This window comes from Limnohabitans sp. (assembly GCF_030158565.1).
Lineage (GTDB): Bacteria > Pseudomonadota > Gammaproteobacteria > Burkholderiales > Burkholderiaceae_C > Limnohabitans_A.
In genome coordinates this window covers 1-57,263 of sequence record NZ_JAOASQ010000026.1, presented here as the reverse complement: position 1 = coordinate 57,263, position 57,263 = coordinate 1, and the positions used below count along the sequence as shown (strand labels likewise).

General features: G+C 61.0%; 50 protein-coding genes (1 of these 50 running past the window's edge). 44 read left to right on the top strand and 6 right to left on the bottom strand.

What is annotated here, in order from left to right:
- The 3 genes in view from Q1W40_RS05270 to Q1W40_RS05260 are tightly spaced (at most 31 nt apart) and all read left to right on the top strand, a layout consistent with a single transcriptional unit that may run on beyond the window.
- Positions 1-330, top strand: partial view of a TolC family protein gene (locus tag Q1W40_RS05270; protein ID WP_300709642.1) — the 3' end only. It extends 993 nt beyond the left edge of the window; 330 of the gene's 1,323 nt are visible here — the last part of the coding sequence; its start codon lies off the left edge, out of view; the stop codon is at positions 328-330.
- A gap of 31 nt (positions 331-361) precedes the next feature.
- Positions 362-1,525 (top strand): efflux RND transporter periplasmic adaptor subunit, encoded by a 1,164-nt coding sequence (locus Q1W40_RS05265; RefSeq protein ID WP_300709640.1) that lies wholly within the window; start codon positions 362-364, stop codon positions 1,523-1,525.
- Positions 1,522-4,605: a CusA/CzcA family heavy metal efflux RND transporter gene (locus Q1W40_RS05260; RefSeq protein WP_300709639.1), complete on the top strand. Its 3,084-nt coding sequence runs from the start codon at positions 1,522-1,524 to the stop codon at positions 4,603-4,605. Before Q1W40_RS05265 ends, Q1W40_RS05260 begins: the two co-directional genes overlap by 4 nt.
- A gap of 57 nt (positions 4,606-4,662) precedes the next feature.
- Here the strand turns inward: Q1W40_RS05260 and Q1W40_RS05255 are convergent, their stop codons facing one another.
- Both Q1W40_RS05255 and Q1W40_RS05250 read right to left on the bottom strand, forming a co-directional pair.
- A complete protein-coding gene (locus tag Q1W40_RS05255; RefSeq protein ID WP_300709637.1) occupies positions 4,663-5,244 on the bottom strand; it encodes a hemerythrin domain-containing protein in 582 nt (193 codons plus the stop codon).
- Positions 5,245-5,396: 152 nt separating this feature from the next.
- Positions 5,397-7,604 carry a heavy metal translocating P-type ATPase gene (locus Q1W40_RS05250; protein ID WP_300709635.1) on the bottom strand — a complete coding sequence of 736 codons (2,208 nt, stop codon included), beginning with the start codon at positions 7,602-7,604 and terminating at the stop codon, positions 5,397-5,399.
- Positions 7,605-7,669: 65 nt separating this feature from the next.
- On the opposite strand from Q1W40_RS05250, the gene Q1W40_RS05245 reads away from it, so the two are divergent.
- The 9 genes from Q1W40_RS05245 to minE all read left to right on the top strand — a co-directional run bounded on the left by Q1W40_RS05245 (position 7,670) and on the right by minE (position 12,913).
- Entirely contained in the window at positions 7,670-7,867 is a 198-nt protein-coding gene (locus Q1W40_RS05245; RefSeq protein ID WP_300709633.1) for a cation transporter, read from the top strand.
- Between the two features lie 23 nt (positions 7,868-7,890).
- Positions 7,891-8,085 carry a DUF2892 domain-containing protein gene (locus tag Q1W40_RS05240; protein ID WP_300709631.1) on the top strand — a complete coding sequence of 65 codons (195 nt, stop codon included), beginning with the start codon at positions 7,891-7,893 and terminating at the stop codon, positions 8,083-8,085.
- 51 nt (positions 8,086-8,136) lie between these two features.
- Positions 8,137-9,018, top strand: a complete 882-nt coding sequence (locus Q1W40_RS05235; protein WP_300709629.1) for a pirin family protein — start codon at positions 8,137-8,139, stop codon at positions 9,016-9,018.
- A gap of 109 nt (positions 9,019-9,127) precedes the next feature.
- The gene (locus Q1W40_RS05230) at positions 9,128-9,586 is read left to right on the top strand and encodes a Spy/CpxP family protein refolding chaperone (RefSeq protein WP_300709627.1); all 459 of its coding nucleotides are present in this window, start codon (positions 9,128-9,130) and stop codon (positions 9,584-9,586) included.
- Positions 9,587-9,685: 99 nt separating this feature from the next.
- A complete protein-coding gene (locus Q1W40_RS05225) occupies positions 9,686-10,540 on the top strand; it encodes a DUF2189 domain-containing protein (protein WP_300709625.1) in 855 nt (284 codons plus the stop codon).
- Positions 10,540-10,749: a DUF2788 domain-containing protein gene (locus tag Q1W40_RS05220; RefSeq protein ID WP_199222256.1), complete on the top strand. Its 210-nt coding sequence runs from the start codon at positions 10,540-10,542 to the stop codon at positions 10,747-10,749. The genes Q1W40_RS05225 and Q1W40_RS05220 overlap by 1 nt, the downstream gene beginning before the upstream one ends.
- Positions 10,750-11,036: 287 nt before the next feature.
- Positions 11,037-11,798: a septum site-determining protein MinC gene (gene minC / locus Q1W40_RS05215; protein ID WP_300709622.1), complete on the top strand. Its 762-nt coding sequence runs from the start codon at positions 11,037-11,039 to the stop codon at positions 11,796-11,798.
- 35 nt (positions 11,799-11,833) lie between these two features.
- Complete coding sequence (minD, locus tag Q1W40_RS05210) at positions 11,834-12,649, top strand: septum site-determining protein MinD (RefSeq protein WP_300709620.1); 816 nt, start codon at positions 11,834-11,836, stop codon at positions 12,647-12,649.
- Positions 12,650-12,652: 3 nt separating this feature from the next.
- A complete protein-coding gene (minE, locus tag Q1W40_RS05205) occupies positions 12,653-12,913 on the top strand; it encodes a cell division topological specificity factor MinE (RefSeq protein WP_108323565.1) in 261 nt (86 codons plus the stop codon).
- Positions 12,914-12,985: 72 nt separating this feature from the next.
- Here minE and Q1W40_RS05200 read toward each other — a convergent pair whose 3' ends face one another.
- On the bottom strand, positions 12,986-16,522 hold the full coding sequence (locus Q1W40_RS05200) for an indolepyruvate ferredoxin oxidoreductase family protein (protein ID WP_300709617.1): 3,537 nt from the start codon (positions 16,520-16,522) through the stop codon (positions 12,986-12,988).
- A 120-nt stretch (positions 16,523-16,642) separates the two neighbouring features.
- Between Q1W40_RS05200 and Q1W40_RS05195 the strand changes: the two genes are divergently transcribed.
- The 9 genes from Q1W40_RS05195 (at position 16,643) to Q1W40_RS05155 (ending at position 26,438) form a co-directional block, all read left to right on the top strand.
- Entirely contained in the window at positions 16,643-17,110 is a 468-nt protein-coding gene (locus Q1W40_RS05195) for an Lrp/AsnC family transcriptional regulator (RefSeq protein WP_108323561.1), read from the top strand.
- A gap of 117 nt (positions 17,111-17,227) precedes the next feature.
- Complete coding sequence (gene mnmG, locus Q1W40_RS05190) at positions 17,228-19,198, top strand: tRNA uridine-5-carboxymethylaminomethyl(34) synthesis enzyme MnmG (protein ID WP_300709612.1); 1,971 nt, start codon at positions 17,228-17,230, stop codon at positions 19,196-19,198.
- A complete protein-coding gene (gene rsmG, locus Q1W40_RS05185; protein WP_300709610.1) occupies positions 19,195-19,848 on the top strand; it encodes a 16S rRNA (guanine(527)-N(7))-methyltransferase RsmG in 654 nt (217 codons plus the stop codon). Before mnmG ends, rsmG begins: the two co-directional genes overlap by 4 nt.
- Before the next feature lie 166 nt (positions 19,849-20,014).
- Entirely contained in the window at positions 20,015-20,632 is a 618-nt protein-coding gene (locus Q1W40_RS05180) for a LysE family transporter (RefSeq protein ID WP_300709608.1), read from the top strand.
- A 15-nt stretch (positions 20,633-20,647) separates the two neighbouring features.
- Positions 20,648-21,418 (top strand): AAA family ATPase, encoded by a 771-nt coding sequence (locus Q1W40_RS05175; protein ID WP_300709606.1) that lies wholly within the window; start codon positions 20,648-20,650, stop codon positions 21,416-21,418.
- Between the two features lie 2 nt (positions 21,419-21,420).
- Positions 21,421-21,957, top strand: coding sequence for an alpha/beta hydrolase (locus Q1W40_RS05170; protein ID WP_300709604.1), 537 nt, complete (start codon positions 21,421-21,423; stop codon positions 21,955-21,957).
- Between the two features lie 2 nt (positions 21,958-21,959).
- Positions 21,960-22,877 carry a ParB/RepB/Spo0J family partition protein gene (locus Q1W40_RS05165; RefSeq protein ID WP_300709602.1) on the top strand — a complete coding sequence of 306 codons (918 nt, stop codon included), beginning with the start codon at positions 21,960-21,962 and terminating at the stop codon, positions 22,875-22,877.
- A gap of 11 nt (positions 22,878-22,888) precedes the next feature.
- Positions 22,889-24,622, top strand: coding sequence for an ATP-binding protein (locus tag Q1W40_RS05160; RefSeq protein WP_300709600.1), 1,734 nt, complete (start codon positions 22,889-22,891; stop codon positions 24,620-24,622).
- Positions 24,623-24,692: 70 nt separating this feature from the next.
- Positions 24,693-26,438, top strand: coding sequence for an ATP-binding protein (locus Q1W40_RS05155; RefSeq protein WP_300709598.1), 1,746 nt, complete (start codon positions 24,693-24,695; stop codon positions 26,436-26,438).
- A 24-nt stretch (positions 26,439-26,462) separates the two neighbouring features.
- Here the strand turns inward: Q1W40_RS05155 and Q1W40_RS05150 are convergent, their stop codons facing one another.
- The gene (locus Q1W40_RS05150; protein WP_300709596.1) at positions 26,463-27,890 is read right to left on the bottom strand and encodes an FAD-linked oxidase C-terminal domain-containing protein; all 1,428 of its coding nucleotides are present in this window, start codon (positions 27,888-27,890) and stop codon (positions 26,463-26,465) included.
- Between the two features lie 154 nt (positions 27,891-28,044).
- Here Q1W40_RS05150 and Q1W40_RS05145 point away from each other — a divergent pair, with 154 nt between their 5' ends.
- From Q1W40_RS05145 to Q1W40_RS05135, 3 genes are all read left to right on the top strand, one after another.
- On the top strand, positions 28,045-28,602 hold the full coding sequence (locus Q1W40_RS05145; RefSeq protein ID WP_300709594.1) for a cob(I)yrinic acid a,c-diamide adenosyltransferase: 558 nt from the start codon (positions 28,045-28,047) through the stop codon (positions 28,600-28,602).
- Positions 28,603-28,696: 94 nt separating this feature from the next.
- A complete protein-coding gene (locus Q1W40_RS05140) occupies positions 28,697-30,787 on the top strand; it encodes an acetoacetate--CoA ligase (protein WP_300709592.1) in 2,091 nt (696 codons plus the stop codon).
- A gap of 10 nt (positions 30,788-30,797) precedes the next feature.
- Positions 30,798-31,142 (top strand): YkvA family protein, encoded by a 345-nt coding sequence (locus tag Q1W40_RS05135; RefSeq protein ID WP_300709590.1) that lies wholly within the window; start codon positions 30,798-30,800, stop codon positions 31,140-31,142.
- A gap of 16 nt (positions 31,143-31,158) precedes the next feature.
- Here the strand turns inward: Q1W40_RS05135 and Q1W40_RS05130 are convergent, their stop codons facing one another.
- Positions 31,159-32,058, bottom strand: coding sequence for a LysR substrate-binding domain-containing protein (locus tag Q1W40_RS05130; RefSeq protein WP_300709588.1), 900 nt, complete (start codon positions 32,056-32,058; stop codon positions 31,159-31,161).
- 137 nt (positions 32,059-32,195) lie between these two features.
- On the opposite strand from Q1W40_RS05130, the gene Q1W40_RS05125 reads away from it, so the two are divergent.
- From Q1W40_RS05125 to Q1W40_RS05085, 9 genes are all read left to right on the top strand, one after another.
- The gene (locus Q1W40_RS05125) at positions 32,196-33,170 is read left to right on the top strand and encodes a tripartite tricarboxylate transporter substrate binding protein (protein ID WP_300709586.1); all 975 of its coding nucleotides are present in this window, start codon (positions 32,196-32,198) and stop codon (positions 33,168-33,170) included.
- A 22-nt stretch (positions 33,171-33,192) separates the two neighbouring features.
- Positions 33,193-34,476, top strand: a complete 1,284-nt coding sequence (locus Q1W40_RS05120) for a gallate dioxygenase (RefSeq protein ID WP_300709584.1) — start codon at positions 33,193-33,195, stop codon at positions 34,474-34,476.
- Between the two features lie 142 nt (positions 34,477-34,618).
- Positions 34,619-35,755 (top strand): ABC transporter substrate-binding protein, encoded by a 1,137-nt coding sequence (locus Q1W40_RS05115; protein ID WP_300709582.1) that lies wholly within the window; start codon positions 34,619-34,621, stop codon positions 35,753-35,755.
- A gap of 14 nt (positions 35,756-35,769) precedes the next feature.
- Positions 35,770-36,609, top strand: a complete 840-nt coding sequence (locus tag Q1W40_RS05110) for a shikimate dehydrogenase (RefSeq protein ID WP_300709565.1) — start codon at positions 35,770-35,772, stop codon at positions 36,607-36,609.
- A 10-nt stretch (positions 36,610-36,619) separates the two neighbouring features.
- Positions 36,620-37,441: an amidohydrolase family protein gene (locus Q1W40_RS05105; protein WP_300709563.1), complete on the top strand. Its 822-nt coding sequence runs from the start codon at positions 36,620-36,622 to the stop codon at positions 37,439-37,441.
- A gap of 21 nt (positions 37,442-37,462) precedes the next feature.
- Entirely contained in the window at positions 37,463-38,416 is a 954-nt protein-coding gene (locus Q1W40_RS05100) for an alpha/beta hydrolase (protein ID WP_300709561.1), read from the top strand.
- A gap of 156 nt (positions 38,417-38,572) precedes the next feature.
- On the top strand, positions 38,573-39,904 hold the full coding sequence (yjjJ, locus tag Q1W40_RS05095) for a type II toxin-antitoxin system HipA family toxin YjjJ (RefSeq protein WP_300709559.1): 1,332 nt from the start codon (positions 38,573-38,575) through the stop codon (positions 39,902-39,904).
- A gap of 115 nt (positions 39,905-40,019) precedes the next feature.
- Entirely contained in the window at positions 40,020-41,126 is a 1,107-nt protein-coding gene (locus Q1W40_RS05090) for an efflux RND transporter periplasmic adaptor subunit (protein ID WP_300709557.1), read from the top strand.
- 9 nt (positions 41,127-41,135) lie between these two features.
- The gene (locus tag Q1W40_RS05085; protein WP_300709555.1) at positions 41,136-44,237 is read left to right on the top strand and encodes an efflux RND transporter permease subunit; all 3,102 of its coding nucleotides are present in this window, start codon (positions 41,136-41,138) and stop codon (positions 44,235-44,237) included.
- Between the two features lie 112 nt (positions 44,238-44,349).
- On the opposite strand, the gene dapD is transcribed toward Q1W40_RS05085, so the two are convergent.
- The gene (dapD, locus tag Q1W40_RS05080) at positions 44,350-45,327 is read right to left on the bottom strand and encodes a 2,3,4,5-tetrahydropyridine-2,6-dicarboxylate N-succinyltransferase (RefSeq protein WP_300709553.1); all 978 of its coding nucleotides are present in this window, start codon (positions 45,325-45,327) and stop codon (positions 44,350-44,352) included.
- A gap of 111 nt (positions 45,328-45,438) precedes the next feature.
- Here dapD and Q1W40_RS05075 point away from each other — a divergent pair, with 111 nt between their 5' ends.
- The 11 genes from Q1W40_RS05075 to Q1W40_RS05025 all read left to right on the top strand — a co-directional run bounded on the left by Q1W40_RS05075 (position 45,439) and on the right by Q1W40_RS05025 (position 56,945).
- Positions 45,439-47,076 carry a long-chain-fatty-acid--CoA ligase gene (locus Q1W40_RS05075; RefSeq protein WP_300709551.1) on the top strand — a complete coding sequence of 546 codons (1,638 nt, stop codon included), beginning with the start codon at positions 45,439-45,441 and terminating at the stop codon, positions 47,074-47,076.
- Complete coding sequence (locus tag Q1W40_RS05070; RefSeq protein ID WP_300709549.1) at positions 47,073-48,257, top strand: CaiB/BaiF CoA-transferase family protein; 1,185 nt, start codon at positions 47,073-47,075, stop codon at positions 48,255-48,257. Before Q1W40_RS05075 ends, Q1W40_RS05070 begins: the two co-directional genes overlap by 4 nt.
- 29 nt (positions 48,258-48,286) lie before the next feature.
- Entirely contained in the window at positions 48,287-49,345 is a 1,059-nt protein-coding gene (locus tag Q1W40_RS05065) for an AraC family transcriptional regulator (protein ID WP_300709547.1), read from the top strand.
- A 180-nt stretch (positions 49,346-49,525) separates the two neighbouring features.
- Positions 49,526-50,743 carry a lipid-transfer protein gene (locus Q1W40_RS05060; RefSeq protein WP_300709648.1) on the top strand — a complete coding sequence of 406 codons (1,218 nt, stop codon included), beginning with the start codon at positions 49,526-49,528 and terminating at the stop codon, positions 50,741-50,743.
- A 2-nt stretch (positions 50,744-50,745) separates the two neighbouring features.
- On the top strand, positions 50,746-51,189 hold the full coding sequence (locus tag Q1W40_RS05055; protein WP_300709545.1) for a MaoC family dehydratase N-terminal domain-containing protein: 444 nt from the start codon (positions 50,746-50,748) through the stop codon (positions 51,187-51,189).
- Between the two features lie 10 nt (positions 51,190-51,199).
- Complete coding sequence (locus Q1W40_RS05050) at positions 51,200-51,619, top strand: MaoC family dehydratase (protein WP_300709543.1); 420 nt, start codon at positions 51,200-51,202, stop codon at positions 51,617-51,619.
- Positions 51,620-51,643: 24 nt separating this feature from the next.
- Positions 51,644-52,471, top strand: a complete 828-nt coding sequence (locus Q1W40_RS05045) for an SDR family NAD(P)-dependent oxidoreductase (RefSeq protein ID WP_300709541.1) — start codon at positions 51,644-51,646, stop codon at positions 52,469-52,471.
- Between the two features lie 7 nt (positions 52,472-52,478).
- Positions 52,479-53,630 carry an acyl-CoA dehydrogenase family protein gene (locus tag Q1W40_RS05040; RefSeq protein ID WP_300709539.1) on the top strand — a complete coding sequence of 384 codons (1,152 nt, stop codon included), beginning with the start codon at positions 52,479-52,481 and terminating at the stop codon, positions 53,628-53,630.
- 5 nt (positions 53,631-53,635) lie between these two features.
- On the top strand, positions 53,636-55,342 hold the full coding sequence (locus tag Q1W40_RS05035; protein WP_300709537.1) for a long-chain-fatty-acid--CoA ligase: 1,707 nt from the start codon (positions 53,636-53,638) through the stop codon (positions 55,340-55,342).
- Entirely contained in the window at positions 55,339-56,130 is a 792-nt protein-coding gene (locus Q1W40_RS05030; RefSeq protein ID WP_300709535.1) for an SDR family oxidoreductase, read from the top strand. The genes Q1W40_RS05035 and Q1W40_RS05030 overlap by 4 nt, the downstream gene beginning before the upstream one ends.
- Entirely contained in the window at positions 56,127-56,945 is an 819-nt protein-coding gene (locus tag Q1W40_RS05025; RefSeq protein WP_300709533.1) for an enoyl-CoA hydratase/isomerase family protein, read from the top strand. The genes Q1W40_RS05030 and Q1W40_RS05025 overlap by 4 nt, the downstream gene beginning before the upstream one ends.
- Positions 56,946-57,263: the final 318 nt, after the last annotated feature.

The following is a 57,263-nucleotide window of genomic DNA, read 5'->3' as shown; positions in this document are numbered from 1 at the left end:
CGCGCTTTGGCACAAGAAGAACAAAGCCAGGCCCTGCTGCAAAAAACCTTGCTGCAAGCGCACGCAGATCTGGGCGCGCTGGTGCAAGCGCGTCAAATCAGTGCACAACGCTTGCAAATATTCGAAAGCAGCATCCTGATACAAGCCACCCAGGTGGCCGCGCAAGCCGAGACGGCCTACAACAAAGGCGGCTTGGCGCTGACCGATTTGCTGGACGCCCGCCGCACCCTCAAGACCACCCAACTCGAAGCTTTGGCCGCACGCAACGCGCACGCCAAAGCCTTGGGCGCTTGGCAATTGCGCTTGGCCATGCCAGGCCGCGCCCATTGAACCTCTTTGAATTCCCGAGCGAGACCAGCCCTTGAAAAACCTGCACACCCCAATCGCCGTCTTGAGCATCGCCGCCCTGGCTTTGTTGGCCGCCTGCCAAGAAAAGTCCGAACCGATGGCCGCTGCGCCCATGCCCATCATTCAGAACCAACAGTTGCGCTACCCGGCTGGGCATCCCCAGTTGGCCCTGTTGGTGAGCACCCCCGCCACACAGGCCCAAGGCATTCACATCGAGTTGCCCGCCAAGTTGGTCTGGAACGAAGAGCGAACACAACGCATCTTTCCGGCTTTCACGGGCCGCGTGACACGCATCAGCGCCGACATCGGTCAATCGGTCACGGCAGGTCAGGTGCTGGCTGAGCTGGCCTCGCCCGAGTTTGGTGCTGCGCAAGCCGATACATCACGCGCTCAGGCCGATGCCCAATTGGCCAAGCTCGCTTTGCAACGCCAACGGGAACTTTTCGATGCCGGTGTGGTGGCCCGCAAAGACCTGGAGCAAGCCGAGGCCGAAGCCGCTCGTGCGCAATCCGAACTGGCCCGCGCACAAGCGCGCACCAGCCTGTATGGCAGCAGCACAGGTGTCAACCAGCAGTTGGGCGTGCGCAGCGATGTATCCGGTGTGGTGGTGGAGCGCAACCTCAACCCCGGCCAGGAAGTGCGCACCGACAATTCGGGGGCCCCGCTGTTTGTGGTGTCTGACCCCCGCGTGCTATGGGTGAACATTGACGCCCAGGAAGCCGATGCCGCAAGCCTTCGCCTTGGCGCCAAGGTCAAGCTGCAGGTGCCGTCTTTGGCCGAACAGACTTTCGAAGCGACCATCACGGCGGTCACCGACCAGATTGATCCGAACACCCGCACCATCAAAATACGCGCCAAGGTGGCCAACCCCGAACGCCTGCTCAAAAATGAAATGCTGGCCCAAGTGCACTACCAACGCCAAGTGGGCAGCAACATCGAGGTGCCCGCTTCGGCGGTGTTCTTGCGAGGCAACCAGCATTTTGTATTTGTGCAAAGCCAGGCGGGCGTTTTTGAGCCCCGTGATGTGAAAGTTTCCTACGCGGGCGCGCAACGCGTCTTGCTCAGCGCCGGACTGAAAGAGGGCGAACAAGTGGTCAGCCAAAACGGCTTGCTGCTGGCCCGCGAGTTGCGACTCGCACAAGAAGCGGCTCACGCAGCGGAACCAGGCAAGCCATGAAAAAACTCATCCACTACGCGCTGAACCAGCCGCTGTTCATCGTGCTGGGCACGCTGTTGTTTGTGATGTCGAGCGTCTTCGCCTTCAAGAACCTGTCGGTTGAAGCCTTTCCGGATGTGACCGACACGCAAGTGACGGTGATTGCCCTGTACCCCGGCCGTGCCGCCGAAGAGGTGGAAAAGCAGGTGACCTTGCCGATCGAAGTCGCCCTGGCCGGCTTGCCCAATTCGATCCGCGTGTTCTCCCACACCCAGTTTGGGCTGTCGTTCACCGTGGTCACCTACAACGACAACGCCGAGGTGAACACGGTTCGCCAACAGGTCAACGAGCGTCTTCGCGGACTGGATTTGCCGCCAGGCGTCGAGGCCAACATTGCCCCCAACGCAACGCCAGTGGGCGAGGTCATGCGCTACCGTTTGCGCGGCGATGGACAAACCACCACCGAGCTGCGCACCCTGCAAGACTGGGTGGTCGAGCGCGGCTTGCGACAGGTCCCCGGCGTGGCCGACGTGGTGGCCATGGGCGGCTTCATCAAGCAATACGAAGTGCAGCCCGACCTGGAAAAGCTGCGCGCCCACAAGTTGACCTTTCAGAACTTGCTCGACGCCTTGGGCCGAGGCAACGCCAATGCCGGTGGCAGCTATGTGGCACAGGGCCTGCAGCAATTCGCCATTCGCGGCATTGGCTTGTTGCGCTCGTCGGAAGAAATAGGCCAAGTGGTCGTTGCCACGCGCAACAACACCCCCATCTTGGTGCGCGATGTGGCGCAGGTCAAGATCGGTGCCGTGCCCCGCTTGGGCACCGTGGGGCAAGACGAAGACAACGACATCGTCACCGGCATCGTGGTCATGCGCAAAGGCGAAAACCCCAGCGTGGTGCTCAAGGGCGTGAAAGAAAAAATCAAGGAACTCAACACACGTGGCTTGCCGCAAGGTGTCGAGATTGCACCGTATTACGACCGCGCCTGGCTGATGGACAAAACGCTGACCACGGTCTTCAAAAACCTGGTGGAAGGAGCCCTGCTGGTCTCATTGGTGCTCTACATCTTCCTGTCCAATCTGCGCGCCAGCCTGGCCGTGGTGGCGGTGATCCCGCTGGCCTTGCTGGCCACCTTCATGGGTTTGAAGATCATGGGCGTGCCAGCGAACTTGCTGAGCCTGGGTGCGATGGACTTCGGCATCATCGTGGACGGCGCGGTGATCGTGATTGAAAACATCATGCACCGACTGGCCGAGCGCGGTGAGGGCATGAACGAGAAAGAGCGCAAGACCCTGATCACCGAAGCAACCAACGAGGTCGGACGACCCACCTTGTTTTCGATGCTGATCATCATCGCCGCGCACATCCCGATTTTTGCCTTGCAACGCCACGAAGGCCGCATCTTCCAGCCCATGGCCTTGTCGGTCACGGCTGCCTTGATTGGTGCGCTGATTTTTTCTCTGACCCTCGTGCCTTTGCTGGCTTACTGGATGTTGCGCAAGAAATTGCCACACCATGACAACCGCGTTGTCGCCAAGTCCAAACAACTTTACAAGCCCGCTTTGAACTGGGCCTTGGGCCATCGCCGTCAGGTGGTGGGCATCGCCATCGCCTGCTTTGCCATGGCCATGGCGGCCGCCTCGCGTCTGGGCTCGGAGTTTTTGCCCGAGCTCAATGAAGGCACGATTTGGGTGAATGTGCGCTTGCCCGCCAGCGTGGCCAACGCGGAGGCCACGCGCATTTTGAGTGACATCCGCAAAACCTTGCGGTCTGTGCCCGAAGTGCGCACCACCGTGTCCAAAGCGGGTCAGCCCGAAGACGGCACAGACCCCAAAACCATCAGCATGGCCGAGGTCTTTGTGGACCTGAAGCCGCCAGAGCAATGGCGCAAGGGTCTGACACGCGAAAAACTGATCGAAGAAATGGACCATGCGGTGTCGGCTTTGCCGGGCATGGAGCCGACGTTTTCGCAACCCATTCGTGACAACGTGCTGGAATCCATTTCTCAAATTGATGGCCAAATCGTGATCAAGATCGCAGGCGATGACCTGGCCACGCTCAAGCAAACTGCGGAGGCCATTGAGCGCGAGATCAAGCAAGTCAAAGGGGTCAGCCGTGCCGAGATCGACCGTCAGGGCGAATTGCCGCAGTTGCTGATCAACATCCAGCGTGAACAAGCGGCTCGTTATGGCCTGAACGTGGGTGATGTGCAAGATGTGATCGAAGCGGCCTTGGCGGGCAAAGCGGCCACCACTTTGTGGGACGGTGAGCGCCGCTTTGATGTGGCCGTGCGTTTGCCACAAGAGCGACGCAACATTTCCGAGTTGGCGTCGATTCCCATCCCCAAACCGGATGGTGGTTATGTCAGCTTGGGCGCGGTGAGCAAGATCGAGCAAACCGGCGGCGCGATGAACATCGCGCGTGAATCAGGCCGCCGCACCATGGCCATTGGCATCTTCATCAAGGGCCGTGACATGGGCTCTGTCGTCGCCGACATGAAACAACGTGTGCAGAAAAACGTGAAGATCCCGGCCAATTACGTGGTCAATTGGTCGGGTGAATTCGAGAACCAGGAGCGTGCCATGCAACGCCTGAGCGTGGTGGTGCCGATCTCATTGCTGTTGATCTTTGTGTTGCTGTTCGATGCGTTCAGTTCGTTCAAGAGCGCCGCGCTGATTCTGATCAATGTGCCCTTGGCCTTGATCGGTGGCTTTGTCGCCTTGTGGATTTTCAACATCCCCTTGTCGGTTTCGGCCGCGATTGGCTTCATAGCGTTGTCAGGGCAGGCTGTGCTCAACGGGGTGGTGATGTTGTCCGTGTTCCAGCAATTGCGCAATGCCGGTCACACGGTGCTGGAAGCGGTCAAGGAAGGTGCGCTTCAGCGCCTGCGCACCGTGTTGATGACGGCCATGCTGGCGGCGCTGGGCCTCTTGCCCATGGCCATGAGCCACGACATCGGCTCGGAAACACAACGCCCACTGGCCATCGTGGTGATCGGGGGCTTGTTCACTGCGACGCTGTTGACCTTGCTGGTTTTGCCAGTGTTGTATGTCTCCTGGTTCAAGGACCGCACGCACCACCACACACCGAACGCGCACTGAACATCGAGTCCGACCAGCCTTGCATGAAGCCGGGCTTGTCGGCTCGGTAAAGGTGGTTCAGCCCAAGCCAATCGGCGAGGGCGCACGGGTCACGATCAGTCTGAAAAGTTTCTCGTAAGCCTGTGCAGGTGGATAGTGGCCCGTGAGCGGGTCGGCGTTTTCGGCAAACGCCTGGTCCAGCAACGCCCAGTCTGCCTCGCTCAGGCAGCGCTCGGCCTCAGGCAAGATCACGGTTTCTTCCAGATGCATGTGCGCCAGATAGAAGTCCACGTAATTCTTGAACGCATCTTCAAACGCCTGACGGCGGCTTGAACCCAGCAGCTCCCAAGACAGCAGCAAGTGTTGCAAATCGCGTGCGGCTTTTTCGCTGTACATGTGGTCACGCTCCAGCTTGTCGACAGCACCCATCACTTTGGGCGATGCCTTGACCACCTTGGGAAACAGCAGGTTTGATTCTTTGGGGTGATGCAAGCGCTCAGGGAACTCGTCGATGTAAAACAACATCGCACGCACCACATCAAAAAAATTGCGACGGTCATCGCTGGGACCGCGCTCGACCATCATGCGCATGGACTGCAACATGGCAGCCAAAGAGGCGTGTTCGTCACGGATGACCTGCAAACTGCTGTGTTTTTTCATCGCTCTGTTCTCCAATTCAACGAATCTCAGTGTGATGGTTTGCAAGCCTGTCTGCCGTGACGTACGTCAAGAAATGTGAGGTCAGCCCGCCACGAGACTGCGCCTCACCCATGAAATCAGTCACCCCGGGCGTAGACCCGGGGTCCAGGCCTTCAATCGGGCTTCCAGCGTTTGAGCAGCAGGGCATTGCTCATCACGCTGACCGAGCTGAGCGCCATGGCGCCACCCGCGATCACCGGGTTGAGGTAGCCCATCGCGGCCAGCGGAATGCCGGCCACGTTGTAGGCAAAAGCCCAGAACAGGTTTTGCCGGATCTTGGCGACGGTGCGCGCCGAAATGTCGAGCGCGGCCCCGACCAGGGCCACCTCGCCGCGCATGAGCGTGATGCCCGCCGCGTGCATGGCCACATCGGTGCCATTGCCCATGGCCATGCCCACATCCGCAGCGGCCAGGGCGGGGGCGTCGTTCACGCCATCGCCCACCATGGCCACGATGCGACCGCCCTCGCGCAGCTTTTGCACCTGCGCGGCCTTGTCACCGGGCAAGACATCGGCCAGCACTTCGCCGTCTTCCGGGCGCAGGCCCAAGCGGCGGGCCATGGTTTCGGCCGCGGCCTGGTTATCGCCCGAAATCATCACCAACTTCAGGCCACGTTCACGCAGTGCAGCCAGCGCCTCCAAAGCCCCAGCCTTGGGCTCGTCGCCAAAGGCCATGAGCAAGACGCCTTGCACGCCGTCTGGGCCGCGTTCGGCGAGCGCCGACAAGGTGGCCCCTTGCGATTGCAAAGCCTTCACGTCTTCGGCCCACATAGCGCTGTCCATGCCTTCTTGCTGCAACCAGCGCAAACTGCCGAGCAGCAGTTGCCTGCCATCCACCTGCGCTTGCACGCCGCGCCCGGGCACAGCGCTCAGGTCTTGCGGTGTGCTTGTTGTCACCCCTTGCGCCTGTGCGGCTTTGAGCACGGCTCGGGCCAGAGGGTGTTCGCTGCCGCTTTGCACGCTGGCGGCCCAAGCCAACGCGGTCGTGGCATCGTGGCCGGGGGCCGCCAAATGCTGGATCAAACGCGGCTGCCCCACCGTGAGGGTGCCGGTCTTGTCAAAGGCCACGGTTTGCACGCGGTGCGCCATTTCCAGCGCCTGAGCGTCCTTGATCAAGATGCCGTGCTTGGCCGCCACGCCCGTGCCCGCCATGATGGCCACGGGTGTGGCCAAGCCCAAGGCGCAGGGGCAAGCGATCACCAAAACGGCCACAGCATGGATAAGCGCCGTTTCAAAACTCGCACCCATGAACAGCCACACGGCCAAGGTCAACAAAGCCACCACCAGCACCACGGGCACAAAAATTTCAGCCACCTTGTCCACCAGCCGCTGGATGGGTGCCTTGGCCGCTTGCGCGTCTTCCACCAGCCGGATGATGCGCGAGAGCACGGTTTCGTGACCGACCGCCGTGACGCGCATCAGCACACGACCATCGCCATTGATGGCGCCACCGGTCAGGGCGGCGCCCATGCTTTTGCTCACAGGCAAGGGCTCACCGGTCAACATGGATTCGTCCACTTGGGTTTGCCCTTCGACGAGTTCGCCGTCCAGAGGAAAGCGCTCACCGGGCCGCACCGCCACCAAGTCGCCCACCAGAATTTCGGCCACAGGCACATCCACCTCGCCTTCGTCGCTGATCCAGTGGGCCTTGTCGGGGCGCAAAGCGTGCAGCGCTCGGATGGCTTCGGTGGTTTGGCGTTTGGCACGCGCTTCGAGCCATTTGCCAAGCAAGACCAGGGTGATGACGACGGCCGAGCCTTCAAAGTACAAATGCGGTGCATGGCCTTCGTGCGCATTGAACCAGAGCCAAACCGAAAGCAACCAACCCGCTGTGGTGCCCAGAGACACGAGCAAATCCATGTTGCCAGTCAACGCCTTGAGGGCATGCCAACCGGCTTTGTAAAAGCGGGCACCCAGGACGAATTGCACCGGTGTGGCCAAGGCAAATTGCAGCCACGAAGGCAGCATCCAATGCTGACCCCACAAGTCGCCCAACATGGGCAAGACCAGTGGTGCCGACAACAACAAACCGAACCCCACGGGCGCAAAACCGGCCCAGTCCGAAGCTTGATCGGCCATTTCTCCCGCTTCTGGCGTCAAGGGTTCATAACCTGCATCGCGTATGGCCCGTCTCAATCGGGCATCGGTGACCTGCGCAGATTGCACAACGATGCGTGCCGATTCCGTAGCCAGGTTCACGGTGGCCGATTCGACGCCGGGCATTTTGTTCAAAGCCTTTTCAACACGCGCCACACATGATGCACAGGTCATACCGCCAATGCCGATGTCAATGGTTTCGGTTTGTGGATTGATGTGTGTCATGTCAGGCGTTGATTTTTGAACTATGCTTTGAGCAACCCCATGAGGGTTTCTCTGAAAGGGACATCATGAACCAAATTTTCACCGTTGAGGGCATGACGTGTGGCCACTGCGAAAAAGCCGTGACCAAGGCTTTGCTGGCTGTGGATGCGCAGGCCAAAATCGTGATCGACCGCACACACAACAAAGTTGAAGTGGATTCCGACACAACACGCGAAGCCTTGGCACAAGCCATTGCCGAAGAAGGCTACCGCGTCGCGGCCTGATTTCACAACCCAAAGGAGTTCTCATGACCACAAACATTGGCGGTATCGAGCGCATTTTGCGCATCGTGATCGGTTTGGTCCTGATCGGATTGGCTGCAACGGGACAAGTCGGCGTATGGGGCTGGATAGGCCTTGTGCCTCTGGCCACGGGCTTGATCGGCTGGTGCCCGCCTTACAGCTTGCTGGGCATCAACACCTGCAAAAACCGCAAGGTCTGAACCACAATCCCCGCATGCAGCGGGGATTGTTTTTGCGGCATCATCCGGGGCATGACTTCTTTTGCCCCCGTTCAAAATCCACGTACCGTGGAAGCCTTGGTTGCCGGTCGTGCCACACGCGACGGTGCAGGTGTGCGTTTGACCCGTGTGCTCACGGGTGAATTGCAGCAACGCCTGGATCCTTTCCTGATGCTTGACCAATTTGGCAGCAACGACCCCAAGGATTACGGTGCCGGTTTCCCCGACCATCCGCACCGCGGCTTTGAAACCGTCACCTACATGATCGCCGGCCGCATGCGGCACCGTGACAGCGCAGGCCATGAAGGTTTGCTGCAAAACGGCGGCGTGCAATGGATGACGGCAGGCCGTGGTCTGGTGCACAGCGAAATGCCCGAACAGGAAGAAGGCTTGATGGAAGGTTTTCAGCTTTGGCTGAACCTGCCCTCGCATCAAAAGATGTGCACCCCCTGGTACCGCGACATCCAAAGCGAAAGCATCCCTGAAGTGCACACCGAGGGTGGCGTTTTGGTGCGTGTGATCTCAGGCCAAAGCCATGGCGTGCAAGGCGCCATGCACAGACCTGCAAAAGACTATCCGACCGATCCGCTTTATTTGGACATCCATTTCAGCGCAGACCAAACGTTCTCGCAAAACATCCCGGTCAGCCACAACGCTTTTGTTTATGTTTACCGTGGATCGCTCGCTGTGCAAAGCCATCAGGGCGCTGACACCGTACCCCTTCAGCGCATGGCCATTTTGAGCCATGGTGGTGACGGCGTGGTACTGCAGGCTCAGGCGGGCACGCGCGCCTTGCTGATCTCGGGTCAACCTTTGCACGAACCCATCGCGCAGTACGGGCCCTTTGTCATGAACACCCGCGAAGAATTGATGCAAGCAGTGGAAGACTTTCAGGCTGGCCGTTTGGGTCAATGAACGATGCGGCTTGTTTGCCGAACTTTACAGTGGCACTGCAAACAAGGAACAGGCCAGACACATGGCCACAGCACACTGGAGACATCCCATCACTGAAAGGATGTTTTCCATGAAATTGATTCGCAACACCTTGATTACCGCGTCTTTGCTGGCAGGTTTGTCCACTTTGAGTTTTGCTCAAATGCGCCCTGCTGCTGGCAGCGAGCACATGGCCAGGATGCATGAACACATGTCGCAGCGACATGCCCAGCATCTGACCGATCTGAAAACGCAGTTGAAATTGCAACCCGATCAAGAAGCCGCCTGGCTCACCTTCACACAAGCGATGCAGCCCACTGTTCAAACACCTGCAAGGCCTGATCGCGCCGCGTTTGAGAAAATGAGCACCCCCGAGCGCCTTGAGCAAATGCAGGCACATCGGGCCAAAATGGACGTGCAAATGCAAAAGCATGCAGAAGCGACCAAGCTTTTCTACGGGGTTCTGAATGCCGAGCAAAAGAAAGTGTTTGACAGCGAAAGCTTGCGATTCATGCATGGCATGCGCAAGGCCTCACACCGTCAACACTGATCAATACTTGTGTATCTTTGCCAAGGCAGCCCTACGGGCTGCCTTTTTGTCTTGACTTGCATCAAATTCAAGCACAGCCATGACCATTAAGCTCGGCGAATGCTCGAGCCACCAACCCCATCCAAACGTCAAGACAGTTCGACTGTCTTTTTGCCGCCCGTCTTGCCCATCGTCTTTGACCAACCTTTGCAATGGTTGGCACTGGGCTTCAAGGATTTCGCACGATCTCCGTGGCTGAGCACCTTGCACGGCTTGCTCATCAGCCTGTGGGGCTTCATCATCACTTGGGTGGCACACGATCAATTTTGGTTGTTGGCAGGTTGTTTGTCCGGGTTTTTGGTGATTGCACCTGTATTGGCCACAAGTCTGTACGCCATGAGTCGGGCCATGGAGCGGGGAGAGGTTGTTGATTTCCAGTTGCTGGTCAATACCTGGACCCAATGGCATTTGCGCTTGCGCCATCAGCCAGACAGCTATTGGAGTCTGATCCGTTTTGGCTTGCTTTTGGCATTGGCCGCTGTCGGCTGGGTGATCACGTCTGCGGCTTTGATCACCTTGCTGGCGCCAACACCCATTCACACGCCCATGGATTTTGTGCACCACGTCGTGCTCAGTCCCAACCATTTCTTGTTCGAATTTTGGCTCGGCTTGGGGGGTTTGATGGCGGCTCCGGTTTTTGCTTCGAGCGTGATTTCCATGCCTTTGTTGCTGGACCGCCAAGTGAGTGTCTTACAAGCTGTCTTGACCAGCTGGAAAACCGTACTGACCCACCCGCTGCAGATGGCTTTTTGGGCCTTGCTCATCATGGGGTTTTGCTTGCTGGGTATTTTTTCACTGTTCCTGGGCCTCATCTTGGTCATCCCAATGCTGGGTCACGCCAGTTGGCACGCTTACCGACAGCTGATCGATGTTTCCGGTCTTGAAGAACGCATGTCAGGACAAGGTGAGCACTGATGTGGGGATTCACTGAAGAACAGTTCGCCTGGTTTGGGTTGACGATTGGCGTCGGTGCCTTCATGCTCTACATGTTGTTCATCATTGGACAACTGGCCTGGGAATCCAAAGCTGGAAAATTTGGCACCTTTGTCATTTTTCTGGGTCTGGCTTTTGGCATGTTGGGTTTTGTGGCCAAAGGCATCATCCAATGGCTCATTGGGAGTTGAGATGGTTGTTGCATAAAGCTGTGGATAAGAAAAGAGCAAAGCATCAGTTATCCACAGATGCATGGACTTTTCAGAAGTTGTTCATGTCCGCTTGCTTTTGCAAAACCAGAGTGACGCACAAGCACTCAAACACGCTAAGTGTTTGTTATTAATAGGAAAAATTGGCTTGTCCACAAGTACGGGATCGCCTTACCTACTACTACTAATTTAAAATCTAAATCTATAGAAAACTAACAAATAACAAGTGCGCTGGTAAGATTTGCATCTTTTCCCCCCATCTCGGCACCATGGCCTTCGATTCAGACGCTCCTTCCTCACTGTGTTACGACATCAAAAGCGCTGATTTGCCATTGGTTGCTTTGTTGCTCAGGACAGCCAGCATTGATGCCGTTTCAGCCGCTTTGAGTCAGCAACTGTCTGATAGCCCCGGGTTCTTTAATCACGATCCTGTTGTCATTGATGTCTCTTTACTGCCTTCAGATTTACCAGCTTCTGAATTTGATTTGGCAAAACTTTTATCAGCCCTTCGTCAACATGACTTGGTTCCCTTGGCCATCAAAGGGGCAAGCAACGAGCTATTGCTTATTGCACAAGGAATGGGGTTGGTTGATGCCTCAGATGCCCGCATACGCCGTTCTGTGCCCATTGCTGAGCCTTCAAGACCAACACCTGAGATGATTGCGCCAGTGGCATCCCCCATTTTGGGTGCGATGGTGATTGATAAGCCGCTTCGCTCTGGTCAGCAGGTTTATGCCAAGGGCCGCGATCTGGTGGTTTTGGCAGTGGTCAATCCTGGTGCTGAAGTCATTGCCGATGGATCTATCCATATTTACAGCAGTTTGCGTGGTAAAGCGATTGCCGGCGCGCGCGGTAACACCAACGCTATGATCTTTGCCCATTCGATGTCGCCCGAATTGATTTCAATTGCAGGTGTGTACCGCACCAGCGAAAATCCTTTACCTGCTGAGGTTGCTGGCTTGCCCGCACAGGTTTGTTTGCAATCAGGCCCTGATGGCGACAAATTATTGATTTCGCCTCTGATATCCTGAATCCGCTTTTATCTCTGTCCTAGAAAGAAAACCCCATGGCAAAAATCGTCGTAGTGACTTCCGGCAAAGGCGGCGTTGGCAAAACCACGACCAGCGCCAGTTTCGCCACCGGCTTGGCTTTGAAAGGCTTTAAAACAGCTGTGATCGACTTTGATGTGGGTCTGCGCAACCTGGACTTGATCATGGGTTGCGAACGCCGTGTGGTGTACGACCTGATCAACGTGATTCAGGGTGAGGCCAATTTGAACCAAGCCCTGATCAAAGACAAGCAGTGCAGCAACTTGTTTGTGCTGGCGGCCTCTCAAACCCGTGACAAGGAAGCCTTGTCGCAAGAAGGCGTTGCAAAAGTGCTCAACGATTTGAGCGACATGGGTTTTGAATACATCGTGTGCGATTCCCCTGCCGGTATCGAAACGGGTGCTTTGATGGCCATGCATTTTGCCGACGAAGCCTTGGTCGTGACCAATCCTGAAGTATCTTCGGTGCGTGATTCAGACCGCATTTTGGGCATGTTGGGCAGCAAGACCAAACGTGCCATTGAAGGTTTGGAGCCGATCAAAGAGCATTTGCTCATCACCCGCTACAACCCCAATCGCGTGGAAGACGGTCAGATGTTGTCTTTGCAAGACATCCAGGACATCTTGCGCATCAAGCTGCTGGGTGTAATCCCCGAGAGCGAAAATGTTTTGCAAGCTTCGAACCAGGGCACGCCTGCGATCCACATGGCCAACAGTGATGTGTCTGAAGCCTACAAAGATGTGATTGATCGTTTCTTGGGTGAAGACAAGCCGATGCGTTTCACCGAAGCCGAAAAACCTGGTTTCCTGAAACGTCTTTTCGGAGGCAAATAAACCATGTCCTTTCTTTCCTTCCTGCTGGGCGAAAAGAAGAAAACCGCCAATGTGGCCAAAGAACGTTTGCAGATCATCTTGGCGCATGAGCGCAGTGGTCGCAATGCAGCCGAGCCAGATTACCTGCCTGACTTGCAACGTGAGTTGGTCGCCGTGATCAGCAAATACATCAAGATCAATCAGGACGACATCAAGGTCAATCTGGAACGCCAGGACAACCTGGAAGTTCTGGAAGTCAAGATCGAATTGCCCGACGCACGATGATCTTTCATTCGATTCACCTTGTGGTTGAATCGAATCCATCACCAAAGGCCACCGCAAGGTGGCCTTTGTTTTTCAGGCTTTGCTCAGCGATGTCCACAGACTGCGTGCAGCCTGGATGTTGCGTTCCTTGACGTGACCAAAGCCCTTGATGTTTTCTGGCACACGCGCCACGTCCACCGCATGGGCATGGGTCTGCGCATTGAGTCCTTGCAGCGCGCCTTCAACATGCTGCAGGTATTCATTGATCAACGCACGTTCGGTTTTTCTTTCTTCTGTGTGTCCCAAAATATCCAATGGGGTACCTCGCAGACCTTTGATTTTGGACAGCAACTTGAAACCTGTCAGCATGGCCGGGCCAAACTTTTGTTTGGTCAATTCACCTTTGGCATTGCGTTTGGCCAGAAGGGGCGGAGCCAGGTGGTAGTGGACTTTGAAGTCACCTTCAAAGTTGTCCTGAATGCGGTTCAGAAAACCTGACTGGGTGTGCAGCCGTGCCACTTCGTATTCGTCTTTGTAGGCCATCAATTTGTAAAGCTGGCGTGCAACGGTTTCACTCAACAAAGTTTTTCCCAGGGGCGCTTCTGCCGTTTTGACGCGTTCCACGAAAACGCGGTAACGCTCAGCGTAATCGCTGTTTTGGTAGTCGGTCAACCGCGCCATGCGGTTTTGCACCAAATCGTCCAACGTTTCACGTTTTTTGAAGTGCACCGTTTGTGCAGGTTGCATTTTTTGCATCAACACATCCAGATGGTGTGCAGCATGTCGGCCCCATTCAAAAGCCGTCAGATTGTTTTGAACAGCGACTTCGTTGAGTTCGATGGCACGGATCAGCGATTCACGGTGCATCGGTATCCAGCCCTTTTGCCACGCATAGCCCAAGATCATGGGGTTGACGTAAATCGTGTCTCCCATCAATTGTTTGGCCAGCAGATCCGCATCAAAAGCGCTGACGCCGGTGCTGCCCACTTGCTTGGAAATTTCAGCAAGGCATTGCTCTGCCGGGTTCTGCCAATTGCCGTTTTTCACGAAAGCGGCAGTAGGTGTGCTGCTGCTGTTGAGTGCCACATGGGTGCGGCCTTCGCGCATGCGCAACAGGGTTTCCTTGGAAGCCGTCACGATCGGATCACAACCCAAAATCACATCGGCGGCGGCCATGCTCACGCGTGTGGTGCGTATGTCATTTTGAGAATTGGCGACCAGGATGTGGCTCCAGGTGGCGCCGCCTTTTTGGGCCAGGCCTGCTGCGTCTTGTGTGACGATGCCCTTGCCTTCGATGTGTGCGGCCATGCCCAGCAATTGGCCAATGGTGATGACGCCCGTGCCGCCAACACCAGCCACCACCGTGCCCCAAGGATGGGAGGTGTCGGGCAATGTGGGCTCAGGCAGGGCCCCCAATTCTGAGGGCGACAGCGTGCTTGTGGCTTTGCCCGTCTTTTTCTTGAACTGACCCCCTTCGATGGTCACAAAGCTGGGGCAAAAGCCCTTGAGGCAACTGGTGTCCTTGTTGCAAGTGCTTTGGTTGATGGTGCGTTTGCGGCCGAGTTCAGTCTCCAATGGCTCGACCGAGAGGCAGTTCGATTGCACACCGCAGTCGCCACAGCCTTCGCAGACTTCTTCGTTGATCATCACGCGCACAGCCGGGTCCACCATGGTGCCGCGCTTACGGCGGCGGCGTTTTTCGGTGGCGCAGGTTTGGTCGTAAATGATGACAGTGGTGCCTTTGATCTCGCGCATTTCGCGCTGGATGCGGTCGAGTTCGTCGCGGTGGAACACGCGCACGCCTTCGGCCAAAGCCACACCATCGTATTTTTCGGGTTCGTCGGTGACCACAGCGATGCGCCCAGCACCTTCTGCCCGCATGCTCATGGCGATTTGCACCACGCTGTGGCCTTCGGGGCGTTCGCCCACTTGCTGGCCACCGGTCATGGCCACGGCATCGTTGTACAAAATTTTGTAGGTGATGTTGACACCCGAAGCCACGCTTTGGCGCACCGCCAGGATGCCGCTGTGGAAGTAGGTGCCGTCACCGATGTTGGCAAAGATGTGCTGATCGGTGCTGAAGGGTTGTTGCCCAGACCATGGCACACCTTCACCGCCCATTTGGGTGAAGCCCATGGTGCTGCGGTCCATCCAGATGCTCATGAAATGGCAGCCAATGCCCGCCATGGCGCGTGAGCCTTCGGGCACCTTGGTGGAGGTGTTGTGCGGGCAACCTGAGCAGAACCAGGGCTGACGATCAGCGCTTGCACCCAGTGTCAAAGCCTGCATGTGTTGTTCTTTGCCATCGAGCACCGCCAGATGCGCGTCGATCAATGCAGTGGTGTCGCTGTCGATGCCCAGTTTTTTCAGCCGTTTGGCAATGGCCCTGGCGATGATGGCGGGCGTCAAATCGGCATTGGCACGCAAGAGCTTGCGATCGCTCGGATTGGGAATGGACCATTCCCCACCCGACACATCGCCTTCGCTTTCGTCAAATTTGCCTAGGATGTTGGGACGGACATCGTCGCGCCAGTTGTAAAGCTCTTCCTTGAGCTGGTATTCGATGACCTGGCGTTTTTCTTCAACGACCAAAATCTCGCGAAGACCGGTGGCAAATTCACGTGTGGTTTGGGCTTCCAGGGGCCAAACCACGTTCACTTTGTGTAAACGTATGCCCAATTGTCGGCATCGGTCGTCATCCAAGCCCAAGTCCAGCAGGGCTTGACGCGTGTCGTTGTAGGCTTTGCCGCTGGCGATCAGGCCAAACCGGTCGTTCGCGCTGGCGATCACGTTGTGGTTGAGGCGGTTGGCGCGGATGTAGGCCAAAGCGGCATACCACTTGTAATCGAACAAGCGGGCCTCTTGTTCCAAGGCCGTGTCGGGCCAGCGGATGTGAACACCGCCGGGTGGCATCACGAATTCGGGCAAGACGATCTGCACACGTTCAGGGTCGATGTGTGCCGTGGCGCTGGATTCGACAATTTCCTGGATGGTTTTCATGCCCGACCAGATACCCGCAAAGCGGCTCATGGCCAGTGCATGCAGGCCTTGGTCGAGGATGTCTTGCACGCTGGCCGGAAAGAACACCGGCAGGCCACAGGCCTTGAAGATGTGGTCGCTCTGGTGCGCCGCAGTGGAGCTTTTGGCCACATGGTCGTCGCCGGCCACGGCCAGCACACCACCCCAAGGGGTGGTGCCCGCCATGTTGGCGTGCTTGAACACGTCCGAACAGCGGTCCACGCCAGGGCCTTTGCCGTACCAGATGCCGAACACGCCATCGAACTTGTTGGTGCCGTGTGGTGCAAAGCCCAGTTGCTGTGTCCCCCACAGGGCCGTGGCGGCCAGCTCTTCGTTCACGCCCGGCTGGAAGACGATGTTTTGGGCCTTCAGGTGGTCTTTGGCTTTCCACAGCGACTGGTCGTAATTGCCCAGCGGCGAGCCCCGATAGCCACTGATGAAGCCCGCGGTGTTTTTGCCTTGCAGCGCATCGCGTTGGCGTTGCAGCATGGGTAACTTGACCAGGGCTTGCACGCCGCTCATGAAGGCACGGCCGACATCCAGGCTGTATTTGTCGTCGAGCGTCACCGTCTCAAGAGCTTGGCGAATCGAGTCGGGCAAAGGGGCATTCATGGCGGAGTCCTGCAAGTGGAAATTCGCAATCAGTGTAGAGCGGGCGAGCCGACAGGTGCTTGCTTTATGCGACAGGATTTCCCCTATGATTTGAAAGAATCTTGCTCAAAAGGATAAATTATGGAAACACTGGACAAATTTGATTGGGCGATTTTGAATGAACTTCAAAATGACGGTCGCTTGACCAATGCTGAACTTGCCCAGCGCGTGGGTTTATCGGCGGCGCCATGTTGGCGACGGGTTCGCGCACTGGAGGAGTCGGGCGTCATCAAAGGGTACCGTGCCGAGATCGATCGTCAAAAGGTCGGGCTGGATGTTTTTGCATTCGTTCGGCTTGATGCCGAGCGCAATCGCGGTGATGTGACGCGTCAATTGGAAGAGGCCATTCTCAAGATCCCGGAAGTGATTTCCTGTCACTACATCAGCGGCACAGGCACCTTTGAATTGCAGGTCGTCAGCAAAGACTTGAACACCTTCAGCCAGTTTGCCCGGGATGTCCTCATCAATTTGCCCAATGTGAAGGACTTGCATACGAGTTTTTCATTGGGTGAAGTCAAGGCCGCGGGTGCTTTGCCCTTGAAGACCTGAGCATGGTGACGATTCAGGGTGTGCCTGTAAAATAAGCAACTTCAGCCGATCCCGTGGCAGGGCGGCCCACGGCGCAGGCGGCGCCCATTTTTTGGCCTCGACCAGAGGCAGACATTCATGCTTTACCCTCAAGAATTCGATGTGATCGTGGTCGGCGGTGGCCATGCCGGAACAGAAGCCGCGTTGGCCGCTGCGCGCATGGGTTGCAAGACCTTGCTCCTGTCGCACAACATCGAGACGCTGGGTCAGATGAGCTGCAACCCCAGCATTGGCGGCATCGGCAAGGGTCACCTGGTCAAAGAAGTCGATGCGCTGGGCGGTGCCATGGCCTTGGCCACCGACGAGGGTGGCATCCAGTTCCGCATCCTCAATTCCTCTAAAGGCCCCGCGGTGCGCGCGACCCGCGCTCAGGCCGACCGCATCCTCTACAAAGCAGCCATCCGCCGCATCCTGGAAAACCAGCCGAACTTGTGGCTGTTTCAACAGGCGGTGGACGATCTGATGGTGGAAGGGGACCGGGTGGTGGGGGCGGTCACCCAGGTGGGCATCCGTTTCCGTTCGCGCACCGTGGTGCTGACGGCCGGCACATTCCTGGACGGCAAGATCCACGTGGGCTTGCAAAACTATGCGGCCGGTCGGGCAGGGGATCCGCCTGCCGTCAGTTTGTCGGCTCGCCTGAAAGAGTTGAAGTTGCCGCAAGGGCGTTTGAAGACGGGCACTCCGCCGCGCCTGGATGGCCGAACCATCGATTTCAGCCAATGTTTTGAGCAGCCTGGCGATGGCATGCCAGGCGGCATGAATCCGGACGATGGCGTGCCGGTGTTCAGCTTCATGGGCCGTGCCGAGATGCACCCGCAGCAGATGCCATGCTGGATCACCCACACCAACGAACGCACGCACGAGATCATCCGCTCGGGTTTTGACCGCAGCCCCATGTTCACCGGCAAGATCGAGGGCGTGGGCCCGCGTTACTGCCCGAGTGTGGAAGACAAGATCAACCGCTTTGCTGACAAGGACAGTCACCAGATTTTTCTGGAGCCTGAAGGCTTGACGACGAACGAGTATTACCCCAACGGCATCTCGACCAGCCTGCCGTTCGACATCCAGTACGACCTCGTGCGCTCGATGAAGGGCCTGGAAAATTGCCACATCCTGCGTCCCGGCTATGCGATCGAATACGACTATTTCGACCCCCGGGCGCTGAAGAACAGTTTTGAGACCCGACAGATCAATGGCTTGTTTTTCGCGGGTCAGATCAACGGCACCACCGGATACGAAGAGGCTGCGGCGCAGGGCTTGTTTGCGGGCATCAACGCCGCGCTGCAATGCCGGGGTGAAGCGGCCTGGACGCCCGCACGCGACCAGGCCTATCTGGGCGTGCTGGTCGACGATCTGGTCACGCAAGGCGTGACCGAGCCATACCGCATGTTCACCAGCCGAGCCGAGTTCCGTTTGCAGCTGCGCGAAGACAATGCCGATGCCCGCTTGACCGAAGTGGGCCGTCAGATGGGCTTGGTCGATGACGCGCGTTGGGATGCCTTCAGCCGCAAGCGTGATGCTGTTTCACGTGAAACAGAGCGCCTCAAGTCCACCTGGGTGAGCCCGCGCAACCTGCCTGCCGAAGAGTCGGTGCGGGTTTTGGGCAAAGCCATTGAGCGTGAACACAATCTGTTTGACTTGTTGCGTCGTCCAAACGTCACTTATCAGGCCTTGATGTCCTTGGACGAAGGCCGCATGGCCAGCGCCGATGTTTCACGTGAAACCTTGGGCGACTTGAGTGCTCCGGTGATCGAGCAGGTTGAGATCGCGGCCAAGTATTCCGGCTACATTGACCGCCAAAAGGGCGAGGTGGAGCGTGCTGCTTTTTATGAGCACCTGCGCTTGCCCGACAGTCTGGATTACATGCAGGTGTCCGCCTTGTCGATTGAAGCCCGTCAGAAATTGGCCAAACACCGGCCTGAAACGCTTGGCCAGGCCTCGCGCATCTCGGGCATCACGCCTGCCAGCGTGTCCTTGCTGTTGATCCACCTGAAGAAGGGCGGGTTCAAGGGCTTCATGCACCCAGCCGAAGAAAGCCAGTCCGCATGAGCACGAACCTGGCCGAAGATCTGAACGCCGGTATTCAGGCCTTGGGCCTGAAGCTGTCTGCCGAGCAACAACAGTGCTTGCTGAACTACATGGCCCTGATCCAGAAATGGACCAAGGTGTACAACTTGACCGCTGTGCGCGATCCGGCGGAGATGCTGACGCACCACCTGCTGGACAGCTTGACGGCAATTGCACCATTGACACGGCACACCCAAGGTCAGCCGCTCCGTGTGCTGGATGTGGGTTCGGGCGGCGGTTTGCCCGGCGTGGTATTGGCCATTTGCATGCCTGAATTGAATGTGACCTGTGTGGACACCGTGGCCAAAAAGGCCGCTTTTGTGCAGCAGGTGGCCGTGAGCTTGAAGCTGCCCAACCTGCGTGGGCTTCATGCCCGGGTGGAAACCTTGACCGATCCCTACCAGGTCATTTGTTCCCGTGCCTTTGCTTCCTTGCCCGACTTCGTGACCTGGTCCCGTTCGGCCCTGGCAGAAGGTGGCGTCTGGATGGCCATGAAGGGCAAGCACCCCCAAGATGAGATTGACGCCTTGCCCAAGGATGTGAAAGTGTTTCACGTGGAACCATTGACGGTGCCAGGCCTGGATGTGGAGCGCTGCATGGTCTGGATGCGTCCGGACGTCTGCGCCGCTTGATCGGGGTTGTCAGGCCGTGTTGCCTGGCAATGTCCTCAAAACAGGCGTGTCTTCCGCTGGATCACGAGGGGTGTGATCAATGTGTTTCACGTGAAACAGGTTTGCTTGACGCTGGATTTGTGACCCCATCACTTACACTCGCCATATTCCCCCAAAAAGAGTGCCCATGTTTTTCGGTATTTCGGATTACGGTTCGTTTGTTGCGGCGATTGTTTTGTTCCTGGCCATACCCGGACCGGGCAATCTGGCGCTCATCACCTCCACCAGCAAAGGTGGCATGGCTGGCGGCTTGGGTGCAACGTTGGGGGTGATCGCCGGGGACCAGGTGCTGATGTGGTTGGCCGTGGCCGGTGTGGCGGCGGTCTTGTCCGCTTATCCTGCGGCATTCGCAGCGGTGCAGTGGCTGGGCGCCGTCTATCTGGCCTGGTTGGGTTGGAAGATGCTGTCGGCCAAGCCCGGTGATGCGCCTGTGCTCAACATCCGCCCGCGCCATTATTTCCAGCAGGCCTTGGCCATCACCTTGCTCAACCCCAAGGCCATCGTTTTTTACATGGCGTTCTTCCCTTTGTTCGTGGACCCCAAGCAGCACCTGGGCTTGCTCAGTTTTGGCGTGATGGCAGCCACCATCGCAGGCCTGACATTTCTTTATGGTCTGGGCATGACCTTGTTGACCCACCATCTGGCCGAGCGCATGCGTGCCAATCCACGCATTGGACGCTGGCTGGAAAAGCTGGCGGGCGTTTTTCTCATTGGCTTTGGCGTCAAGCTGGCCATCTCCAAATAAACCGGACGTTTCACCATGGCCAAAATTTTCTGCATTGCCAACCAAAAGGGTGGCGTCGGCAAAACCACCACCACCGTCAACCTGGCCGCTGGTTTGGCCAAAGTCGGTCAGCGTGTGCTGTTGGTGGATTTGGACCCCCAAGGCAATGCCACCATGGGTTCGGGCATCGATAAACGCAATCTCGAACTCAGCGTGTACGACGTGTTGCTCGAGTCCGCCTCGATCAAAGAGGCTGCCGTGAAAGCCGACAAGTGCGGCTATGACGTGCTCAGTGCCAACCGCGAATTGGCCGGTGCCGAGGTGGAGCTGGTCGATCTGGAACACCGTGACCAACGCCTCAAAATGGCACTGGCCGCAGTCGATGCAGACTACGACTTTGTCCTGATCGACTGCCCGCCATCCCTGTCGATGCTGACCCTCAATGGCCTGTGTTCGGCCCACGGCGTGATCGTGCCGATGCAATGCGAATACTTTGCTTTGGAAGGGCTGACCGATCTGGTCAACACCATCAAGCAGGTGCATGCCAATCTGAACAAGGACCTCAAGATCATCGGCCTCTTGCGCGTCATGTTCGACCCTCGCATCACGTTGCAGATGCAAGTGAGTGAGCAACTCAAGGCCCACTTTGGCGACAAGGTGTTTGACGCCGTGATCCCGCGCAACGTGCGTTTGGCTGAAGCGCCCAGTTATGGCTTGCCCGGCGTGGTGTTTGACCCATCGGCGAAGGGCAGCCAGGCCTATGTCGAATTTGCCCGCGAACTGGTGCAACGCGCGCCCACCCTCTGAGCATGAGCGCCACCGTATTGATCTTGCCCGGTTGGCAGGGCAGTGGACCCGGGCATTGGCAAATGCATTGGGTGCGCCGTTATGGCTATGCCGTGGTCGAGCAAAACGATTGGCTGCGCCCAAGGCGTGGCGACTGGCTGGCTCGCCTGGACGAGGTGGTGGTCGACACGCCAGGCCCCTTGGTGCTGGCTGCTCACAGTCTGGGCTGCCTGCAGGTGGCGGCTTGGGCAGCTTTCTCTCGTCATGTCGGGCGCGTGCGCGGCGCTTTGCTGGTGGCGCCGGGGGATGTGGAAGCCCCTGAACTGAAAGAACAATTGCCCGGCTGGTCGCCCATCGTGCGCCAGCCTTTGCCGTTTAAGAGCATCTTGGTGGGCAGCCAGAACGATCCGTATTGCACCGCCGCCCGCGCCCAAGGGCTGGCCCATGACTGGGCCGCTCAGTGGGTGGATCTGGGCGAAGCAGGACACATCAACGCAGAAACATCGCTGGGCGATTGGCCTGAGGGCCACGCGCTTTTGCAAACTCTTTTGAAGGAATGACCATGGTCACCAAAAAACCCAAAGGCCTGGGCCGTGGACTCGAAGCCCTGTTGGGCCCCAAAGTCGCTGATGCACCCGCCGCTGTTGCAAATGCTGAAACCGGCTTGCCCAGCCAGTTGAATGTGGACCAGATGGTGGCCGGTGTTTACCAGCCGCGCACCCGCATGGACGAAGGCGCTTTGTACGAATTGGCCGAGTCCATCAAGGCCCAGGGCATCATGCAGCCCATTTTGGTGCGCCAGCTCAGCGATGGCCCGAACGCCGGCAAATACGAAATCATTGCCGGTGAGCGGCGCTTCAGAGCCTCCAAATTGGCCGGCCTCAACGTGGTTCCTGTGTTGGTGCGCGATGTGCCCAATGAAGCGGCTGCAGCCATGGCGCTGATTGAAAACATCCAGCGCGAAGATCTGAACCCGCTGGAAGAAGCCCAGGGTTTACAACGCTTGGTGCGAGAGTTTGGGCTCACTCACGAAGCGGCGGCCCAGGCGGTTGGCCGCTCGCGCAGCGCCGCCAGCAATCTTTTGCGTCTGCTGAATCTGGCCGAACCGGTGCAGACCATGTTGATGGCGGGCGACCTGGACATGGGCCATGCCCGCGCCTTGTTGGCACTGGACAAAGCGGCCCAAATCACAGCGGCCAACCAGATCGCCGCCAAAAAATTGTCGGTTCGCGAGGCCGAAAGCCTGGTCAAGAAGCTCAGTGCTGAATTCAACTTGGTGCACCAAAAACCCAAGAAAGAAAAGTCACGCGACATCCGCCGAGTGGAAGAGGAGTTATCTGACTTGCTGATGGCCGAAGTCGAGGTGCGCGTTAAAAAACGCGTCAAGCGCATGGGCAAGATCGAAGAAATGGGCGAGCTGAGCATCCAGTTTGGCTCGCTCGATGAGCTCAACGGCCTGATTGATAAATTGCGTGCCTGAGAGATATCGCAATGAGCCGCTTCGAAGCGTTGACATGGCGCGGGGACGTGCGATCACCGCGTGTGTCGATTTTTGAAAGTAAAAACCTGCTGGCTGTTTATTTGCTGGCCATTGGTTTGGACTCTTGGGTGTTTTACCTGATCCCTTCCGGGTATTACGACCGCAACGTCAACCTGGCTTTCAGCTTGATGTGTTTCGGCTTGTTGCCGTTGACCAGGATCGAGAAGCTGTTTTCGCCCGTGCTGCACGTCGCCTCCTTGTTGTGTGTGGCCCTGGTGGTTTATGTCGCCATGAATTCAGGCGGCGTCAATTCGACCGTGCTGGTTTGGTTGAATGTGGTCTCCTTGCCGGTGTTGATGCTGCTGGGACCGGCCCCCGCGATCAAATGGATGGGTGTTGTTCTGGCCGTTATTTTGGGCATTTACCAGGCCACTGAAAGCGGCTGGATCAGCGGGCATGCCATGGTCAGTCCTCAAGCGGTGCCTTGGGCGGTGATGCAGAACGTGATGGGCCTGGGCAGTTTGATGCTCTGCGTCTGGTTGTTTGACCAGCTGCACGACAAACAGCTGCAGCAACTGGATCTGCGCAACAAGGAACTCCAAGCGACCCATGAAGCCTTGCTCAAGGCACAAGCGCATAAAGACGAATTTTTGGCTGCGGTGGGTCACGAACTGCGCACCCCCATGAATGCGATCTTGGGCTTCAACGGCGTCCTGCGAGAAGAGTTGTCCAGCGAACCCGAGGAGGTCGAAGTCGTCGATCACATTCGCCGGTCGACCCAGCACTTGCTGCAGGTGGTCAACGACATTCTGGATTTCTCGCAGCTGCAGGCCAACAAGCTGGCGCTTTTCAACGTGGATTTTTCACTCGCGGAGCTGATGGAAGATGCTTTGCAGCCCCTGAGGGCGCGAGCCCATGAAAAAGGCATTGAATGGCTCGGTGAGCTTGATCCGCATTTGCCCGCGCGCATCCATGGCGACCCACAGCGCTTGCGCCAGATTTTGAGCAAATTGCTGGACAACGCCTTGAAGTTCACCGCATCGGGTGCCGTGCGTTTGCGCATACAGGCCCAAGGTGCAGACATCTTGTTCCAGGTCAGCGATGCCGGTCGCGGCATCGCGCTTACACAGCAGGCCAATATTTTTCGGCGTTTTGAGCATGCCGATGTGCAGACCACACGCACCTACGGCGGCACAGGTCTGGGCCTGTCGATTTGTGAAAAGCTCGTGCTGTTGCATGGCGGCCAAATTGGGGTGAACAGTCAAGAAGGACAGGGCGCTACATTCTGGTTCCGCATTCCGAGGGTCGATGCCAAAGTGGCACAGCCTGAGCAACCCGTTGTCATTCCAGCGGACCAGGCGCTGCGCATTTTGGTGGTGGACGACAACGCCCTGAATTTGATGGTGGCCCGCATGCAATTGCAAAAATGCTGGCCCAAAGCGCAGATCGTCACGGCCGATGGCGCCGCACAAGCGCTGGTCTTGCTCGATGAGCAAAGTTTTGATGTGGCGCTGATCGACATGGTCATGCCGGAGATGGATGGCATGGCCTTGACCCAGCAAATACGACGACAGTTTCCCGCCATGACGCAAGCCATGCCCATCATTGCTTTGACGGCCAACACCAACCCGGTGGACCGGCAACGCTGCCTGGATGCCGGCATGGACGATGTGATGGACAAGCCCATGGACCTCGATCGGCTGACCCGTTGCGTCAGCCAGCATTTGCAAAGAATGCGGGGTTAAGACGATGCGCGCCTTGAGTCAATTCCGACAGCTGCGACAGCTCAGGCCTGTGCACCTGAAAAATGGGTGGATGCAACAAGTCCAATGGTTGGTTCGCCATTTCCCGCGTGCCTTCAGGCAGGGCAAGATGCCCTACATCTTTTTCTTTGTCACCGTGATCATCGCGGTGTTGTTGATCTACTCCGCGGTCAGCCCCTACCGCAATGCCGCCGTCTTGTTTAACTCCATGGCAGTGTGGCTGGCGCTTTTACTGGTCTTTATCAACCGCGGCATGCCTCTGAATTGGGCCGTCCATCTGGGGACCGTTGCAGGGGCTTTGGTGCTTTTCTATGCAGCGTTCAGTGCTGGCGGCGTTTTTTCCCCACGCTTTTCCTGGCTGCTGATTTTGCCCTTGACCCCCTTTTTCGTGGTCAGCCGCAAGGCTGGAGCTTGGTGGTTGGCGATCGTTTTCACGCTGCAGTCGGTGATGGCCTATGCGAGCTACCACGGCATGGTGCCGCCATTCGAGGTAGGGCAGGTCCATGCCCGGTCGTCTTGGTTGACCTTCAGCCTGATCACCGGCATTTTGATGATCGTGCCGATGATTTATGCGCGGCTGCACCGAGAGGCTCTGCAAGAGAGCTTGCACAACCAAAGTCAGCTGGAGGCCAAGCGGCAAGAGCTGGAGCAGACCATGCAAATGCGTGAGCAATTCATCGCCACGGTCAGCCATGAATTGCGCACGCCCATGAATGCCATTTTGGGTTTCAACGCCTTGCTCTTGTCGCGTGTCGAAAACAAACCCGCCGCGCTCAAGGTGCTCAACCACACGCGTCAGTCGGCCGAACACCTGATGACGGTGATCAATGACATCCTGGACTATTCGCAATTGCAGGCCGGGCGCCTGATCATCCAACCTGAAGACTTTGAACTGCGCCGTGTGGTGGAACACGCGTTTGAATTGTTCAGCCCCCGGGTCAACAGCATGGAGCTCGATTACCGCCTGGAGGTCGATGCCACCTTGCCGCAATGGGTGCACACCGACCGGCACCGTTTGATGCAGGTGCTGGTGAACTTGCTGGGCAATGCACTCAAGTTCACACATGAGGGTTCGGTGGTGTTGCGTGTGAAATGGGCGCCGCCCAATGTGTTGTTTGAAGTCGAAGACACCGGCATTGGCATTGCCAAGGACCGGCAGGCCAAAATCTTCCAGCGCTTCAGTCAGGCCGACGGCGACATCCACGCCATCTATGGTGGCAATGGGCTGGGCTTGGCCATTTCTCAAAAACTGACGGATTTGCTGGGTGGCCAGATGGGCTTTGAAAGCGAGTTGGGCAAGGGCTCACGCTTTTGGTTGCGCTTGCCGGTGGTCGCAACGGCTGCGCCTGCGGCAAAAACGCCATCGACCAAACTCGAAGTGAAAACGGCCGACAAAGCCTGGCGCTTCCTGGTGGTCGACGATCACCCTCTGAACCGTTTGCTGGTCAGGCAAGTGCTTCAGAATGCTTGGCCAAGCTGTCAAGTGCTGGAAGCCGTCGATGGCCAAAAAGCGCTGGAGGTCTTGGCCGCGCAAGCCGTGGATTTGGTCTTGATGGACATGGTCATGCCGGTGATGGACGGCATTGCCGCCACGGCAGCGATACGGCAAAACGCGTCAGAACGACTCCAAGACTTGCCCATTTTGGGCCTGACGGCCAACGTCACGCCGCAAGATTTGGAGCGCTTTGAGTCGGCCGGTCTCAGTGACCTCATGCTCAAGCCGTTTGAGCCGGCACAACTGTGCGACAAGGTTGAAGCCTTGCTGCGACAGCCTGCTGTTTTGAAGGCTGCGATCTGAACGGCGCGGTTTATCCGCGACCGTTCACATCGAGAAAATCTTCCCCGGGTTCATGATGTTGTGCGGGTCCAGCGCCCGCTTGATGGTGCGCATCATGTCCACCGCGCCTTCGCCGGTTTCGGTGCGCAAGAAGTCCATCTTGTGCAGGCCAATGCCGTGCTCGCCGGTGCAAGTGCCGCCCAAACGCAAGGCGCGGTTGACCAGTTGTTGGTTGAGCGCCTCGGCCGTTTCGCACTCCTGCGGGTTGTTCGGGTCGATCAAATAGCCAAAGTGGAAGTTGCCGTCGCCCACATGGCCCACCAAAAAGTAAGGAATGCCGCTGGCATCGGTTTCGGTGATCGAGTCGAGCAGGCAATCGGCCAGGCGGCTGATGGGCACGCAGGTGTCGGTGCTGATGGCGCGGCAGCCGGGGCGGCTTTGCACAGCGGCAAAGTAGGCGTTGTGGCGGGCTGTCCACAAGCGCGTGCGCTCTTCGGGGGTGAGGGCCCATTCAAACGCGTTACCGCCAAATTCGCTGGCGATCTCTTGCACCGTCTCGGCTTGTTCCTTCACGCCCGCAGGTGAGCCGTGAAATTCCATCAGCAGCATGGGCTCTTCGCGCAGGCCCAGCTTGGCATACTGGTTGACCATGCGCACGGTGTTGTGGTCGATCAGCTCCACGCGGGCAATCGGCACGCCCAGCTGGATGGTCTGGATGACCGTGTGCACCGCTGCTTCAATGCTGGGGAACGAGCAGATCGCGGCCGAGATGGCTTCGGGCAAGGGGTACAGGCGCACGGTGATTTCGGTCATCACGCCCAGCGTGCCTTCGCTGCCCACCATCAGGCGCGTCAGGTCATAACCGGCGCTGGACTTTTTGGCGCGGGTGCCGGTGCGGATGATGTCGCCCGACGAGGTGACCACTTCCAGGGCCAGCACGTTCTCGCGCATGGTGCCGTAGCGCACGGCGTTGGTGCCGCTGGCCCGTGTGGCGCTCATGCCGCCAATGGTGGCGTCAGCACCCGGGTCGATCGGGAAGAACAGGCCGGTGGACTTGATCTCGTCGTTGAGCTGCTTGCGCGTCACGCCCGGCTGCACCGTCACGGTCAGGTCTTCGGCGTTGATGGCCAGCACCTTGTTCATGCGCATCAGGTCGATGCTGATGCCGCCTTGCACCGCCAGCAGATGGCCTTCGAGGGATGAACCCACGCCAAAGGGGATGACTGGCACTTTGTGCTCGGCGCACAACTTGACCGCGTCGGCCACGTCTTGCGTGCATTCGGCAAACACCACCGCAGCCGGTGGCGGCACATGGGTGAAGGCCGATTCGTCGCGGCCATGCTGCTCGCGCACCACCAAGGCGGTGGAGCAGTTGTCGCCAAAGCGGGCCTTCAGGGCGGTCAAAAAGGCTTCGGGCACGGCGCGCTGGGCAACTTCGGGGGCCAGGTGGGCGGCGGGGGTGGGGGCGTTCATGGGGTGTCTCCTGGTCAGCGGACGATACCCGCTGAATTGATGAGGCTGCAGTTTACGCCGCTTGTCGCACCGGGCTTGTCCTGTGTCAGACAAGCCAAGGGAACATGGTCGACAATCGTCAACCAGAATACGAGACCGAACAGAGGACGCATCCATGGGCAACCGACTCACACAAATCGCCACCCGCACCGGCGACAACGGCACCACCGGCCTGGGCAACAACCAGCGCGTGTCCAAAAACAGCTTGCGCGTGCACGCCATGGGCGAGGTGGACGAGCTCAATTCCCATATCGGCGTTTTGCTGTGCGAAGACATGCCCGTTGATGTGCGCGATGTGCTGGTCGAGGTGCAGCACCAGCTGTTCAACCTGGGCGGCGAGCTGTCCATTCCCGGTTTTGAATTGCTCAAGGAAGAAGCGGTGGCCGCGCTCGACGACGCCTTGGCCACCTACAACGCCCAGTTGCCCAAGCTGGAAGAATTCATCCTGCCTGCGGGCACCCGTGGCGCAGCCCATGCCCATGTGTGCCGTACCGTGGCGCGCCGGGCCGAGCGTGCTTGCGTGGCCCTGGGCAACGAAGAGTCGATCAATGACACGCCGCGCCAATACCTCAACCGCTTGTCAGATTTGATGTTCGTGCTGGCCCGTGTGCTCAACCGCATGAACGGCGGCGACGATGTGTATTGGAAAAGTCAGCGAATGAAGCAAGGCTGAGCGTTCGCAGTTTTCATGCACCTGTCACCTAGGTGCATGTTTTCAGGGTTGTCGGCCGTGACAGCTGGGCATTGGCGCTGATACCCTCATTCCCATGAACACTGCGACCTTGACCCCAGCACCCTATGTGCCCCAGATCCGTCTGTACCAAAACTGGCTGCGCGATCAACGCGGCCTGAGCTTTGAGCACTACAACGACCTTTGGCAATGGTCGGTGTCTGATTTGGAAGGCTTTTGGCAAAGCATGTGGGATTACTTCGAGATGGAGTCCCCCACGCCGCACAAGGCGGCCATCTCCCAAAACGTCATGCCTGGTGCCGTGTGGTTCGAAGGCGCCAAGACCAATTACGCGCACCAGGTGATGCGCCATGTGCAGCCCGCCGATGCAGCCGGGTTCCCGGCGGTCATCAGCCTCAATGAAAAAGGCCTGCGCCGCGAAATGAGCTGGCCCGAGCTGCGTCGCCAAGTGGCCGCCTTGGCCTTGCACCTGCAAGCGCAAGGCCTGCAGCCCGGTGACCGTGTGGCGGCCTATTTGCCCAACATTCCTGAAGCCATGGTGGCGTTTTTGGCCACGGTCAGTGTGGGCGGCGTGTGGAGCATTTGCGCGCCCGACATGGGCACCAACGCCGTGCTGGACCGCTTCAAGCAGATCGAGCCCAAGATCCTGATCGCCGTCGATGGCGTCAGCTACGGCGGCCGTGACTTCGACCGCATGACCGTGGTGCAGGAACTCAAGGACGCGTTGCCCAGCTTGCAGCACGTCATCATCCACGACAACCTGGGCACGGTGGACATCGCCCAATGCGATGTGGCCGCCAGCACGCCCTTGTCGGTCATCACGGCGCGTGACGATGCCGATGTGCAGGCCTTCGAGCCGCTGTGGTTGCCCTTTGACCACCCGCTGTGGATTGTGTATTCGAGCGGCACCACCGGCCTGCCCAAGCCCATCGTGCACGGGCACGGCGGCACCGTGATCGTGGCCCTGGCCAACAAAATCCTGCACAACGACGTGGGCTGCAGCTACCACCCCAACAGCTGGGGCGAGCGCTTTCACTGGTACAGCTCCACCGGCTGGGTCATGTGGAACGCCCAAGTGGCGGGCCTGCTCAATGGCGTGACCTGCGTGATCTATGACGGCAACCCCGGCGGCAGCAAAGACAACCCCGACTGGGGCATTTTGTGGCGCATGGCGTCCGAAGAGAAAGTCACTTTCTTTGGCGCGGGCGCGGCTTTCTTTGCCAACTGCCAAAAGGCCGGGGTCGACCTGTCACGCTGTGGCGACCTGTCGCTCATCCGCGCTCTGGGCACCACCGGTTCGCCCCTGTCCCCCGAGACGCAAAGCTGGGGCACCGAGCAATTCAAAAACATCGGTACCGACATCTGGTGGTGCAACATCTCGGGCGGCACCGACTTTGCGGGCGCCTTTGTGGGCGGCCACCGCGAGCTGCCGCAAGAGCCCGGCGTCATGCAATGCCGCATGCTGGGGGCTGCCGTGGAGTCGTGGAACGAGGCGGGCGAGCCCGTCAAAGGCGAAGTGGGTGAGCTGGTCTGCACACAACCCATTCCATCCATGCCGCTGTTCTTCTGGGGCGACAAGGAGAACGCCCGCTACTTGAGCAGTTATTTCGAGATGTACCCCGCAGGCCATGGCCGAAAGCCCGGCGGTGGCGACGGCCCGGCCAGCATGGGCGGCGTCTGGCGCCATGGCGACTGGCTGCGCATTGGTGATGCGAATGGACAAGGCGAGGGTTGTGTGATTTTTGGCCGCAGCGACGCCACCATCAACCGCCACGGCCTGCGCATGGGCACCAGCGAGTTGTACAGCGCGGTCGAGGCCTTGCCCGAAGTGATGGACTCGATGGTCGTGGACCTGGAGTACCTGGGCAAGGAAAGCTACATGCCGCTGTTCGTGGTGCTGCGCCCGGGCACCACGCTCGACGACGCGCTCAAGGCCAAGCTCAACAATGCCATCAAGGTGGCATTGAGCCCCCGCTTCATCCCCAACGAGATCTTCCAGGTCGCCGAGATCCCGCGCACCCTGTCCGGCAAAAAGCAGGAGCTGCCGATCAAAAAACTCATGCTCGGTCAGCCGCTGGAAAAAGTGGTCAACAAAGACGCCATGGCCAACCCCGGTTGCCTGGACTGGTATGTGGAGTTGGCCAAGCAGCATTTGGCCAAAGCCTGAGGGCCCGCGCATGAGCGAAGACAAATTGCTTGAACAAGCGGCTTTTTCTGAAAAAAGCTTTTGGGACAAGCTCAAGCACTTTGCCAAGGCGGCAGGTCAAGATGTGGTCGAACGCGCCCTGTGCCTGTACTACGCCGCCCAAAAACCCGACACCCCGCTGTGGGCCAAGACCGTCATCTATGGCGCCTTGACTTACTTCATCTCGCCCATCGACGCGGTGCCCGACATCACGCCGGTGCTGGGCTATTCGGATGACCTGGGGGTGCTGGTTTCGGCCGTGTTGACGGTCGCCATGTACGTGACAGATGAGGTCAAACAGCAAGCCCGCGACAAGGTGCGTGCCTGGTTCGACTGAGGGCCGCCAGCAGCCATCAGGCTGCTTTGCTCAGTTGGTGCGCTGCCCGGTGCAGGTGGGCAATGAACTGGCGAATCGCTGGAGACACCACCGAACCACTGCGGATGATGGCGCCCACTGTCAGGGCCAAGCCGGGTTCTTCAAGGGGCACACGCACGATGTCTTGCCCCAGCGGGTGCGCAATGATTTGCTCCGGCATCAAGCCCAGCAAATCGCCGGAGCCCAACAGCGCCAACAGGGCCAAGGTGGAGTTGACCATCGCGCCCACGGGCGGTGCGGGCAGACCATGCGCTTCAAACAGCCGACTCGCATAGCCGGTCTGCGCCGAGGTGCCGGTGTAGACCCACGAGGCCTGGGCCAGCTCGGTCAGCCGCTTTGCCCGCGCATGCCGACTGCCTCGCCGTGCCACCACCACCATGGCGGTGGTCATCAAATCCTCGGAGATGAACTCCCCGCTGGGCAAACCTTCGGGGATGCCGCCGACCACCAGATCCACCTGGCCGCTGCGCAGCTTTTGCAGCTGTTCCACAAACAGCTCTTCGCTCACCCGCAAGCGGATGTCCGGGAACGCTCGGCTGAAGGTGCGCAAGGTTTCCGGAATCAGCAGCATCATGGCCACCGGCACGGCCGCCACTTGGATTTCGCCCTTCATCTGCCCGCCCAGCTGCTGGATTTGGTCGGTGGCCGTGGTCAGCTCCCGCGCCACCTTGAGCGCGTGTTCAAACAGCACCTGTCCCTGGGGCGTAGGCCGCACGCCTTGTGAGTGCCGCTCCAGCAGCGGCGCGGCCAGCTCGATCTCCAGCTCGCGCACCAGCTTGGTCAGGGCCGGTTGTGACACCCCGATGCGGCGGGCAGCGCCGCGCAGGCTGCCTTCTTCGATGGCGGCCACCAGGGCCTGCAGGGCGTTGAGTTTCATGGCGCAAATCTGGGTTTGTGATAACGCCATGTTATCGCGGTCACGATCCCGGCATCTTTGCAGGTCGCAGTGGACTTCTCAAAATCGCCACCCATTCGCGCCTTGCGAATTGACAACCATCAAAACCGGAGACCCTCATGTTCAAACGTGCCCTCACCGCCCTGACCGTCGCAATGACCTTGGGCCTGGCCCTCACTGCTCAAGCCCAGACCTTCCCGACCAAGCCCGTGCGCATCATCACGCCCTTCCCGGTCGGCAGCGGCCCCGAAGGCGTGGCCCGCTTGGTGGCCGACAAGCTCTCCAAAAGCTGGGGCCAGCCCGTCACGGTGGAAAACCGCCCCGGTGGCAACGGCTTCATCGCCATTGACGCCTTCAAGCGGGGCGCGACCGACGGCACCGACCTGATCCAGCTCGACAACGTGCACCTGACGGCCTACCCGCACCTGTTCAAGAAGTTGCCCTACAACGCAGCAGCTGACTTCGACTTGCTGCTGCCCCTGTTCAAGACCTTCTTCTTCTTCACCGCCGCCACCGACAGCAAATACAAAAACGTGGCCGACATCGTGGCAGACGCCAAAGCCAACCCCGGCAAGCTCAACTACGGCTCTTGGTCGGTGGGCAACCCGGTGCACCTGGGCTCGGCCTTGTTCGAGACCGTGACCAACACCGAGATGCAGCACGTCATTTACAAAGAAACCAGCCAGCTCTACACCGGTGTGGCCACTGGCGAATTGGCTTTTGCCATGGGCACCAGCGCCACGGCGGGGCCGCTCTACCGCGCGGGCAAGATCAAGTTTTTGGCCATTGCCGCGCCCAAGCGCCTGCCCGCCTACAAAGACGTGCCCACCGTGGCCGAGGCCGGTGGCCCCAAAGACTTTGAAGTCAGTGGCTGGACCGCGATCGCCGCCCCCAAGGGCCTGCCCAAACCCGTGGCCGACAAGATCAACGCCGACATTGCCAAGGCCCTGGCCGAGCCCGATGTGCGTGAAAAGTTCATCACTTTTGGGTATGAGGCCTTCACGCCCACACGCGAGCAGTTCAATGCTTACATCCAGGCCGAGTCGGCCAAGCAAGCTGCCGTGATCGTCAAGGCCAAAGCGGCCCTCGACTGAACTCAGGCAAAGGACATCCAGCATGGCACGCATCATTGGCGGCATTGGCGCCTCGCACTCCCCCACCATCGGCTTTGCCAAAGACACCGGCAAGCAAGCCGACCCGGCGTGGAAGCCGATCTTTGACGGCTTCGATGCCATCCGGGCTTGGGTGCACGAAAAGAAGATCGACGTGATCTTCATGATCTACAACGACCACATCACGTCTTTCTTCCTTGACCACTACTCGGCCTTTGTGCTGGGCATCGACGACCGGTATGTGGCGGCCGACGAAGGCGGCGGTCCGCGCGAAGTGGCTCCGGCCATGGGTCACCTGGGCCTGTCGCAGCACATTGGCATGTCGTTGGTGGCCGACGAGTTCGACATGTCCTTCTTTCAGGGCAAGCCGGTGGACCACGGCTTTCTGTCGCCGCTGTCCATGCTGGGTGACGAGCGCGGCCCATGGCCGGGCCAGGTGGTGCCGTTGCAAGTGGGCGTGCTGCAACTGCCCGTGCCCAGTGCCAAACGCATGTGGAAGCTGGGCCAGGCGCTGCGCCGCGCCATCGAGAGTTACCCCGAAGACCTCAACGTCGCCATCATGGCCACGGGCGGCTTGTCGCACCAGGTGCATGGCGAGCGCGCGGGCTTCCTCAACGAAGCCTGGGACAAGGAGTTCCTTGATCTGCTCGAAAAAGCCCCCGAGCAGCTGGTGAACATGCGCATCGCCGAGTACGCGGCCAAAGGCGGCATGGAAGGCGCCGAGGTCATCATGTGGCTCATCATGCGCGGGGCGCTGTCAGATCGGGTCCAGTTGGTGCACAAACAGACCTACGCACCGTCCATGACCAACATCGCCACGCTGGTGTTCGAAGACCTGGGCGGCGAGCCCGATGCTGCGGTCATTGAGGCGCACTGTCAGCACATCGGTCATGAGCTGGAGGGCGCAGGCGCTTTGCAAGGCACCTACCCCTTCACCCATGCCCGCAGCCACGCCAATCTGCGCATCAACCGCTTTTTGCATGGCTTGACCCGACCCGAGCACCGCGCCCGTTTTGTGAACGACTTTGAAGCCCTGGCCAGCGAACACAGCTTGAGCGAAGAAGAAAAAGACCTGATCCGGGGCCGAAAGTGGATCGAGATGATCCGCCGTGGCGTGATCTTCTTCGTGCTCGAAAAAATGGCGGCGGTTTTGGGGGTGTCCAACCCCGAGGTGTATGCCGCTTTCAGAGGCGAGACCATCGAGCAGTTTCAGGCCACCCGCAAGGTGTCCATGCGCTATTCGGTGGCGGGGGGTGACAAGGTACAGGCCATGGACAGGGCATCATGAGCTCAACACATGGCATGGCGTCGCCAAGGCGGCTGTCGTCAGGTAATCCCCGATGGTGATTCACGAGCCCCTCACGCAAGATGCGTGAAGAAACTCTTTCAACACAAGGGCGGTACGCCGCCCGCACAAACAGGAGACAAGCATGAAAGCATTTTTGAAATCCGCGCTGATCAGCGCACTGTTCGCATCGGCCTGCGTGCAGGCCCAGACGGTCAAGATCGTCGGCCTGGTCGAGTTGACCGGCACCGGCGCCACTTCGGGCACCAACTTTGACAACGGCATGAAGCTGGCCGTCAAAGAGATCAACGCCGCAGGCGGCATCTTGGGCCGCAAGATCGACTACAGCTCCAGCGACACCCAGTCCAACCCCGGCGTGGCCAAGGGCCTGGCCGAAAAAGCCGCCGACGATGGGGCCTATGTGGTCATGGGCCCGGTGTTTTCAGGCTCCATTTTGGTGAGCATGGCGGCCACGCGCCGCGCCGAGATCCCCAACTTCACAGGCGGTGAAGCGGCGGCCATCACGCAGCAGGGCAACCCCTATGTGTTCCGCACTTCGTTCACCCAGTCGACGGCCATGCCCAAGATCGCGGGCTACATCAAAGACACCGTCAAGGCCAAAGTGGTCGATGTGATTTATGTGAACAACGACTTTGGCAAAGGCGGCCGCGACCTGATCAACAAGGCGCTCGAAGCCCGTGGCATCAAGGTCGGTGCTGATGTGTCCACTGAACCCGGCCAGGTGGACTTCAGCAGTGCGGTCATCAAGGTCAAGCAGTCCGGTGGGGATGCCGTGTTTGTGTATTCCAACGAAGAAGAGTCGGCCCGCCTGCTGCGCGAACTCAAAAAGCAGGGCTACAACAAACCCGTCATTGGCGAGACCGTGCTGACCAGCCAGAAAGTGATCGAGCTGGCGGGCGAAGCGGCCAATGGCGCCGTGGCCCATGTGGGCTTGACCGCTGATGCCCCGCAAGCCAGCGTGAAGAAGTTCGATGAAGCCTACCAGCGCGAGTTCAAGTCGCGCACCGACCACAACGGCCTCAAGGGCTACATCGGCATCTACACCGTCAAGGCTGTGACCGAGAAAATCGGCAAGTTCGATTCCAAGGCATTTGCTGCCGCCATGAAGAACATCAGCCTCTCGGCCAAGACCACCCCTGGTTTGTTGCTGGACCTGAGCTACGACGCCAATGGCGATCTGGACCGCGAAAGCTACATGACCAAAGTGGTGGGTGGCAAACAGGTCGTGACCGACATCCTGCCGCCCGTCAACAAGAAGTAAACCACCGCACACCCATGGACCACACGAAGTTCAAACTGGCCGGGGTGATGGGTTTTCCCATCCTCCAGTCGCGCTCCCCCATCTTGCACAACCACTGGCTGGCCCACTACGGCCTGAAGGGCGCTTACGGCCACTTTCAGGTGGAGCCCCAAAACCTGGAAGCGGCCATTCGCGGCTTGTCTGCGCTGGGCCTGGCAGGTTGCAACATCTCGCTGCCGCACAAGGTGGAGGCGCTCAAGCTCATGGACGTGGTGGATCCGGTGGCCCAGCGCATGGGCGCGATCAACTGCATCGTGGTGCAGGACGACGGCAGCCTGCACGGCTTCAACAACGACGGCTATGGCTACATCCAGAGCCTCAAGGACGTGAAGCCCGATTGGCGCGCCGATGCGGGCCCCGTGGTCGTGCTGGGTGCGGGTGGTGCGGCGCGTGCCGTTGTGCTCAGCTTGATCGACGAGGGCGCTCGAGAGGTACGCCTGACCAACCGCAGCATCGACAAAGCGCAGGCGCTGGCGGCGGGGCTGGAGGCCATTGTCAAAGTGGTGCCCTGGGCAGAGCGCAACGCCGCCATGGACGGCGCAGCCCTGCTGGTGAACACCACCAACCAAGGCATGTACGGCCAGCCGCCGCTCGATGTGGCGCTCGATGCCTTGCCGCTGTCGGCCCTGGTCTCGGACGTCATTTACATCCCGCTCGAAACCCCGCTGCTGGCCGCTGCCCGTTTGCGCGGTCACACCACCGTCAACGGTTTGGGCATGTTGCTCAACCAAGCGCGCCCGGCCTTCAAGGCCTGGTTTGGCGTGATGCCTGAGATCACGCCCGAACTCAAGCAGGCCATCCTGGCCACCTTCTGATCGGCACCGCATGTCCATTTTTGACGAGCGCAAGATCGATTCGCACTGCCATGTGCTGGACCCACAGCGCTTTCCCTACGCGCCCGATGTGGGCTACCGCCCGGCAGGGCAAGAGATGGGCGACGCCAGGTATTTTTTGGAAGTGATGGCTTGCCACGGCGTGGAGCACGCCCTGCTGGTGGGCCCCAACTCGGGCTACGGCACCGACAACCGCTGCCTGCTTGACGCCATCGCCATGGGGCAAGGCCGCTACAAAGGCATTGCGGTCGTGCCCAATGACTGCCCGCTGGAAACGCTGGCCGACCTGAAGGCGCGCGGCGTGATCGGCATCGCCTTCAACCCTGCATTGCACGGCTTTGCGTTTTACGCCGACATCGAGCCCTTGCTCATGCGGCTCAAAGCGCTGGACATGTGGGCGCAGTTCCAGGTCGAAAAAGACCTGCTGCTCGACTTCATGCCCATGCTTGAACGCTTTGGCGGCAAGATGATGTTTGACCACTGTGGTCGCCCCACGCTGGATGCCGACATGCAGCAAGCGGGTTTTCAGACCCTGCTGGCGCTGGGCCGCGAAGGCCGTTCCGTGGTCAAGATCTCGGGCTACGCCAAATTCTCGCAAGCGGGTTTCCCGTTCCCTGATGTGCGGGCCTATGCCGACGCCCTGGTGCATAACTTTGGCGTGGGTCACTGCGTCTGGGCGTCTGACTGGCCCTACCTCAAAGCGCCGTACCGGCTCGACTACGGCCCCATGCTCAAGGTGTTCGAGTCGCAGTTTTCTGCGGCTGAGCGGGCCGCCATTTTGTGGGATTCGCCCAAGCGGCATTTCGGTTTCTAAGCCCTTTTTGGAGTGTTCACCATGCGTGCTGTTCTGACTGCCATCCTCGCTGCGGGCCTTGTCGGGTGCGCTGGTGTGCCCACCTCCAAAACCGTCGAAGTGCCCTCGGCCGTGCCCGCGCAGATCGCCGCTGAGCTGCTCAAAATCGGCCCCATCGTCGCGCCGCCCCCCACCGAAAAACTCTACGCCCCGCTGGCCGAGCGCGAGCCCTATGCGGGCGTGCAGGTGCGCCGCGACGTGCGCTACGGCACCGATGCCCGCAACCTGCTGGATGTGTTCACCCCCGTCAAACCACAAGCCAACCAGCCCGTGCTGGTGTTCGTGCACGGCGGCGCTTTCATGCGCGGCGAGCGCCGCACCGGCGACAGCCCGTTTTACGACAACATCATGCTGTGGGCCGTGCGCCAGGGCATGGTGGGCGTCAACATGACCTACCGCCTGGCCCCGGCCCACCCTTGGCCCGCAGCGCAACAAGACATCCAGTCCGCCTTGAAGTGGGTGCGCGAGAACATCGCCGCCAGCGGTGGCAACCCCCAGCGCATCATCCTCATGGGCCACTCGGCGGGTGCGGCCCATGTGGCTCAATACCTGGCGCACCCGCAGTTCCATGTGGTGCCTGGCTCGGGTCTGGCCGGTGCCGTGTTGCTCTCGGGCCTCTTTGATCCGTCAACGGCCGAGTCCAATCCGCCACTGCAAGCCTACTTTGGCAAAGACGCTGCGCAGTACCCCGCCCGCTCGGCCGTCCCGGGTCTGGTGGCAGCCAAGGTACCCCTGCTGCTGGCCTATGCCGAGCTGGACCCGCAAGACTTTCACACCCAAAGCGAACAGCTCAACGCCGCCTTGTGCCAAGCGGGCCAGTGCCCAGGCCTCTACAAACTCATGGGCCACAGCCACATGTCGGAGATCTATTCGATCAACAGCGCGGACAAAACCGTGGGCAATTTGATGAAACAGTTGGTGGATCGGGTGCGGTGATCTGCCTCCTCTGGGTGCGGGCAAAGTGCTGGGAGTTGTTTGCGTAAAAACTATTCAAGAAATTTTTTGAAATCTCATGAAATTTCAAAAATTTCTTTTTATGACAACAGCTTAGATTTCCCATACTATTGAAATATCTATTCAGATATTTATTCAATGACCACTTCTGACACCCTGATTGCTGCTTTGCGACGTCACAACGGCCATGCCAACAGCCCCCAGCTGCAGGCGCAGCTGGATGTGAGCCAACCCACCGTCTCGCGCTTGCTCGCCCCCTTGCTGGCGTCTGGTCAGGTGGTCAAGGTGGGCGCGGCCCGGACGCAGCGCTACCTGCTGCCCCGCGATGTGCCGGGTGTGGGCCGGCAGGTGCTCATTCATCAGGTGTTGCCCAGTGGTGAGCTGCAAAACTTTGGCACGATGTACCCGCTGGCCGGAGGCGGCTTCTGGATGGAAGAGGCCGACAAGGTCCACGGCCGCAGTGAGTTTCACCCCAGCGTGCCTTGGTTCTTGATGGACACTCGACCCCAAGGTTTTCTGGGGCGGGCTTTCACACAAGCCCATGCCGAGTTGGTATTACCCCCTCATCTGGCGCACTGGACCGATGACCACATCCTGCTGGCGCTGGTGCGTGCCGGTGAAGACCTGCCCGGCAACCTGTTGGTGGGCACAACGGCCTTGGACCGTTACCTGAGCTTGCCGCCCAGCCGCAGCGCTGCCCCGGTGGTGACAGACCCTGAGCAGGACTACCCCCGCTTGGCCTTGCAAGCCCTGGGCAGCGCAGCGCCTGGCTCCAGCGCAGGTGGTGAGCAACCCAAGTTTTGCGCGGTGACGGATGGCGTGCCCGTGCTGGTCAAGTTTTCGCCCGCAGGCGATGCCCCGGCCGACCAGCGCTGGCGTGACCTGCTGGTCTGCGAGGCACTGGCCTTGCACACTTTGCAAGCCGCAGGCATCGCCGCTGCGCAAACCGACATCGTGCAGGCGGGTGGCCGCGTCTTTTTGCAAAGCCGCCGATTTGACCGAACGCCCCAGGGCCGGGTGGGCATGGTGTCTTTGGAGATGTACGACGCGCATTACATCGGCATCGGCTCGCAATGGGCCGCCACCGCCATGCAGATCGGCCGCGCAGGGGCCGAAAGCCTGAGCGCTGCCGATATCCAGACCCTGTGCCTGCTCGACGCCTTTGGTGCCCTGATTGCCAACACCGACCGCCACCACGGTAATGTGTCGCTGCTGCTGCACCAACACCGCTGGCAACTGGCCCCCGCTTACGACATGCTGCCCATGTATTACGCCCCGGTGGCGGGCGAGGTGGTGGCGCGTGACTGGTCCAGCCAGCTGCCGCGCCCCAATGCCCATACCTTGGGCGTCTGGCCGCAAGCGCGGGCATTGGCGATGCAGTTTTGGCAACGCGCTGCGGCGGATGAGCGCATCAGCGATGCATTTCGTGCGGTGGCACGGGTCAATGGCGACTTGACCCAAGCGCTTTGAGCCGCCTGCAAAGGCGCGCTGTGGGGGGGGCGGAATTCAGACATGGCGCCATTGCCGTCAAAAGGCTTCTTGTCCCCCGATAAACTCAATCCATTTTTGGGTCTGGGAGTCGGTCATGAAAAAATCCGCATGGATTGCTTGTTTGTTGATGGCGCACGGGTGTGCCGCCTTGGCTGCCGACGAAAAGGCCAAAGGCTCGCAGTCCGCCAAACCCAGCCTGACGGTGACGGTGGCTACGCCCCAAACAGCCAGCCTGGCCCAAAAGATCAGCGCCAATGGCAGCTTGGCCGCTTGGCAAGAAGCCATCATCGGCGCAGAAGCCAATGGCCTGAAGATCACCGAAGTGCGCGTGAATGTGGGCGACCGGGTGCAGCGCGGTGACGTGTTGGCCACTTTGCAGGGCGACACCTTGCGCGCCGAGCTGGCGCAGGCCGAAGCCTTGCTGGCCGAAGCCACGGCCAGTGCGCAAGAAGCCAAAGCCCAATCCGAGCGCGCCCGCAGCTTGCAGCAGCAGGGCTTTTTCAGCAACGCGCAACTGAGCCAGACCTTGGCCGCCGATGCCTCGGCGCAGGCGCGTGTGCAGTCGGCCCGCGCCATGGTGCAGCTGCAAACCGTGCGTTTGTCGCAAACCCAGGTGCGTGCGTCCGATGCGGGCGTGATCTCGGCGCGGCAAGCCACCGTGGGCAGCGTGGTGGGTGCGGGCACCGAGTTGTTTCGCTTGATTCGCCAGGGCCGCATCGAGTGGCGTGCTGAAGTCACAGCCGCCGAGATTGGTCGCATCCAGGTGGGCGCGCCGGTGCAGATCAAAGCCGCCAGCGGCCAGCAGCTGCAAGGCAAGGTGCGCATGGTCGCACCCTCGGTGGATGCGCAAACCCGCAACGCCATCGTCTACGTGGATTTGCCAAGCGCCACCGGCAGCGCCCGCGCCGGCATGTATGCCCAAGGTGAGATCGCATTGGGCCAAAGCCAGGCGCTCACCGTACCGCAAAGCGCCGTGGTGGTGCGCGATGGCTTCAGTTACGTTTACACCGTCGGGGCGGACCAAAAAGTCAGCCAGCTCAAGGTGCAAACCGGACGCCAAAATGGCGACCGTGTCGAGGTGACCAGTGGCCTGAAGGCCGATGCCCGCGTGGTGGCCAGTGGCGGTGCGTTTTTGAACCACGGCGACATGGTGCGTGTAGTCGATGCGCCAGCCGCTCAAGCTGCCCCCGCCAAGCCATAAGAGGACGTCATGCTCAACGTCTCTTCGTGGTCGATCCGCAATCCCATTCCTGCCGTCATGCTGTTTGTGCTGCTGACGTTGGCGGGCTTCATCGCCTTTGGGTCCATGAAAGTGCAAAACTTTCCGGATCTGGACGTGCCCACCATCTCGGTGACCGCCAGTTTGCCCGGCGCTGCGCCCTCGCAGCTTGAAACCGATGTGGCCCGCAAACTCGAAAACGCGCTGGCCCCGCTGCAGGGCTTGAAGCACATCACCACCAAGGTGCAAGACGGTGTGGTGTCGATCACCGCCGAGTTCCGCATGGAAAAGCCCACGCAAGAAGCGGTGGACGATGTGCGCTCGGCCATTCAGGGCGTGCGCGCCGATCTGCCCGGTGAACTGCGCGACCCCGTGGTGCAAAAGCTCAACCTGGCAGGCACGCCCGTGTTGGCCTACACCGTGCGCTCTTCGCGCATGGACGATGAAGCGCTGTCGTGGTTGGTGGACAAAGACATCACCCGCAAGCTCTTGTCGCTGCGGGGCGTGGGGGCCGTCAACCGCGTGGGCGGTGTGACGCGTGAGGTGCGCGTGGCGCTGGATGTGAACCGCCTGCAGTCGCTGGGCATCACGGCGGCTGAGGTGTCGCGTCAGCTCCAGCAAGTGCAGCGCGAGGGCTCGGGTGGACGCATGGATTTGGGCCTGGGCGAGCAGCCCGTGCGCACGCTGGCCACGGTCAAAACGGCGCAAGAGGTGGGCCAAATCGAGCTGGCCACTTCACGCGGGGCTCGGGTGCGGCTGGACCAGGTGGCCACCGTGAGCGACACCCTGGCCGATGCGCGGTCTGCCGCCGCACTCGATGGCCAAGCCGTGGTGGGCTTTGAGGTGGTGCGCAGCAAGGGTGAAAGCGAGGTGGCCGTGGGCCGCCTGGTGCGTCAGGCGCTGGCCGACTACCGCTTGCAAAACCCCGACATTGAGATCACCGAAGCCTTTGATTTTGTGACGCCGGTGGAAGAGGAATACCAGGGTTCGTTGACGCTGCTGTACGAAGGCGCAATTTTGGCCGTGCTGGTGGTCTGGCTGTTTTTGCGCGACTGGCGGGCCACCTTTGTCTCGGCGGTGGCGCTGCCGCTGTCGGTCATCCCGGCTTTCATTGGCATGGCTTACTTGGGTTTTTCCATCAACGTGGTGACCTTGTTGGCGCTGTCTTTGGTGATTGGTGTGCTGGTGGACGACGCGATCGTGGAGGTGGAAAACATCGTGCGCCATTTGCGCATGGGCAAGTCGCCCTACCAGGCTGCGATGGAAGCGGCCGACGAGATTGGCCTCGCCGTGATCGCCACCACCTTCACCTTGATCGCGGTGTTTTTGCCCACCGCTTTCATGAGCGGCATTCCGGGCAAGTTCTTCAAGCAGTTTGGCTGGACGGCGTCGCTGGCGGTGTTCGCCTCGCTGGTGGTGGCGCGGGTGCTCACGCCCATGATGGCGGCTTACATCTTGAAGCCCATCGTCACGGCCGCGCAAGAGCCGGGCTGGCTCAAGCGCTACATGGTCTGGGCCACTTGGTGCATGAAGCACCGCTTGGTCACCATGGTGCTGGCCACGCTGTTTTTCATCGGCTCCATCATGCTGGTGCCTTTGTTGCCCAAGGGCTTCATCCCGCCAGACGACAACTCGCAAACCCAGGTCTATGTGGAGCTGCCCCCCGGCTCCACACTGGCGCAAACCCAGGCCAGTGCCGAACACGCCCGCAAATTGCTCATGACGGTGAACGACGTGAAAAGCGTCTACACGACGATTGGCGGCGGCAGCGCGGGCTCTGACCCGTTTGCCGGTGGTGGCGCGGCAGAAGTGCGCAAGGCCACGCTCACCATCCAGCTGACCGAGCGCGGCCAGCGCCCACGCAAGCAAGCCATTGAAAACGACATCCGCACCGCGCTGCAACAACTGCCGGGCGTGCGCAGCAAGGTGGGCTTGGGCGGCTCGGGCGAGAAATACGTGCTGGTGCTCACCGGCGAAGACCCGCAGGCCCTGCAAAGCGCCGCCATGGCCGTCGAGCGCGACCTGCGCACCATCCAGGGCCTGGGTTCGATTGCGTCCACCGCCAGCTTGGTGCGCCCCGAGATCGCGGTGCGCCCTGACTTTGCCAAAGCCGCCGATTTGGGCGTGACCAGCGCCGCCATCAGCGACACCTTGCGCGTGGCCACCCTGGGCGACTATGACGCGGCTTTGCCCAAGCTCAATTTGTCCGAACGCCAAGTGCCCATCGTCGTCAAGCTGGGCGATGACGCCCGGCACGACCTGGCCACACTGGAGCGCCTGATGGTGCCCGGCAACCGTGGCCCGGTCATGCTGGGCCAAGTGGCCAGCATCGAGGTGGCCGGTGGCCCGGCGGTGATTGACCGCTACGACCGCCAGCGCAACATCAACTTCGAGATTGAGCTGTCGGGCATGCCGCTGGGCGACGTGACGCAAGCGGTGCAGCAACTGCCCGCGCTGCAAAGCCTGCCGCCGGGTGTGAAGATCGTCGAGGTGGGCGATGCCGAAGTCATGGGCGAACTGTTTGCCAGCTTTGGCTTGGCCATGCTGATCGGCGTGCTGTGCATCTACATCGTGTTGGTGCTGCTGTTCAAGGGCTTCTTGCACCCCATGACGATTTTGGCGGCGTTACCGCTGTCATTGGGCGGCGCGTTTGTGGGCTTGCTGATCGCACAAAAGAGCTTCTCCATGCCCTCGCTCATTGGCCTGATCATGCTCATGGGCATCGCCACCAAAAACTCGATCTTGCTGGTCGAATACGCCATCGAAGCGCGACGCGGCAAACCGGCCGAGGGCGATCAACCTGCTGTGCCGCCGATGAGCCGTTGGGATGCGATTTTGGACGCCTGCCACAAGCGTGCACGGCCGATTGTCATGACGACGATCGCCATGGGTGCAGGCATGCTGCCCATTGCCGTGGGCTGGGGCGCGGCCGATGCGAGCTTCCGCTCGCCCATGGCGATTGCCGTGATTGGCGGTCTGCTCACCAGCACCGTGCTCAGCCTGCTGGTGATCCCGGTGGTGTTCACTTATCTGGATGATTTGGGCCAGTGGTCGGGGCGGATGTGGGGGCGTTTGACGCGGCAGCAGAGGTGATGCGGTAAATCGCTGACTTCGCCCAAAGCCTGGACCGTGCCCGTGAGAATGGGCAAAAAACGGCGTGCCGCTCTCGCGTGCACGCCGTTATCTTTTGAGAAGAACAGAAAAATCAGTTTTTGTGCAACTCAGCGTTCAACTCGCCCCAGCTCTTGTTGCGCGGAATGGCGTGCAAGGCGCCCGACTGTGAGTCGCGGCGGAACAGGATGCCGTTTTTGCCGGACAGTTCTTTGGCTTTCATCAAGCTGCCGTCGGGCATTTGAACTCGGCTGCCGCCGGTGATGTAGCAGCCGGCTTCGACCACGCAGTCGTCGCCCAGCGAGATGCCGATGCCGGCATTCGCCCCCAGCAGGCAGCGCTTGCCGACCTTGATGACTTCCTTGCCGCCACCGGACAGCGTGCCCATGATGGACGCGCCGCCGCCGATGTCGCTGGCGTCGTCAACCACCACACCCGCGCTGATGCGGCCTTCGACCATGCTGGCGCCCAGGGTGCCCGCGTTGAAGTTGCAAAAACCTTCGTGCATGACGGTGGTGCCGCTGGCCAGGTGTGCGCCCAGGCGCACGCGGTCGGCGTTGGCAATGCGAACGCCCGAGGGGATCACGTAGTCGGTCATTTGCGGGAACTTGTCCACGCCCTTGACTTCGAGCACGCGGCCGGTGGCGCGGGCCTTCAGGCGGGCGGCGGGCACTTCGCTCACAGCGCAGGGGCCAAAGTTGGTCCAGGCCACGTTGGCCAGCAGGCCAAAGATGCCGGTCACGTTGGCGCCATGCGGCTGAACCAGGCGGTGGCTCAGCAGGTGCAGGCGCAGGTAGGCGTCGTGCGCGTCAGCGGGCGCGTCTGCCAGGCTTTTGATCTCGGTGCGCACGGCGACCACGGTCACGTTGCGCACGCTGCAGGCGGCCAGGGCCTTGGCGGCGTCTGCGCCCAAAGCCGCGACGGCTTCGGCCTCGGTCAGGCGGGTGCTGGCGCTGGCGGCAATGCCATCGGCCAGTTCAGGGGCCGGGAACCAAGTGTCCAGAATGGTGCCGTCGGCGGCCAGGGTGGCCAGGCCGGTGGCGCGGGCGCCGGTGGTGACGAGTGTGCTCATGTGTTGTTCTCCGCTGCGGATGCTTGAAACCCCCGATTATCAGGGAGAGTGCGGACGCCATGCGGGCAGAGGCGCAAGTCCTTTGCCCACGCCGGGTGTCACTTTTTGCCAATGCCTTTGACCCTTGAAGCGATTGCCGCCAGCCCGGCGCCGCTGTGCAATCAGGCCATCGCGATGGCCCGCACACTGGGCCGCGCTCATGGAGACAAAAGCATGTACCTCACCGCTGGCCTGCACCGTTCGATGCAAAGGCATCCCGACAAGATCGCCACCGTCACCGGCACGCGCCGCCAGACCTACCGGCAGCTGGTGGACCGGGTGGCCCGCACCGCTGTGGCATTGCGCGCGCTGGGCCTGCAGCCGGGCGAGCGCCTGTCCGTTTTGGCCCTCAACAGCGACCGCATGGTGGAGCTGCTGCTGGCCGGGGCCTGGGCGGGGCTGGTGATCAACCCGGTCAACACCCGCTGGACACCGTCCGAAGTGGCCTACGCCCTGAACGACTGCGGCGCCAGCGCGCTGGCGGTCGACGACGGCCTGATGGCCACCGCGCAGGCCATGACCGCGCCCTTGCCCGCCCTGCGCCATCGGCTCTACATCGGCGAAGCGCAAGCTCCGGCAGGCTACCTGCCGCTGGAAGCCCAACTGGCCGAGGCGTCCCCAATGGAAGACGTGCGCAGCGCCCCCGACACGCTGGCGGCCATCGTCTACACCGGCGGTACCACCGGTTTCCCCAAGGGCGTCATGCTCTCGCACGGCAATCTCTGGGCCTCGCTGATCGGACGCATGGCCGAGGTGTCCAACCCACCGCACTACGTGACTTTGCTGACCTCGCCCATGTTCCATGTGGCGGGGCTCGGCCGCATGCTGGGCCAGACCATCGTGGGTGGCACCTGCGTCACGGTGCCGACCTTCCAGCCGCAGCAGGTGGTCGAGATCATGGCCCGCGAAGGCGTGAACGACCTGGTCATCGTGCCCAGCATGCTGCAAATGCTGCTCGACACCCCCGGCTTTGACCCGCAGGGCCTGCCCCGGCTCGAACGCATCCTTTGGGGCGCGGCGCCGATCACGCTGCCCTTGCTGCGCCGGGCGTTGAAGGCCTTCCCCGAGGTGGGTTTCATCCATGTGTACGGCATGACCGAAACCTCGGCGGCTGTGTCGGCATTGCCGATCTTGCGCGACGCGGCTTTCCTGGACAGCGAGCGCATCCGCTCGGCCGGGCAGGCCGGGGTGTCGGCCGAGATCCGCATCGCCGACGAGCAAGGCCTCGAAGTGCCACCCGGCACACCCGGCGAAATCCTGGTGCGCGGCCCGGCCGTGATGCAAGGCTACTGGGGCCGCGAAGAAGACACCCGCAAAGCCTTGGCGGGCGGCTGGCTGCATACGGGTGACGGCGGCGTCATGGACGCGCACGGCTACCTGTACGTCATCGACCGCATCAAGGACATGGTCATCACCGGCGGCGAAAACGTCTACCCGGCCGAAGTCGAGAGCACCCTCACCAGCCACCCGGCGGTGTCGATGTGCGCCGTGATCGGCCTGCCCCACGAGAAATGGGGGGAGGCCGTGCACGCCATCGTCGTGCTCAAGCCCGGCGCGCACGCCAGCGCCGAAGAACTCTCGGCGCACTGCCACGCGCTGATCAGCGGCTACAAGTGCCCCAAGACCTACGAGTTCCGCGACAAGCTGCCGCTCACGGCCGCAGGCAAGGTGCAAAAGACCGAACTGCGCAAAACCGCAGCACGCGCATGAGCAGCACCGCTATCCATCAGCCCAACCGCCCGCCGCTGCAAGGCGTGCGCGTGCTTGACCTCACCCGCCTGCTGCCCGGCCCCATGTGCACGCTGCACCTGGCCGACCTGGGCGCCGACGTCATCAAGATCGAAGACCTCGGCGCGGGCGATTACGCCTCGCCCCCGGTGCGCGAAATGCTCAACCGCAACAAGCGCGGCATGCGCCTGGACCTCAAGCAGCCCGAAGGCGTGCAGCTTTTGCTCAAGCTGTGCGAGACCGCCGACGTGCTGGTCGAAGGTTTTCGCCCCGGCGTCATGGCCCGCCTGGGTGCGGGCTACGACGCGGTGCGCAGCCGCAACCCGCGCCTGGTGTATTGCAGCATCAGCGGCTACGGTCAAACCGGGCCGCTCAGCCAAAAGGCCGGTCACGACCTGAACTACTGCGGCTATGCCGGGGTGGCCGACCAAGTGGGCACGCCTTCGGGCGAGCTGGCCCTGTCCAACTTGCCCATGGGCGACTTGCTGGGTGGCACCATGCCAGCCGTCATGGGCATACTGGCGGCGCTGTTTGACGCGCAGCGCACAGGCCAAGGCCGCCATGTTGACGTGGCCATTGCCGACGGCGTGTTGGCCCACGCGGTGATCCCGCTGGCCGGGCTGCACAGCCGGGGCCGCGTGCCCGCGCCCGGCGGCGACAAACTCACCGGGGCGCTGCCCTGCTACGGCCTGTACCCCACGCAAGATGGCCGCTACCTGGCCGTGGGCGCATTCGAGCACAAGTTTTGGGACACTTTTTGCACGCTGCTGGGCCGCCCCGACCTGGCCGAGCACCACATCCCCAAAACCCGTGAGCTGAACGACTGGGTGCGCAGCGAAGTGGCCCAAGCGGTGCAAGCCCACCCTCTGGCCCACTGGGCGCAGGTGCTCCATGGTGCCGACTGCTGCGTGACCCCCGTGCTCAAGCTCGACGAGGCGCAACAGCTGCCCCACTTTCAGGACCGGGGCATGTGGGTGCAGGTGCAGACCGCGCAGGGCGAGACCATGACACAAACGGCCATGCCGGTGCAGATGAGCGGCTACACCTTCGCGGTGCACAGCCCCGCGCCCGTGCAAGGCCAGCACACCCGCGAGGTGCTGGCCCAAGCTGGCCTCGACGCTGCCGCCATTGATGTTTTATGCCAACGTAAAGTCGTAGCATAGAGGCCTGCGTGCCTTATGCCGACTGCCCCATGACCCGCTTCCTCAACGCCACATCCACCAAGCACAGCATCCAGCACACCATCGCCGTCTACCAGGTGGTGCAGATGTTGCTCGCGGTTGAGGGCGACGACGCCCGCACTGCGGTGCTGCGCCGTGCAGGCATCTCGCCTGCGTTGCTGGAGTCGCCTCTGGCGCGGGTCACCCAAACCCAATTTGCCCGCCTCATGACCGCGCTGGTGCGGCACCACCGCGACGAGTTCTGGGGCCTCGGTTCGGCCCCTTTGCCGCTGGGCTCGTTTGCCGTGTGCTGCCGCATGCTGGTGGGCCACCGCAAGCTGGGCGACGCGCTGCGCGCCGGGCTGCGTTACTACCACGCGCTGCTGGTCGACTTTGTGCCCCGCTTGCAGGTCAGTGGTGGCGTGGCCTACCTGCGCATGGGCTCGCGCCACCCACTCACGGCCCGGCAGGCCTATGCCGTGCGGGTGTTCATGTTCCTCAGCTACGGCGTCATGTGCTGGCTGGCGGCGCGGCGCATCCCGGTGGACGAAGTCGTTTACCAAGACAGCGACGTGGCCCGCCGCAGCGATGCCTCCAAGCTCTTTCAAGCGCCCATCCACCTGATGGATGGCGAATGGGGTTACCGCTTTGACGCCAAGTGGCTCGACCTGCCCGTGGTGCAAAGCCACGAAAGCGTCGAGACTTTTTTGCGCGAAGCCCCGGCCTGCCTGCTGGTCAAGTACCGCGACCAAGCCAGCCTGACCGAGCGCATCCGCCGCCTGCTGCGGCGCTACCTGGCCGAAGAAATGCCCTCGCTCGAAGAAGTCAGTGACATGCTGGCCACCACCCCGCAAACCCTGCGCCGCCGGCTGCAGCGCGAAGGCCAGGGCTACCAGATGATCAAAGACGCCCTGCGCCGCGACGTGGCCGTCGAGTTCCTCACCCAGTCCGACCTGCCCCTGCTCGAAGTGGCCGCTCGTGTGGGCTTTTCAGAAGCCAGCACCTTCCACCGCGCCTTCAAAGGCTGGACCGGCCTGACCCCCGGTGCCTACCGGCAGGCGCACAACGAGCCTGAAGACATCGACGCGTAGGTGAGGTGGGGCAGCCTCGACATGGGCCCATGCCGGAGCCAGCCATGTCGGCCTGAAGGTACCGACCTACAGAATCCTGTAGCCGGGGTGACACATTCGGCTGCGGTGTCATTTCCTGCCAATCATCTTGACCTGATTGGCGATTGGTAAAGGCTCCTTGCCGTTCGATACTTTGTCCGTATCGAACCCTTTCAAGGAGCAGGCATGGCGGTTACCAAGCGCGCAGTTCACGTCGTTGGCGTGGGCATGATCCCCTTCACCAAACCCGGGGCCAGCGAGTCCTACAACGTCATGGGCGCCAAAGCCGCCAAGCTGGCGCTGGATGACGCGGGCGTGCCTTACGACGCCGTCCAGCAAGCCTATGTGGGCTATGTCTATGGCGATTCCACCGCCGGGCAGGCCGCCATTTACGGCGTGGGCCTGACGGGCATCCCGGTCTTCAACCTCAATAACAACTGCTCTACCGGCTCCAGTGCCCTGTACCTGGCGCGTCAGGCGGTCGAGAGCGGCATGGTCGAATGTGCCATTGCCTTGGGCTTTGAGCAGATGCAGCCCGGCGCGCTCAAAGGTGCCTGGGACGACCGCCCATCGCCCATGACCCGTTTTGCCGAGGTCATGACCGCGCACCAGGGCTACGAGCCCGCCGCGCCGCGTGCCGCCCAGTTCTTTGGCGGCGCAGGCATGGACTACATGAAGCAGTACGGCATCCGCCCCGACACCTTTGGCCGCATCTCGGTCAAGGCGCGCCAGCACGCGGCCCGCAACCCGCTGGCCGTGTTCCGCCAGACGCTCACGCTCGAAGAGGTCATGGCCTCGCCCACCGTGTTTGGTCCGCTGACGCGCTACCAGTGCTGCCCGCCCACCTGTGGCGCAGCGGCGGCCATTGTTTGCTCGGCCGACTTTGCCAAAAAGCACAAGCTCGACATGCGCGTGGTGATCGCTGCGCAGGCCATGACCACCGACACGCCCAGCACTTTCGAGAGCGATGACATGCGCCGCGTGGTCGGCTACGACATGACGGCCAACGCCGCCAAGCAGGTGTACGAAGCCGCAGGCATCGGACCGGAGGACCTCGACGTGGTCGAGCTGCACGACTGCTTCACGGCCAACGAACTCATCACCTACGAAGGCCTGGGCCTCACGCCCGAAGGCACCGCCGAAAAGTTCATCGTGGACGGCGACAACACCTACGGCGGCCGCATCGTCACCAACCCCTCGGGCGGCTTGCTGTCCAAGGGCCACCCGCTGGGCGCCACGGGGCTGGCGCAGTGTTACGAGCTGGTGTCGCAGCTGCGCGGCACGGCCGACCAGCGTCAGGTCGAAGGCGCGCGATTGGCCTTGCAGCACAACCTGGGCTTGGGCGGTGCTTGCGTGGTGACGCTGTACCAAAAGGTGTGACCATGATCGACCGCCAATACATCGGCCACACGATGCCGCCCTTCGAGGTGTTGGTCGAAAAAGGCCGTCTGCGCTTTTTCGCCAAGGCCACGGGCCAGACCGACCCGGTTTACGCTGACGAAGCCGCCGCCCGCGCCGCAGGCCACCCGGCCTTGCCCGTGCCGCCCACCTTCTTGTTTTGCCTGGAGATGGAGTCGCCCGATCCGGCCGCGATCCGCAACCTGCTGGGCATGGACTACCGCAAGCTGCTGCATGGCGAGCAGGGCTTCACCTTCCACCGCATGGCCTACGCGGGCGATGTGCTGCGCTTTGAGCAGCGCATCGAAGACATCTACGACAAAAAGGGCGGCGCACTCGAATTCGTCGTCCGCAAAACCCGCGTCAGCAACCAGCGTGGCGAGCATGTGGCCGATCTGCGTGCCGTGACCGTTTTGCGCCACGGATAAGGAAACTCCCATGACCCTCTCATCCTTTGATGCCCTGCAAGTGGGCGACGCCATTCCCGTGCTGGAGTTGCCACCCGTCTCGCGCCTCACGCTGGCGCTGTACTGCGGCGCTTCGGGCGACCACAACCCGATCCACGTCGACACCGACTTCGCGCACAGCGCAGGCATGCCCGACGTGATCGCCCACGGCATGTTGTCCATGGGCTGGCTGGCGCGCCTGCTCACCAACTGGGTGCCGCAAACCGCCATTCGCGACTACAGCGTGCGCTTTGCCGCCATGACCCAGGTGCACGAAAAGATCACCTGCACTGGCCAGGTGACCGAGAAATTCGAAGTCGACGGCGAGCGCCGCGTGCGCCTGTCACTGACCACGGCCAACGCCGAAGGCCAGGTCAAGCTCGCGGGCGATGCCGTGGTGGCCCTCGCCTGAACAACATTTTCAAAAAGGATTTTCATGACCCGCAAACTCGAAGGCCAAGTGGCCCTGGTCTCAGGCTCCGGTCGCGGCATTGGCCGTGAAATCGCGCTCAAGCTCGCCAGCGAAGGCGCACGCGTTGTCATCAACGACCTCGACCAAGCCCCGGCCGAGCAGACCGTGGCCGACATCGTCGCCAGCGGTGGCCAGGCCGTGGCCTGCATCGGCAGCGTGACCGAGGCCGACTTTGGCGAGCGTTTCGTCAAGACCGCGCTCGACGCCTTTGGCGGCATCGACATCATCGTCAACAACGCCGGTTACACCTGGGACAACGTGCTGCAAAAGATGAGCGACGAGCAGTGGGAAGCCATGCTGGCCGTGCACCTGACCGCGCCGTTTCGCATCTTGCGCGCAGCGTCGGGCTTCATCCGCGACGCGGCCAAGCGCGAAGCCGACGCAGGCACGGTCAAGCACCGCAAGGTGGTCAACATCTCGTCCACCTCGGGCGTGTACGGCAATGCAGGCCAGGCCAACTACGCGGCGGCCAAGGCCGGTATCAACGGTTTGACCAAAGCCATGGCCAAAGAGTGGGGCCGCTACAAGGTCAACGTCAACAGCGTGGCCTTTGGCCTGATCATGACGCGCCTGACGCAACCCCTGACGGCAGGTGACGCCAGCGTGGAGATTCAGGGCCGCACCATCGCCGTCGGCGTGCAGCCTGACCGCCTCAAGGCCGCCGAGTCCACCATTCCGCTCGGCCGGGGCGGCACGCCCGAAGAAGCCGCAGGCGCGGTCTACATGTTCTGCATCCCCGAATCCAACTACGTCAGCGGCCAGGTGCTGGTTTGCGGCGGCGGCCGTCCCTGAGGTGCGTATGGACAGCATCCTCACCTTCCCCCGCAGCGTTTTTCGTGAAGACCACGAAATGCTGCGCGCTACCGTGCGACGTTTTCTGGAGCGCGAATGCAAACCCCGTCAGGCCCAGTGGGACAAAGACGGCAAGGTCGACCGCGAGACTTGGCTCAAGGCCGGGCGCGAAGGGCTGCTCTGCGCCACCATGGACCCCGAGTGGGGCGGTGGTGGCGGCGACTTCGGCCATGCGGCGGTGATCGTCGAAGAGATCGGCCGCTCTGGCGTGGGTGGCCTGGGCTTTGGACTGCACTCGGATGTGGTGGCGCCCTACATCGAGCGTCTGGGCACGCCAGAACAAAAGCAGCGTTGGCTGCCCCAATGCGCCACCGGCGAAGTGATCCTCGCCATTGCCATGAGCGAGCCCGGCGCGGGCAGTGACCTCAAGGCCATCCGCACCACGGCCCGCCGTGAGGGCGACGAGTACGTCATCAATGGCGCCAAAACCTTCATCTCCAACGGCCTGAACTGCGACCTGGTCGTGGTGGTGGCCAAGACCGAACCCGAGCTGGGCGCCAAGGGCGTGTCGCTCATCTTGGTCGAGGCCGACCGCGCCGGTTTTCGCAAAGGCCGCAAGCTCGAAAAAATGGGCCAGGAAGCGGCCGACACCGCCGAGCTGTTTTTTGAAGACGTGCGCGTGCCGGTCAGCAACATCCTGGGCGAAGAGAACAAGGGCTTTGCCTACCTGATGCAAGAGCTGGCGCAAGAGCGCTTTGTGATCGCGCTGGGCGCAGCCGCCAAGATGGAAGCGATGTTTGACGAGACCGTGCGCTACACCAAGGAGCGCGTGGTCTTTGGCAAGCCGCTGTTTGATTTTCAGAACACCCGCTTCAAGCTGGCCGAGATCAAGGTCCGCACCACCGCCGTGCGCATGATGGTGGACCAGTACCTCGCCGAGCACCTGCGCCGCAAGCTCACCGTGCAGGAAGGCGCCATGGCCAAGCTGTTCGCGACCGAAGAGCTGGGCAAGGCGCTGGATGAATTGCTGCAGCTCTACGGTGGCTACGGTTACATGATGGAGTACCCCATCACCCGCGCTTTTGTCGACTCGCGCGTGACCCGCATCTACGGCGGCACCAGCGAGGTCATGAAAGAGCTGATCTCGCGCAGCCTGTGACCCGCATGCCCACTCCAGCCAAGCTGCATCACGCCCACTGGCCCAAGGGCGTGCCGCATGACCTGCGTGTGCCGCAGGTCACGCTCAACCACTTTGTGCAGACGGCCGCGCTGCGCTACCCCGACAAGCCCGCCCTGATCTACGCCGACCGGGTGCTGACTTACCGCCAGCTGAATGCACAGATCGAGTCGGTGGCCGCGTACCTGCAGCAGCGCCTGGGCGTGGTGCGTGGTGACCGCGTGCTGCTCATGAGCCAGAACTGCCCGCAGTTCGTCATCGCTTTTTATGCGGTCATGCGCGTGGGCGCAGCCGTTGTGCCGGTCAACCCCATGAGCACCTTGCCCGAGGTCAGCTACTACGCCGACAACAGCGGCGCCAAGGTGGCCGTGGTGGCGCAGGACTTGTTGCCCCAGGTGCAGCCCCTGATCGGGCAGGTGGGCGGCACCCTCACGGCTGCGCTGGTGCATGCCTACAGCGAGGGCGTGCCAGACAGCGGCCTCGCGGCCTTGCCCGAGGCCATGCGCTTTGCCGCCCGTGCGCTGGACGAGGCCCATGTGCACGCCTTCGCCGATGCCGCGGCTTTTGCCGAGCCCGTGCGCGACGTGGGCTGCACGCCCGATGACTTGGCCGTGCTGCCCTACACCTCGGGCACCACCGGTCACCCCAAAGGCTGCTGCCACACCCACACCTCGGTGCTGGCCTCCAACATCGCCTCGCAGGTGTGGCGCGGCTTGCATGCCGATGCGGTGTTCCTGTGCGTGGCGCCGCTGTTTCACATGCTGGGCATGCAAAACGGCATGAACATGCCGCTCACGCTGGGCGGCACCATGGTGATGATGCCGCGCTGGGACGCGGCACGCGCCGTGGCCCTGGTCGAGCGTTACCGTGTCACCGTCTGGACCGCTCCCCCGGCCATGGTGATCGACTTCTTTGCCCAGCCCACGGCGCACACCAGCGACCTGTCGAGCCTGGCGCTGTTGTCGGGTGGTGGTGCGGCCATGCCCGAGGCCGTGTCCAAAATGCTGTTCGAAAAATTCGGCTTGTCCTACAACGAAGCCTATGGCCTGTCAGAGACGGCGGCGTTTTTGCACGCCAACCCCCCGGCACGCGGCAAGCGCCAATGCCTGGGCATGCCCACGCAGGGCGTGCACTCGCGCATCATCGACCCCGAAAGCCTGCAAGAGCTGCCGCAGGGCGAGGTGGGCGAGCTGGTCACACGCGGCGCGCAAGTCATGCGCGGCTATTGGCGCAACCCGCAAGCCGACCAGGACGCGTTCATCACCCTCGATGGTGAGCGCTATTTCAGAACCGGCGACTTGGCGCTGGTCGACGAAGACGGTTACTTCTTCATGCGCGACCGCCTCAAGCGCATGGTCAACGTCTCGGGCTTCAAGGTCTGGCCTGCCGAAGTGGAAAACACCATGTACGAACACCCGGCGGTGCATGAGGCCTGCGTGATTGCTGTGCCCGACAACAAGCGCGGCGAAAACGTGATGGCCTTGCTGGTGCTCAAGCCCGAATTCAAAGGGCAAGTCACAGAGCAAGACGTCATCGACTGGAGCCGCGAACGCATGGCCGTCTACAAAACCCCGCGCATCGTGCGTTTCATGGACAGCCTGCCCAAGTCGGGCACCGGCAAGATCCTTTGGCGCCAGTTGCAAGAACAAGAGCATGCGCGTGTGAACGCAGCGCTCGAACAGGAGACCTCATGAGCATCCCCTTGAGTTTCAAAGGCCAGTCGGTGTTTGTGGCCGGTGGCAGCAGCGGCATCAACCTGGGCATCGCCACCGCGTTTGCGCAGGCCGGGGCCAAGGTGGCGATCGCCAGCCGCAATGCCGAGCGCGTGGCCCAGGCGGTTGAACAGTTGCGACAGCACGGCACGCAGATCGAAGGCTACAGCGCCGACGTGCGCGACGCCGCAGGCATTGCCGCTGCGCTGCAGCAGGCGCGTGACGCCATTGGCCCGTTTGAAGTGCTGGTGTCGGGCGCGGCGGGCAACTTTCTGGCACCCGCTTTGGGCATGTCGGCCAACGGTTTCAAGACCGTGGTGGACATTGACCTCAACGGCACTTTCCATGTGCTGCGTGCGGGCTTCGAGCACCTGCGCCGCCCCGGGGCCTGCGTCATCAACATCTCGGCGCCGCAAGCCTTCAACCCCACCAAGTTCCAGGCCCATGTGTGCGCCGCCAAGGCGGGCGTGGACATGCTCACGCGGGTGTTGGCCATGGAGTGGGGCCCCGAAGGCGTGCGCGTGAACTCCATCGTGCCCGGCCCGATCGGCGACACCGAAGGCATCCGCCGCCTGGCACCCACGCCCGAAGCGCTGCAGCGCATGACACAGTCCGTGCCTTTGCAGCGCATGGGCCGAGTGGAAGAAATCGCCGACATGGCGCTGTTTTTGGCGTCGTCGCATGCGTCGTTTGTCACAGGCGCCATCTTGCCGGTGGACGGCGGCAGTTCCCTGGCCGGTGGCCGCGATTACACAGGAAGCCTTTCATGATCATCCCTTCCAAAAGCGCAGCTTCTTTGCTGCAGTTCGATGTGACCGACCAGGTCGCCACCATCACCTTCGACAGCCCGAGCAAACGCAACGCCCTCGAGCCCGCCATGCGCGACGAGCTGGCGGCGGCCTTGCACCACATCCAGCAAGACAAGTCCATCCGCGCCGTGGTCCTCACCGGGGCGGGCGGGCATTTTTGCTCGGGCGGTGACCTCAAGAACATCGCCGCGGCCAATCTGGACAACGGCGGCTGGCTCGGCCGCATGCAGACCCTGCACGAGTGGGTGCAGCTGCTGCTGACGCTCGACCGCCCGGTGATCGCCGCGGTCGATGGCGCAGCGGCTGGTGCGGGCTTCAGCTTGGCCTTGTCGGCCGACTTCGTGCTGGCCACGCCGCGCGCCTGGTTCAACATGTCCTTCCTCAAGGTCGGTTTGGTGCCCGACGTGGGCGCGCTCTACACACTGCCCCGCGTGGTGGGCGTGCAGCGCGCCAAAGAAATCATGCTCTCGGCCCGCGACATCGACGCGCAAGAGGCTTTGCGTCTGGGCATCGTCATGGAGCTGCACGAACCCGACCAGCTGTTGGCACGGGCCCAAGCCATGGCCCGCAGTTTTGTGGGCGCGTCGCCTGCCGCCGTGGCCTTGATCAAGCGCAGCCTGAACAACGCCTTGGGCGGTGGTCTGCAAGACATGCTGAGCTCGGAAGCGCAAGCTCAGGCCCTGGCCGCAGGCACCGCCGAGCACCGCGAAGCCGTGGGGCGGTTCCTCAACAAACAGGCCCCGTTGTTTGCCTGGCCCGCACAGAACAAAGCTTGACAGGCCAGTCGTGCCCCAGGTTTGTCAACCCGCTTGTGTCCAGGCTTGTCATCCCGAACATGTCACTTCCCCGTCATCCCGAACATGTCATTTCCTCGTCATCACGGACTTGATCCGGGATCCATGGTGTGCAGGGGAGATGGACCCCGGGTCTTCGCCCGGGGTGACAAGGTGAGTGGTTTTACACGGGGTGACAAGGTGAGGGTGTTTGCCCAGGGTCGCGGGGGACGCGTCATCACTGACCTGTCACTTCCCCGTCATCCCGGACTTGATCCGGGATCCATGGTGTGCAGGGGAGATGGACCCCGGGTCTTCGCC

Bases quoted from the DNA above. Each gene is read 5' to 3' on its own strand.
- Q1W40_RS05065 (WP_300709547.1), top strand. From the start codon at position 48,287: ATGACCCGCTTCCTCAACGCCACATCCACCAAGCACAGCATCCAGCAC.
- Q1W40_RS05045 (WP_300709541.1), top strand. From the start codon at position 51,644: ATGACCCGCAAACTCGAAGGCCAAGTGGCCCTGGTCTCAGGCTCCGGT.
- Q1W40_RS05085 (WP_300709555.1), top strand. From the start codon at position 41,136: ATGCTCAACGTCTCTTCGTGGTCGATCCGCAATCCCATTCCTGCCGTC.
- Q1W40_RS05050 (WP_300709543.1), top strand. From the start codon at position 51,200: ATGACCCTCTCATCCTTTGATGCCCTGCAAGTGGGCGACGCCATTCCC.
- Q1W40_RS05090 (WP_300709557.1), top strand. From the start codon at position 40,020: ATGAAAAAATCCGCATGGATTGCTTGTTTGTTGATGGCGCACGGGTGT.
- dapD (WP_300709553.1), bottom strand. From the start codon at position 45,327: ATGAGCACACTCGTCACCACCGGCGCCCGCGCCACCGGCCTGGCCACC.
- Q1W40_RS05075 (WP_300709551.1), top strand. From the start codon at position 45,439: ATGCCTTTGACCCTTGAAGCGATTGCCGCCAGCCCGGCGCCGCTGTGC.
- minC (WP_300709622.1), top strand. From the start codon at position 11,037: ATGGCCTTCGATTCAGACGCTCCTTCCTCACTGTGTTACGACATCAAA.
- Q1W40_RS05195 (WP_108323561.1), top strand. From the start codon at position 16,643: ATGGAAACACTGGACAAATTTGATTGGGCGATTTTGAATGAACTTCAA.
- Q1W40_RS05180 (WP_300709608.1), top strand. From the start codon at position 20,015: ATGTTTTTCGGTATTTCGGATTACGGTTCGTTTGTTGCGGCGATTGTT.
- Q1W40_RS05055 (WP_300709545.1), top strand. From the start codon at position 50,746: ATGATCGACCGCCAATACATCGGCCACACGATGCCGCCCTTCGAGGTG.
- Q1W40_RS05125 (WP_300709586.1), top strand. From the start codon at position 32,196: ATGTTCAAACGTGCCCTCACCGCCCTGACCGTCGCAATGACCTTGGGC.
- Q1W40_RS05170 (WP_300709604.1), top strand. From the start codon at position 21,421: ATGAGCGCCACCGTATTGATCTTGCCCGGTTGGCAGGGCAGTGGACCC.
- Q1W40_RS05030 (WP_300709535.1), top strand. From the start codon at position 55,339: ATGAGCATCCCCTTGAGTTTCAAAGGCCAGTCGGTGTTTGTGGCCGGT.
- Q1W40_RS05245 (WP_300709633.1), top strand. From the start codon at position 7,670: ATGAACCAAATTTTCACCGTTGAGGGCATGACGTGTGGCCACTGCGAA.
- Q1W40_RS05255 (WP_300709637.1), bottom strand. From the start codon at position 5,244: ATGAAAAAACACAGCAGTTTGCAGGTCATCCGTGACGAACACGCCTCT.
- Q1W40_RS05160 (WP_300709600.1), top strand. From the start codon at position 22,889: ATGAGCCGCTTCGAAGCGTTGACATGGCGCGGGGACGTGCGATCACCG.
- Q1W40_RS05225 (WP_300709625.1), top strand. From the start codon at position 9,686: ATGCTCGAGCCACCAACCCCATCCAAACGTCAAGACAGTTCGACTGTC.
- Q1W40_RS05145 (WP_300709594.1), top strand. From the start codon at position 28,045: ATGGGCAACCGACTCACACAAATCGCCACCCGCACCGGCGACAACGGC.
- Q1W40_RS05120 (WP_300709584.1), top strand. From the start codon at position 33,193: ATGGCACGCATCATTGGCGGCATTGGCGCCTCGCACTCCCCCACCATC.
- Q1W40_RS05100 (WP_300709561.1), top strand. From the start codon at position 37,463: ATGCGTGCTGTTCTGACTGCCATCCTCGCTGCGGGCCTTGTCGGGTGC.
- Q1W40_RS05240 (WP_300709631.1), top strand. From the start codon at position 7,891: ATGACCACAAACATTGGCGGTATCGAGCGCATTTTGCGCATCGTGATC.
- Q1W40_RS05230 (WP_300709627.1), top strand. From the start codon at position 9,128: ATGAAATTGATTCGCAACACCTTGATTACCGCGTCTTTGCTGGCAGGT.
- Q1W40_RS05150 (WP_300709596.1), bottom strand. From the start codon at position 27,890: ATGAACGCCCCCACCCCCGCCGCCCACCTGGCCCCCGAAGTTGCCCAG.
- Q1W40_RS05200 (WP_300709617.1), bottom strand. From the start codon at position 16,522: ATGAATGCCCCTTTGCCCGACTCGATTCGCCAAGCTCTTGAGACGGTG.
- Q1W40_RS05250 (WP_300709635.1), bottom strand. From the start codon at position 7,604: ATGACACACATCAATCCACAAACCGAAACCATTGACATCGGCATTGGC.
- Q1W40_RS05135 (WP_300709590.1), top strand. From the start codon at position 30,798: ATGAGCGAAGACAAATTGCTTGAACAAGCGGCTTTTTCTGAAAAAAGC.
- Q1W40_RS05175 (WP_300709606.1), top strand. From the start codon at position 20,648: ATGGCCAAAATTTTCTGCATTGCCAACCAAAAGGGTGGCGTCGGCAAA.
- Q1W40_RS05155 (WP_300709598.1), top strand. From the start codon at position 24,693: ATGCAACAAGTCCAATGGTTGGTTCGCCATTTCCCGCGTGCCTTCAGG.
- Q1W40_RS05110 (WP_300709565.1), top strand. From the start codon at position 35,770: ATGGACCACACGAAGTTCAAACTGGCCGGGGTGATGGGTTTTCCCATC.
- mnmG (WP_300709612.1), top strand. From the start codon at position 17,228: ATGCTTTACCCTCAAGAATTCGATGTGATCGTGGTCGGCGGTGGCCAT.
- Q1W40_RS05140 (WP_300709592.1), top strand. From the start codon at position 28,697: ATGAACACTGCGACCTTGACCCCAGCACCCTATGTGCCCCAGATCCGT.
- Q1W40_RS05070 (WP_300709549.1), top strand. From the start codon at position 47,073: ATGAGCAGCACCGCTATCCATCAGCCCAACCGCCCGCCGCTGCAAGGC.
- Q1W40_RS05260 (WP_300709639.1), top strand. From the start codon at position 1,522: ATGAAAAAACTCATCCACTACGCGCTGAACCAGCCGCTGTTCATCGTG.
- minE (WP_108323565.1), top strand. From the start codon at position 12,653: ATGTCCTTTCTTTCCTTCCTGCTGGGCGAAAAGAAGAAAACCGCCAAT.
- Q1W40_RS05035 (WP_300709537.1), top strand. From the start codon at position 53,636: ATGCCCACTCCAGCCAAGCTGCATCACGCCCACTGGCCCAAGGGCGTG.
- rsmG (WP_300709610.1), top strand. From the start codon at position 19,195: ATGAGCACGAACCTGGCCGAAGATCTGAACGCCGGTATTCAGGCCTTG.
- Q1W40_RS05165 (WP_300709602.1), top strand. From the start codon at position 21,960: ATGGTCACCAAAAAACCCAAAGGCCTGGGCCGTGGACTCGAAGCCCTG.
- Q1W40_RS05105 (WP_300709563.1), top strand. From the start codon at position 36,620: ATGTCCATTTTTGACGAGCGCAAGATCGATTCGCACTGCCATGTGCTG.
- Q1W40_RS05115 (WP_300709582.1), top strand. From the start codon at position 34,619: ATGAAAGCATTTTTGAAATCCGCGCTGATCAGCGCACTGTTCGCATCG.
- Q1W40_RS05025 (WP_300709533.1), top strand. From the start codon at position 56,127: ATGATCATCCCTTCCAAAAGCGCAGCTTCTTTGCTGCAGTTCGATGTG.
- minD (WP_300709620.1), top strand. From the start codon at position 11,834: ATGGCAAAAATCGTCGTAGTGACTTCCGGCAAAGGCGGCGTTGGCAAA.
- yjjJ (WP_300709559.1), top strand. From the start codon at position 38,573: ATGACCACTTCTGACACCCTGATTGCTGCTTTGCGACGTCACAACGGC.
- Q1W40_RS05040 (WP_300709539.1), top strand. From the start codon at position 52,479: ATGGACAGCATCCTCACCTTCCCCCGCAGCGTTTTTCGTGAAGACCAC.
- Q1W40_RS05235 (WP_300709629.1), top strand. From the start codon at position 8,137: ATGACTTCTTTTGCCCCCGTTCAAAATCCACGTACCGTGGAAGCCTTG.
- Q1W40_RS05130 (WP_300709588.1), bottom strand. From the start codon at position 32,058: ATGAAACTCAACGCCCTGCAGGCCCTGGTGGCCGCCATCGAAGAAGGC.
- Q1W40_RS05220 (WP_199222256.1), top strand. From the start codon at position 10,540: ATGTGGGGATTCACTGAAGAACAGTTCGCCTGGTTTGGGTTGACGATT.